This is a genomic window from Polaromonas sp. CG_9.11 (genome assembly GCF_015752225.1).
Classification (GTDB): domain Bacteria; phylum Pseudomonadota; class Gammaproteobacteria; order Burkholderiales; family Burkholderiaceae_C; genus Polaromonas.
The window spans coordinates 110972-166767 of the sequence record NZ_JADOVE010000002.1; the positions used below are offsets into that span (position 1 = coordinate 110972).

General features: G+C 59.9%; 54 protein-coding genes and 1 pseudogene (2 of these 55 running past the window's edge). 40 read left to right on the forward strand and 15 right to left on the reverse strand.

Annotated features, from left to right (window positions below; all coding sequences use genetic code 11):
• Positions 1 to 2037, reverse strand: partial view of a molybdopterin-dependent oxidoreductase gene (locus tag IWX85_RS02280; RefSeq protein WP_231379494.1) — the 5' portion only. 48 nt of this gene lie to the left of the window's left edge; the window shows 2037 of its 2085 coding nt (coding positions 1-2037); its start codon is at positions 2035 to 2037; the stop codon falls past the left edge of the window.
• Positions 2038 to 2208: 171 nt separating this feature from the next.
• Between IWX85_RS02280 and IWX85_RS02285 the strand changes: the two genes are divergently transcribed.
• The 4 genes from IWX85_RS02285 (at position 2209) to IWX85_RS02300 (ending at position 6996) form a co-directional block, all read left to right on the forward strand.
• Entirely contained in the window at positions 2209 to 3342 is a 1134-nt protein-coding gene (locus IWX85_RS02285) for an ABC transporter substrate-binding protein (RefSeq protein ID WP_196868616.1), read from the forward strand.
• Positions 3343 to 3477: 135 nt separating this feature from the next.
• On the forward strand, positions 3478 to 4344 hold the full coding sequence (locus tag IWX85_RS02290; protein ID WP_036813194.1) for a UbiA prenyltransferase family protein: 867 nt from the start codon (positions 3478 to 3480) through the stop codon (positions 4342 to 4344).
• Positions 4341 to 5321 carry a lysylphosphatidylglycerol synthase transmembrane domain-containing protein gene (locus tag IWX85_RS02295; protein ID WP_196868618.1) on the forward strand — a complete coding sequence of 327 codons (981 nt, stop codon included), beginning with the start codon at positions 4341 to 4343 and terminating at the stop codon, positions 5319 to 5321. The genes IWX85_RS02290 and IWX85_RS02295 overlap by 4 nt, the downstream gene beginning before the upstream one ends.
• A 124-nt stretch (positions 5322 to 5445) precedes the next feature.
• On the forward strand, positions 5446 to 6996 hold the full coding sequence (locus IWX85_RS02300; RefSeq protein WP_196868619.1) for a glycosyltransferase family 39 protein: 1551 nt from the start codon (positions 5446 to 5448) through the stop codon (positions 6994 to 6996).
• A gap of 255 nt (positions 6997 to 7251) precedes the next feature.
• On the opposite strand, the gene IWX85_RS02305 is transcribed toward IWX85_RS02300, so the two are convergent.
• The 3 genes from IWX85_RS02305 to IWX85_RS02315 all read right to left on the reverse strand — a co-directional run bounded on the left by IWX85_RS02305 (position 7252) and on the right by IWX85_RS02315 (position 9583).
• Positions 7252 to 8025 (reverse strand): hypothetical protein, encoded by a 774-nt coding sequence (locus IWX85_RS02305; RefSeq protein ID WP_196868620.1) that lies wholly within the window; start codon positions 8023 to 8025, stop codon positions 7252 to 7254.
• A gap of 55 nt (positions 8026 to 8080) precedes the next feature.
• Positions 8081 to 8752, reverse strand: coding sequence for a TetR/AcrR family transcriptional regulator (locus tag IWX85_RS02310; RefSeq protein WP_196868621.1), 672 nt, complete (start codon positions 8750 to 8752; stop codon positions 8081 to 8083).
• A 225-nt stretch (positions 8753 to 8977) separates the two neighbouring features.
• Complete coding sequence (locus IWX85_RS02315) at positions 8978 to 9583, reverse strand: phasin family protein (RefSeq protein WP_196868622.1); 606 nt, start codon at positions 9581 to 9583, stop codon at positions 8978 to 8980.
• A 121-nt stretch (positions 9584 to 9704) separates the two neighbouring features.
• Here IWX85_RS02315 and IWX85_RS20285 point away from each other — a divergent pair, with 121 nt between their 5' ends.
• Both IWX85_RS20285 and IWX85_RS20290 read left to right on the forward strand, forming a co-directional pair.
• Complete coding sequence (locus IWX85_RS20285; protein ID WP_231379475.1) at positions 9705 to 10349, forward strand: SDR family oxidoreductase; 645 nt, start codon at positions 9705 to 9707, stop codon at positions 10347 to 10349.
• A gap of 195 nt (positions 10350 to 10544) precedes the next feature.
• Entirely contained in the window at positions 10545 to 10787 is a 243-nt protein-coding gene (locus IWX85_RS20290) for a hypothetical protein (protein WP_231379476.1), read from the forward strand.
• Positions 10788 to 10824: 37 nt separating this feature from the next.
• Here IWX85_RS20290 and IWX85_RS02325 read toward each other — a convergent pair whose 3' ends face one another.
• Positions 10825 to 11166: an H-NS histone family protein gene (locus tag IWX85_RS02325; protein WP_051984251.1), complete on the reverse strand. Its 342-nt coding sequence runs from the start codon at positions 11164 to 11166 to the stop codon at positions 10825 to 10827.
• A gap of 482 nt (positions 11167 to 11648) precedes the next feature.
• Between IWX85_RS02325 and IWX85_RS02330 the strand changes: the two genes are divergently transcribed.
• The 19 genes and pseudogenes from IWX85_RS02330 (at position 11649) to argB (ending at position 29624) form a co-directional block, all read left to right on the forward strand.
• Positions 11649 to 12509, forward strand: coding sequence for a Wzz/FepE/Etk N-terminal domain-containing protein (locus tag IWX85_RS02330; protein WP_196868623.1), 861 nt, complete (start codon positions 11649 to 11651; stop codon positions 12507 to 12509).
• 100 nt (positions 12510 to 12609) lie between these two features.
• The gene (rfbB, locus tag IWX85_RS02335; protein WP_196868624.1) at positions 12610 to 13674 is read left to right on the forward strand and encodes a dTDP-glucose 4,6-dehydratase; all 1065 of its coding nucleotides are present in this window, start codon (positions 12610 to 12612) and stop codon (positions 13672 to 13674) included.
• Entirely contained in the window at positions 13671 to 14561 is an 891-nt protein-coding gene (gene rfbD, locus IWX85_RS02340; protein ID WP_196868625.1) for a dTDP-4-dehydrorhamnose reductase, read from the forward strand. The genes rfbB and rfbD overlap by 4 nt, the downstream gene beginning before the upstream one ends.
• A 24-nt stretch (positions 14562 to 14585) precedes the next feature.
• Complete coding sequence (gene rfbA / locus IWX85_RS02345) at positions 14586 to 15467, forward strand: glucose-1-phosphate thymidylyltransferase RfbA (protein ID WP_196868626.1); 882 nt, start codon at positions 14586 to 14588, stop codon at positions 15465 to 15467.
• A 2-nt stretch (positions 15468 to 15469) separates the two neighbouring features.
• Positions 15470 to 16012 carry a dTDP-4-dehydrorhamnose 3,5-epimerase gene (gene rfbC, locus IWX85_RS02350; protein WP_196868627.1) on the forward strand — a complete coding sequence of 181 codons (543 nt, stop codon included), beginning with the start codon at positions 15470 to 15472 and terminating at the stop codon, positions 16010 to 16012.
• A gap of 162 nt (positions 16013 to 16174) precedes the next feature.
• Complete coding sequence (locus tag IWX85_RS02355; RefSeq protein WP_196868628.1) at positions 16175 to 17113, forward strand: WxcM-like domain-containing protein; 939 nt, start codon at positions 16175 to 16177, stop codon at positions 17111 to 17113.
• Positions 17110 to 18222: a DegT/DnrJ/EryC1/StrS aminotransferase family protein gene (locus IWX85_RS02360; protein ID WP_196868629.1), complete on the forward strand. Its 1113-nt coding sequence runs from the start codon at positions 17110 to 17112 to the stop codon at positions 18220 to 18222. Before IWX85_RS02355 ends, IWX85_RS02360 begins: the two co-directional genes overlap by 4 nt.
• On the forward strand, positions 18219 to 19490 hold the full coding sequence (locus IWX85_RS02365) for an O-antigen translocase (RefSeq protein WP_196868630.1): 1272 nt from the start codon (positions 18219 to 18221) through the stop codon (positions 19488 to 19490). The genes IWX85_RS02360 and IWX85_RS02365 overlap by 4 nt, the downstream gene beginning before the upstream one ends.
• A 199-nt stretch (positions 19491 to 19689) precedes the next feature.
• Positions 19690 to 20592, forward strand: a complete 903-nt coding sequence (locus IWX85_RS02370) for a glycosyltransferase (protein ID WP_196868631.1) — start codon at positions 19690 to 19692, stop codon at positions 20590 to 20592.
• Positions 20592 to 21833, forward strand: a complete 1242-nt coding sequence (locus tag IWX85_RS02375; protein ID WP_196868632.1) for a hypothetical protein — start codon at positions 20592 to 20594, stop codon at positions 21831 to 21833. Before IWX85_RS02370 ends, IWX85_RS02375 begins: the two co-directional genes overlap by 1 nt.
• Complete coding sequence (locus IWX85_RS02380) at positions 21833 to 22933, forward strand: glycosyltransferase (RefSeq protein ID WP_196868633.1); 1101 nt, start codon at positions 21833 to 21835, stop codon at positions 22931 to 22933. Before IWX85_RS02375 ends, IWX85_RS02380 begins: the two co-directional genes overlap by 1 nt.
• A gap of 33 nt (positions 22934 to 22966) precedes the next feature.
• Positions 22967 to 23788, forward strand: a complete 822-nt coding sequence (locus tag IWX85_RS02385; protein ID WP_231379477.1) for a glycosyltransferase family 2 protein — start codon at positions 22967 to 22969, stop codon at positions 23786 to 23788.
• A gap of 30 nt (positions 23789 to 23818) precedes the next feature.
• Positions 23819 to 24763 (forward strand): SDR family oxidoreductase, encoded by a 945-nt coding sequence (locus tag IWX85_RS02390; protein ID WP_196868635.1) that lies wholly within the window; start codon positions 23819 to 23821, stop codon positions 24761 to 24763.
• Positions 24760 to 25103 (forward strand): annotated as a pseudogene (locus IWX85_RS20295) (sugar transferase); the annotation flags it as partial. The gene IWX85_RS02390 and the pseudogene IWX85_RS20295, both read left to right, overlap by 4 nt.
• An 89-nt stretch (positions 25104 to 25192) precedes the next feature.
• Positions 25193 to 25441 (forward strand): hypothetical protein, encoded by a 249-nt coding sequence (locus IWX85_RS02400; protein ID WP_036808894.1) that lies wholly within the window; start codon positions 25193 to 25195, stop codon positions 25439 to 25441.
• The gene (locus IWX85_RS02405; RefSeq protein ID WP_196868636.1) at positions 25438 to 25857 is read left to right on the forward strand and encodes a type II toxin-antitoxin system VapC family toxin; all 420 of its coding nucleotides are present in this window, start codon (positions 25438 to 25440) and stop codon (positions 25855 to 25857) included. The genes IWX85_RS02400 and IWX85_RS02405 overlap by 4 nt, the downstream gene beginning before the upstream one ends.
• 38 nt (positions 25858 to 25895) lie before the next feature.
• Positions 25896 to 26456: a sugar transferase gene (locus tag IWX85_RS02410; RefSeq protein ID WP_196868637.1), complete on the forward strand. Its 561-nt coding sequence runs from the start codon at positions 25896 to 25898 to the stop codon at positions 26454 to 26456.
• A 132-nt stretch (positions 26457 to 26588) separates the two neighbouring features.
• Positions 26589 to 28571, forward strand: coding sequence for a nucleoside-diphosphate sugar epimerase/dehydratase (locus tag IWX85_RS02415; protein WP_196868638.1), 1983 nt, complete (start codon positions 26589 to 26591; stop codon positions 28569 to 28571).
• 126 nt (positions 28572 to 28697) lie between these two features.
• Positions 28698 to 29624 carry an acetylglutamate kinase gene (gene argB, locus IWX85_RS02420; protein WP_196868639.1) on the forward strand — a complete coding sequence of 309 codons (927 nt, stop codon included), beginning with the start codon at positions 28698 to 28700 and terminating at the stop codon, positions 29622 to 29624.
• Between the two features lie 154 nt (positions 29625 to 29778).
• Here the strand turns inward: argB and IWX85_RS02425 are convergent, their stop codons facing one another.
• From IWX85_RS02425 to IWX85_RS02435, 3 genes are read right to left on the reverse strand one after another with little or no spacing between them, the layout of a single operon-like run.
• Positions 29779 to 30774, reverse strand: coding sequence for a tripartite tricarboxylate transporter substrate binding protein (locus IWX85_RS02425; protein WP_196868640.1), 996 nt, complete (start codon positions 30772 to 30774; stop codon positions 29779 to 29781).
• A gap of 38 nt (positions 30775 to 30812) precedes the next feature.
• The gene (locus tag IWX85_RS02430) at positions 30813 to 31634 is read right to left on the reverse strand and encodes a 3-keto-5-aminohexanoate cleavage protein (protein ID WP_196868641.1); all 822 of its coding nucleotides are present in this window, start codon (positions 31632 to 31634) and stop codon (positions 30813 to 30815) included.
• Between the two features lie 11 nt (positions 31635 to 31645).
• Positions 31646 to 32599: a 3-hydroxyacyl-CoA dehydrogenase family protein gene (locus tag IWX85_RS02435; protein WP_036813206.1), complete on the reverse strand. Its 954-nt coding sequence runs from the start codon at positions 32597 to 32599 to the stop codon at positions 31646 to 31648.
• 105 nt (positions 32600 to 32704) lie between these two features.
• Between IWX85_RS02435 and IWX85_RS02440 the strand changes: the two genes are divergently transcribed.
• The 9 genes from IWX85_RS02440 to IWX85_RS02480 all read left to right on the forward strand — a co-directional run bounded on the left by IWX85_RS02440 (position 32705) and on the right by IWX85_RS02480 (position 42630).
• Positions 32705 to 33685, forward strand: coding sequence for a LysR family transcriptional regulator (locus IWX85_RS02440; RefSeq protein WP_196868642.1), 981 nt, complete (start codon positions 32705 to 32707; stop codon positions 33683 to 33685).
• Positions 33686 to 33792: 107 nt separating this feature from the next.
• Entirely contained in the window at positions 33793 to 34512 is a 720-nt protein-coding gene (locus tag IWX85_RS02445) for a TetR/AcrR family transcriptional regulator (RefSeq protein ID WP_196868643.1), read from the forward strand.
• A gap of 24 nt (positions 34513 to 34536) precedes the next feature.
• Positions 34537 to 36333: an acyl-CoA dehydrogenase C-terminal domain-containing protein gene (locus IWX85_RS02450; protein WP_196868644.1), complete on the forward strand. Its 1797-nt coding sequence runs from the start codon at positions 34537 to 34539 to the stop codon at positions 36331 to 36333.
• Between the two features lie 29 nt (positions 36334 to 36362).
• A complete protein-coding gene (locus IWX85_RS02455; protein WP_036808911.1) occupies positions 36363 to 36797 on the forward strand; it encodes a DUF2147 domain-containing protein in 435 nt (144 codons plus the stop codon).
• A gap of 135 nt (positions 36798 to 36932) precedes the next feature.
• A complete protein-coding gene (locus tag IWX85_RS02460; protein WP_196868645.1) occupies positions 36933 to 39347 on the forward strand; it encodes a 3-hydroxyacyl-CoA dehydrogenase/enoyl-CoA hydratase family protein in 2415 nt (804 codons plus the stop codon).
• Entirely contained in the window at positions 39347 to 39874 is a 528-nt protein-coding gene (locus IWX85_RS02465) for a DUF4442 domain-containing protein (protein ID WP_196868646.1), read from the forward strand. Before IWX85_RS02460 ends, IWX85_RS02465 begins: the two co-directional genes overlap by 1 nt.
• The gene (locus IWX85_RS02470; RefSeq protein ID WP_196868647.1) at positions 39871 to 40443 is read left to right on the forward strand and encodes an endonuclease domain-containing protein; all 573 of its coding nucleotides are present in this window, start codon (positions 39871 to 39873) and stop codon (positions 40441 to 40443) included. Before IWX85_RS02465 ends, IWX85_RS02470 begins: the two co-directional genes overlap by 4 nt.
• On the forward strand, positions 40440 to 41639 hold the full coding sequence (locus tag IWX85_RS02475; protein ID WP_196868648.1) for an acetyl-CoA C-acyltransferase: 1200 nt from the start codon (positions 40440 to 40442) through the stop codon (positions 41637 to 41639). Before IWX85_RS02470 ends, IWX85_RS02475 begins: the two co-directional genes overlap by 4 nt.
• 214 nt (positions 41640 to 41853) lie before the next feature.
• Complete coding sequence (locus IWX85_RS02480) at positions 41854 to 42630, forward strand: enoyl-CoA hydratase (protein WP_196868649.1); 777 nt, start codon at positions 41854 to 41856, stop codon at positions 42628 to 42630.
• Positions 42631 to 42807: 177 nt separating this feature from the next.
• Here IWX85_RS02480 and IWX85_RS02485 read toward each other — a convergent pair whose 3' ends face one another.
• A complete protein-coding gene (locus IWX85_RS02485) occupies positions 42808 to 44502 on the reverse strand; it encodes an L-lactate permease (RefSeq protein ID WP_196868650.1) in 1695 nt (564 codons plus the stop codon).
• An 832-nt stretch (positions 44503 to 45334) separates the two neighbouring features.
• Here IWX85_RS02485 and kdsA point away from each other — a divergent pair.
• Positions 45335 to 46177 carry a 3-deoxy-8-phosphooctulonate synthase gene (gene kdsA / locus IWX85_RS02490; RefSeq protein ID WP_196868651.1) on the forward strand — a complete coding sequence of 281 codons (843 nt, stop codon included), beginning with the start codon at positions 45335 to 45337 and terminating at the stop codon, positions 46175 to 46177.
• Positions 46178 to 46217: 40 nt separating this feature from the next.
• On the opposite strand, the gene IWX85_RS02495 is transcribed toward kdsA, so the two are convergent.
• Positions 46218 to 47642 (reverse strand): phosphatidylserine/phosphatidylglycerophosphate/cardiolipin synthase family protein, encoded by a 1425-nt coding sequence (locus IWX85_RS02495; RefSeq protein ID WP_231379479.1) that lies wholly within the window; start codon positions 47640 to 47642, stop codon positions 46218 to 46220.
• A gap of 240 nt (positions 47643 to 47882) precedes the next feature.
• Between IWX85_RS02495 and IWX85_RS02500 the strand changes: the two genes are divergently transcribed.
• On the forward strand, positions 47883 to 48407 hold the full coding sequence (locus IWX85_RS02500) for a phasin family protein (RefSeq protein WP_036808926.1): 525 nt from the start codon (positions 47883 to 47885) through the stop codon (positions 48405 to 48407).
• A gap of 149 nt (positions 48408 to 48556) precedes the next feature.
• Entirely contained in the window at positions 48557 to 49048 is a 492-nt protein-coding gene (locus IWX85_RS02505) for a thioesterase family protein (RefSeq protein ID WP_051984515.1), read from the forward strand.
• A 4-nt stretch (positions 49049 to 49052) separates the two neighbouring features.
• Here IWX85_RS02505 and IWX85_RS02510 read toward each other — a convergent pair whose 3' ends face one another.
• On the reverse strand, positions 49053 to 50339 hold the full coding sequence (locus IWX85_RS02510; protein WP_196868652.1) for a multifunctional CCA addition/repair protein: 1287 nt from the start codon (positions 50337 to 50339) through the stop codon (positions 49053 to 49055).
• Positions 50340 to 50616: 277 nt separating this feature from the next.
• Here IWX85_RS02510 and IWX85_RS02515 point away from each other — a divergent pair, with 277 nt between their 5' ends.
• Positions 50617 to 50847, forward strand: a complete 231-nt coding sequence (locus IWX85_RS02515) for a hypothetical protein (protein ID WP_036808932.1) — start codon at positions 50617 to 50619, stop codon at positions 50845 to 50847.
• 18 nt (positions 50848 to 50865) lie between these two features.
• On the opposite strand, the gene IWX85_RS02520 is transcribed toward IWX85_RS02515, so the two are convergent.
• Positions 50866 to 51549: a glutathione S-transferase family protein gene (locus IWX85_RS02520; protein WP_196868653.1), complete on the reverse strand. Its 684-nt coding sequence runs from the start codon at positions 51547 to 51549 to the stop codon at positions 50866 to 50868.
• A gap of 31 nt (positions 51550 to 51580) precedes the next feature.
• Positions 51581 to 52537 carry a complex I NDUFA9 subunit family protein gene (locus IWX85_RS02525; protein ID WP_196868654.1) on the reverse strand — a complete coding sequence of 319 codons (957 nt, stop codon included), beginning with the start codon at positions 52535 to 52537 and terminating at the stop codon, positions 51581 to 51583.
• Between the two features lie 198 nt (positions 52538 to 52735).
• Between IWX85_RS02525 and IWX85_RS02530 the strand changes: the two genes are divergently transcribed.
• A complete protein-coding gene (locus tag IWX85_RS02530) occupies positions 52736 to 53179 on the forward strand; it encodes a hemerythrin domain-containing protein (RefSeq protein ID WP_036808940.1) in 444 nt (147 codons plus the stop codon).
• Between the two features lie 34 nt (positions 53180 to 53213).
• Here IWX85_RS02530 and IWX85_RS02535 read toward each other — a convergent pair whose 3' ends face one another.
• Entirely contained in the window at positions 53214 to 53744 is a 531-nt protein-coding gene (locus IWX85_RS02535) for an MgtC/SapB family protein (protein WP_231379480.1), read from the reverse strand.
• 87 nt (positions 53745 to 53831) lie between these two features.
• Positions 53832 to 54311, reverse strand: a complete 480-nt coding sequence (locus IWX85_RS02540; RefSeq protein ID WP_081932586.1) for an acyl-CoA thioesterase — start codon at positions 54309 to 54311, stop codon at positions 53832 to 53834.
• Positions 54312 to 54403: 92 nt separating this feature from the next.
• Here IWX85_RS02540 and IWX85_RS02545 point away from each other — a divergent pair, with 92 nt between their 5' ends.
• Positions 54404 to 55796: the 5' portion of an ABC transporter ATP-binding protein/permease gene (locus IWX85_RS02545; RefSeq protein WP_196868655.1), read on the forward strand. 428 nt of this gene lie beyond the right edge of the window; the window shows 1393 of its 1821 coding nt (coding positions 1-1393); the start codon lies at positions 54404 to 54406; its stop codon lies off the right edge, out of view.

Below are 55796 nucleotides of genomic sequence, written 5' to 3' on the forward strand. Positions count from 1 at the left end.
CCCCAGGTCCGTCAGGCGCTGGCTGGTCAGCTGGTTGACGTTGGTACCGCTCAGGCCCAGCTTGCGCCACCAGATGCCCAGGCCGTTGACCACGCCGGGCCGGGCGCGCAGTGAGACCTCGGCCTTGACGCGGTAGTCGCCGCGCGCATTGAACACCCGCACCGTGCTGCCATTGGCAATGCCGCGCGCGGCGGCGTCGTGCGGATGCATTTCCAGCACCGGCTCGCCCTCCATGGCGCGCAGGGTCTTGACATTGACAAAGGTCGAGTTCATGAAGTTGCGCGCCGGCGGCGAAATCATGGCCAGCGGAAAGTCGGCCGATGAGCCGGCAGCCTCATGGTTGGGCACATGGTCGGGCAGGCCGTCCAGGCCCTGCGCGGCCAGCCGTTCGCTGAAGAACTCGCATTTTCCCGACGGCGTGGGAAAGCCGCCGTCGGCAAACGGTGCCTCGGGCAATGGCAAGGTCGCAAAGCCCTGGTCCAGCAGCGTCTGGAAATCCACCCGGTCGCCAAATGCCGCGCGGCACAGCGTTTCGTCGTCGTCCAGAAAGCAGGCGTCGGCAAAGCCCATGCGCGCGGCCAGTTCGCGAAACACCTGCGTGTTCGGCCGGCTGTCGCCCAGCGGCGCAATCGCCGGGCGGTTCAGCAGCACGTCGGTGTGGCCGTAGGTGGTGTGGATGTCCCAGTGCTCCAGCTGCGTGGTGGCCGGCAAGATGAAATCGGCGTAATCGGCGGTATCGGTCTGGAACTGCTCCAGCACAACGGTGAACAGGTCGTCCCGTGCGAATCCCCGAACCACCTGGCCTGAGTCGGGCGCCACGGCCACCGGGTTGCTGTTGTAGACGATCAGCGCCTCGATCTTCGGGCCGAAGGCGGGCGAGCCGCCCAGCAGCAGATCGTCGCCGATGGTGCTCATGTTGACGGTGCGCGGCGTGCGCCCGGCCAGCAGGTCGGGTCGTTGCAGCGCCGCCCGGTCCAGCGGGAACAGGCTGGACGAGCTCATCAGCAGGCCCCCGGCCCGGTGCCGCCAGGCGCCAACCAGCGCCGGCAGGCAGGCCACGGCGCGGGTTGCATTGCCGCCGCCACGCACCCGCTGCATGCCGTAGTTCAGGCGGATGGCCGCCGGCTGTTTTTCCAGAAAACACTGGCCGTAGTCGCGCGCCAGCGAGCGGATCTGTTCGGCCGGCACGCCGCATACGCCGGCGGCGCGCTCGGGGCTCCACGGCAGCGCACGCTCGCGCAGCGCCGGCCAGCCCAGCGTGTGGCGGGCGATGTAGTCGTGGTCGAGCCAGTCATGGGCGATCAGCTCGTGCATCAGCGCCAGCGCCAGCGCGGCATCGGTTCCTGGCAGCAGGGCGATGTGTTCATGGCATTTTTCAGCCGTTTCGCTCAAGCGCGGGTCGATGCAGATGAGCTTGGCGCCGTTTCGCTTGGCGCGCTGCACATGGCGCCAGAAATGCAGGTTGCTGCCAATCGAATTGCTGCCCCAGATGATGATCAGTCTGGACTCGGCAAAGAATTCCACCCGCATCCCGACCTTGCCGCCCAGCGTCTGCGTCAAGCCTTCGGCGCCAGCGGACGCGCAGATGGTGCGGTCGAGCAGCGACGCGCCCAGCCGGTTGAAAAACCGCCCAGCCATGGCTTCGCCCTGCACCTGGCCCATGGTGCCGCAGTAACTGTAGGGAACGATGGCTTGCGGGTCCCGCGCGGCAATCGCTGTCAGGCGTTCGGCAATCTCGTCCAGGGCGGTGTCCCAGCTGACCGGCTCGAAGCGGCCGCTGCCCTTGGGGCCAGTGCGCCGCAGCGGGCTGAGCAGGCGCTCGGCATGGTAAGTTCGTTCGGTGTAGCGCGAGACCTTGTTGCACAGTACGCCGTCGGTCTGCGGATGGTCGGGGTTGCCTTGCACCCGCGTGGCCACGCCGTTTTCCACGGTGGTCAGCAGTGAACAGGTGTCGGGGCAGTCGTGCGGGCAGGCGCCGCGTATTTTCAACACGATGGGTGAAAGGCTCTGGGCCGCTGCTGCAGGCAGCGCGGCCATGGGGGTCGAAAGGCTCATGCCCGAACTTTATAACCAATTGCTTTGGCGATGCGCAGTCAGCCCTGAACCGACGCCGGGTACCTGTTAGAAATACCTTCAGATAAGCAACAACCGAGAGCCGATTTTGCTACAGTTGTTACTTGTTTGGTACAAGCTGGAAAATATCCCGTGATGCTTACTCGCAGAAAATTTTCCCTGGGCACCGGCGCAGTGTTGGTGGCAGGTGTCAACACCGCTCGCGCCCAGTCCGATGGCAAGATCATCCTCGGGCAATCGGCGGCTTTCACCGGACCCGCCGCGCAGCTGGGCATCCAGTTCCACCAGGGCGCCAAGGTGTATTTCGACCAGGTCAATGCCCAGGGCGGCATTGGCCGGCAGCAGATCGAGCTGCGCAAGCTGGACGACGGCTACGAACCCGCCCGTTGCGCCGAAAACACCAAAAAATTCATCGCTGACGACGTGTTCGCGCTGTTTGGCTACATCGGAACGCCGACCAGCCTGGTGGCGCTGCCGATGGCGCTCAAGGAAAAGATCCCTTTCATCGCGCCGTTCACCGGCGCCATGGCGCTGCGCGAACCGTTCAGCCGCTATGCCTTTCATGTGCGGGCGTCGTACAACGATGAAACCGCGCTGATCGTGAAACAGCTGACCACCTTGGGGCTGAAGAAAATTGCCGTGTTCTACCAGAACGATGCCTACGGCAAGGCCGGCCTGGATGGTGTCCACCTGGCGCTGGGGCGCCTGAGCCTCAAGCCGGTGGCCGAAGCCACGGTGGAGCGCAATTCGGTCGAGGTGGCACAGGCCGTCAAGACGCTGGTCGCCGCCGGGCCCGATGCGGTGGTGCAGATCGGCGCCTACAAGGCCTGCGCAGCCTTTATCCGCGCGGCCCGCAAGGCCGGCTACGGCGGCACCTTCTACAACGTGTCGTTTGTCGGCACGCAGGCGCTGGCCGACGAACTCGGCAAGGACGGCGCGGGTGTGGTGGTGTCGCAGGTCGTGCCGTCGCCGTACAACCCGGCGCGTCCGATTGCGCGCGAATTCGCCGACGCGGTGAAGGCCGCGGGCAGCAAGGAAGTCCAGGCCAACTTTTCCAGCATGGAAGGCTACCTGGCCGCCAAGCTGTTCACCGAGGGCCTGCGGCGGGCCGGCAGCAAGCTGAGCCGCGAATCGCTGATCACTGGCCTGGAGGGCATCGGCAGCCAGTCGTTTGGCGGGTTTGCGGTGTCGTTCGGCGCCAGCGACCATGTGGCGTCGAGCTTTGTCGAGCTTTCGATGCTCACCGGCGACGGACGCGTACGAACCTGAGCGGCCGGTCAATGCCGCCCGGCGTTAGCGCACGCAAAGCGTGACCCGTTGAGGCTTTTTATTGCCCGCTGGCCCGCCAGCGAGTCAGTTATGCTTGAAAGCCGATCCGGGCTGCATCCTTTTGCTTTTCTATTGATGCCTTTTTCTTTTTCAAGCCTGATTGCACTCGTTCGCCTGATGCGGCCGCACCAGTGGGCCAAGAACGTTTTCGTGTTTGCCGGACTGGTGTTCAGCCAGAGCTGGGAGGTCCTGGCACTGGACCTTTCGGTGTTGCGGGCCTTTGCAGCCTTTTGTTGCGCTTCCAGCCTGGTGTATATCCTGAACGACTGGCATGACCGCGCCAGCGACGCCCTGCATCCGGTCAAGCGCAAGCGGCCGCTGGCCAGCGGCGCGGTGACGGCTGTTCCTGCGCTGCTGCTGGCGGCCGCACTGCTGGCCGCAGGCGTTGCGCTGGCGGCCGGCAACCCCACGCTGCTGCAGTTGCTGGCGTTGTATGTGGCGCTGAACATGGCGTATTCATGGCGCCTCAAGCAGGTGCCGGTGGTCGATGTGGCCATCATTGCAACCGGCTTCATGCTCAGGCTGCTGGCCGGAACAGTCGCGGTCGGGATTCCGCCTTCGCGCTGGCTGCTGCTGACCGGGATTTTCATCACGCTGTACCTGGGCTTTTGCAAGCGCAAGGCCGAAAGCTTCCAGGAAGAATCCAGCCAGCGGGCGGTGATGGCGGGCTACCCCCCAGCGCTGATTGACACCTTCATCGCCACCACCATGACGGCGACGCTGACCACCTACAGCCTGTTTGCCACCAGCCTTGACGCGCAACTCCAGCACGGCCAGCGACTGCTCTACACCGTGCCGGTGGTGGTTTTTGCACTGCTGCGCTACACCTACCAGGTGCACCGCGGCCAGGGCGAGGACGTGGCGCGCGACCTGCTGCGCGACGGCTGGCTGCTGGGCGCCGGCGCGCTGTGGCTGTTCATTTTCCTGAGCCACCGGTTTTGACGGCGGACAGGCCGCGCCCGGCGCCAGGCGCTTCAGGCGCTTCGCCCTCGCGCCCTCGCCCCAGGCTGCCGGTCAAACAACTGCTGCTGGTGCTGGGGCTGGTGGCCACGGTGTATGCGGCGGCGCTGCTGGTCTGGGGCGACAGCCCGCGCACGTCCCTGGCCCGCCTGTGGTCGCTGAACGGCCTTCAGGCCGCCAGCCTGTGCCTGCTCAGCTATGGCTTGCGCGGCCTGCGCTGGCGCTTCTGGATGGCGCATTACGCACGCCACTTCGGCTTGCTGCAGGGGCTGCGGCTGTACCTGGCAGGCTATGCGTTCACGCCCACGCCCGGCAATGTCGGCGAAGCCGTCCGGGGCCTGGTGCTGGCGCGCGAACCCCTGAGCGTGCGGCAAAGCCTGGCGCTGTTTGGCGCCGAACGCCTGGCCGACCTGCTGTGCCTGCTGCTGCTGTGCCTGCCTGCCGCCGCCTGGGCCTGGGAGCAGGGCGTTATCCAGCGGATGCCCGTCTGGGTGGCGTGGCTGCTGCTGGGCGGTGCGGTCGCGGCGATGCTGGCGGCTGTGGTGCTGTTCAGGCTGCGGCAGGGCGGGCTGCGGCTGCCTGGCTGGCTGCAGGACGCCTGGACCTGCCTGCGCGTGCGGCCGCTGGCCTGGTTCAGCCTGACGCTGGCCGCCTGGTCCGCGCAGGGCGTGGCGGTGTGGCTGGTCTGCAGCGACATGGGCCTGTCGCTGGGGCTGGCGACGGCGACCGGTTTTTACGCCGTGGCCATGGTCGGCGGCGCCTTGTCGGCGCTGCCGGCGGGCCTGGGTGGCACCGAGGCGGTGCTGACCGGCCTGCTGGTGGCCTACGGCGCAGCGGCAGGCAGCGCGCTGGGCATGACCGTGATGGTCCGGCTGCTGACGCTGTGGCTGGCCGTGGCCACGGGCCTGCTGGCCTTGCTCTATAGTGCGGCCATCGCCCGGGACATCAGTTTTCGCTAGCTGCCTTCCGTTTCATTTTTTCCCGCATTGCCTGCGCTGCGGCACACCATCGCCAGCCCGCCCCTGGCCTGCTGTGCGCCTGTCGCCAGCCTGAGCCTTCCCGCTGTTTGTCCAACCCTTGCCCATGTTCCACACCCCGGTCATTGCTTCTTCTCCACAGGCGGTTTCCGCCACGCTGATCCGCTGGCTGCTGGTGGCCGGGCTGGCGTCGCTGCTGCTGCGCTTCTGGATCGCGGCCACCTTTCCGATTTCCGGTGACGAGGCGTTTTTCTACTGGTGGGGCGTTTACCCCGACTGGGGCTACTCTGACCATCCGCCGATGGTCGGCTGGCTGATTGCACTCATGCGCGCCACCCTGGGCGACAGCACGGGGTCGATTCGCCTGCCGGCGGTGTTGCTGCCGCTGGCGCTGGGCGCGGCGCTGTGGTGGGCGCTGGCGCCGCTGGACCGGGTGCGGGCGGCCTGGGCGGTGCTGCTGTTCTGGCTGGCGCCGCTGAACTGGCTCTACGCCATCATCACCACCGACACGCCGCTGATCTTCTGGTCGATGCTGTCGGTGGCCGCCTTGATGCGGGCCGAGCAGCGCACCCGGCTGGACCGCACCGCCTACGGGCTGTATGCCCTGTCGGGCATATTTTTGGGCTGCGCCTTCCTGTCGAAATATTTCTCGGTGGTGCTGGGCCTGACCTACCTGCTGTATTTTTTGGGGTACCGCCGCGAGCGGCTGGCGGGCCTGGGCCTGCTGGTGGCCTGCGCCTTGCCCGGCCCGGCGATCAACATTGCTTACAACGCGTCGCACGGCTGGTCGAACATCATGTTCAACGTTTACAACCGCAACCAGGATGCGGCGTTCGAATGGCGCAAGCCGCTGCTGTATGTCGGCATGATGGCTTACCTCGCCACGCCGGTGGCGGTCTGGCTGGCCGTGAAGCACCGCCAGGCACTCAGGGCCAGCGCCCGGTCGCACCGCCTGCTGGCCTGCCTGGTGGTCGTGCCCTTGCTGTTTTTCATGTTGTTGTCGGCCAAAAAAGTCATTGGCCTCCACTGGGTGTTGTCGTTTTACCCCTTCGGTTTTGCCTGGCTGGCGTTTGCCCTGCCGGCCGACCGCCTCAAGACCTGCGCCAAGGGTTTGGCGCTGTTTGCCGGCCTGCATGTCGTGGTGGTCGCCGGCCTGTACCTGACCACGCTGGACACCTGGCGCCATGCCAAGATCTACCCGCAAATCGTTCGCAGCGTCAAGACCGCCGACATCCTCCGGCAGGCCGAGCACCCGGGCGCGGTGCTGATGGCCGACTCCTACACCGCCGCGTCGATCTATGGTTTCGAGCGCCGCCAGTACATGCCGGTGTTCGGCGTGGGGCGCTTTCATGCGCGGCAGGACGACATGCTGGTGGATTTTTCCCTCTACCAGGGCAGGTCCGTGCGAATCCTCACACCCGACAAGCCCGACCCGCAAGCATTCAAGCCCTACTTTGACAGCGTCGCCGTGCTGAGTTTCATCCAGGACGGCGTGCCGTTCTACGTGGTCGAGGGCAGCGGATTCAACTACCCGGCCTATCGCCAGGGCGTGCTGGGCGAGGCCTTCCGGCAGTTCTACAACATACCGGCCTGGCTGCCCATGACCGGTTGCCCGTTCTGCGAGCGCTACTGCGGCCAGGTGCGATGCCCGCGTTAATTCCATTTTCATTTCAATCCGATATGTCGTTGCTTTGCCTTGCCGTGCCTGAGCACTGTCTGCGGCTTCGCGCCTAACCTCGAATTGAACTGAAAACGGAATAAGGTTGCCGTTCAGACCATGGCTTGCGGTCGTGGGCAAAAAATAGCAATCAAAAAGGCCTTTAGCGCAAGCAGGGTGGGCGTTGACTGCTATTAAAAATAGAGTTTCCTGTTGGCGCTGCTCACGCTTGCCGGGGCCAGACCGACTGGCGTTTCAGTCCTGCAGTTCCACCCGGGCCATGTCCACGTACAGCCGCTCCATCGCATCGAGCGCTTGGCAGGCTGCGGCCTGCTCGTAAAGCCGTGTGGCCTCTTTCATCTGCTTGTCACCTTCGAGCATGACCATGCCGTTGGCATATTCGGTCATGGCAATGGCCGAGCCGGGATTGAGCTTCAGCGCTTCCTTGAACAGGGCCAGGCCCGTGTCCTTGCGGGCGCCGTAGGTCATGCTGCCGATCAGCGAACCGACCTTGTCGATCACCTCGGCATGAAAGTTGGCCAGCGCAATGTGCGCATCGCCATGCTGGGGCGCGAGTTGCAGGGTCTGCTCCAGCGCGGACTTTACCTTGCTGCCCAGTCCCTGCGCCAGCGCCTTTGCCACGCTGATGCCCTGGCTGTAGCGCCCCAGGGCATAAGCCTGCCAGTACCACGCATTCGGGTTTTTCGGCTCTGCCGACTGTTGCACCTCGGCCCTTTGCGCTGTCTCCAGGAACAGGTCGAGCCTGGTTTTTTCCTTGTTTTCAAGGTAATTGGCATAGATGCAGGTGGCCTTGTTGGCCACCGTCATGCCATCGCCGCCGGCTTTCAGTCCGGCCTCGGCCGCTTTCTGGAATTCACCGTTGTGAAACAGCACCCAGGCCTTGAGCACCGCTGCATCCGAGGGCAGCGGTTCGCAGTCACCCTGGTGCAGCCGGACCCAGTTTTGCGTCAGGCTGGCCGTGTCAAAGGCATAGGCGCCGGGGTGGGGGAAAGGATTCCATTGGGCCATGTGCTTGTCTCCTTGACGCATTTTTATGCAATCTGGCGGCCCGTGCCGGCACGCTTCAGGCCGGCAGGCTTGCCGGGCTGCTGTAGGCGCCCGCCAGGCTTTGCAAGTGGCTTTTCTCGGCGGGCTCCAGATAGGGTGTCAACAGGCTCAGCACATGGTGCGCACCGCGCATCAGGGCCGCCTGGGCATTCTCGGGCTCCAGGGCATGGCGCGGATTGCACACATATTCAAAGCTCAGCCAGTAAGTCAGCAGCACCACCATGCTGGTGGCCGTTGCGTCAACTTCGCGCGAGTCCATCCCCATGGCGCCAGCGCGGTCCATGCCCCCGAGCATGGTCCTGACAGCGCGCGCCTTGTTCTTGAGCACCCCTTGGAAATGCGTCTCCAGCCGCCGGTTCTTGCTCAACAGGTCGTTCAGGTCGCGGTACAGGAAGCGGTGCTGCCAGATCAGCTCAAACAGCGTGTGCATGAAAAACCAGGCGTCCTCGACGTTGCGCACGCCGTCGCTGGCATTGAGCAGGTCATTGAGCGCCTGCTCGTAGCGGTCAAACAGCGAATTGATCAGTTCGTCCTTGGCCGGGTAGTGGTAGTAAAGGTTGCCCGGGCTGATGCCGAGTTCGGCGGAAATCAGGGTGGTCGATACATTGGGCTCGCCGAACCGGTTGAACAGTTCGAGCGTGACCTCCAGGATGCGCTCAGCGGTGCGACGCGGCGCTTTTTTCGCCATATTTGTCCCTCTTTCTTTTGTTCGCTGACTCTACTCCAGCAGCCCGTGGCAAAAAATCAGGGAAACCTCATGCAGGGCATTCGAGTGACGGATATTTCGGGTGGTGCAGGCAAAAAAAGGGACGTCACGTCCCTTTTTGAGGGTTCTGCACCTGTCTTCAGGTGTTGTCCCGGCTCAAGCGTCAAGGGCGTGTCCCAGCCACCGCAGGCGTGTGTCTGCTGCAGATTATTCGGCTTTGCCTGGCGCGGCGTTTGCTCTGCCCTGGGCGGGCGTGGCTGCCGGTTTTGCGGCTGCGCGTCTGGCGGCCGGTCGCGCGGTTTTTTTGGCGGCAGGCGCTGCGGCTTTGGCCGCGTCTTTTGCGGCGGCCCGGGCGCGTGGCTTGGCGGCTGGTTTTGCGGGCGCGCCTGCAGCCGTGCTGCCGCCACTCAGTTTGCGGACCTGCTGGTCGAGCAGATCAATGCGTTCTGCCAGTGCGCTCACATCCCGCGCCAATGGCACGCCGAGTTTGCCCAGGGCTTTCGCCACGCGCTCCTCGAAAATGTTTTCCAGCTTGTCCCAGCGGTTGCCTGCCTTGGACTGGAGGTCGCTGGCCATGTCGCTCATGCGGATGGTGGCCTCGCTGATCTTTTCTTCGGCAGTCGCCTGGGTCTTGCGCTGGATCGCCAGGCCTTCCTTGACCAGGGTGTCGAACACCTTGCTGCCTCCCTCCTGCGCCTTGGAAAAAGCCCCCAGGCCGGCCAGCCAGATCTGCTGGGCAGAGTCCTTGACAGACTGGGAAAGTGGGGGGGCGGCTTTTTGATCGGCACTCGTTTTTTGCTGTTTCTTGACCATGGAGGGCTCCTGAAGGGTTGGATGGAAAAAGGGATTGCGGCCCATTGCCGCACGCCCTGAAGAATGTAAGCCTGCGGCGTGCCGGTGTTTAGGGTCAGGCTTCTAGAGCGTTAGGCAGGGCATGGAATTGCGCTGGATTGGGCAGGGTTCGCCGGTTTGTGCGCACGTAACAAAGCTGCAAAGCTGCAAAGCTGAACAGAATGAAACTTTTGTCGGCCACGTCAATGCGGAGAATCCCACGAACTATTTCGTCACGGGCGCCACCGGTTTCATCGGCAAGCGGCTGGTCAAGAAACTGCTGCAGCGCAAGGGCACCAGGGTCTATTTCCTGATCCGGCCTGACAGTGCGGGCAAGGTGGCCGGACGGCGCGACTTCCGGGGCGCGGGCGCTGGCCGGGCGATGGCGGTGCATGGCGACCTGACCGGCAAAAAGCTCGGCGTGAAAGCCGAAGAAATCAGGACGCTGAAAGGCCAGCTCAGCCATTTTCACCACCTCGCGGCAGTTGATGACCTGGAGGCCGACGAGCAAAGCCAGGTCGCCGTCAACATCGACGGCACCCGCAACACGGTCGAGTTTGCCAGGGCGAATGATGCCGGGCATTTCCACCACGTCCGCTCGATTGCGGCGACCGGACTGTACGAAGGCGTGTTTCGCGAGGACCTGCGTCGAAGACGCGGCAAACCACGCGCACCCGTATTTCAGGACCCGGCACGAGAGCGAAAAAATCGTCCGCAGCGAATGCAAGCTGCCGTGGACGGTAGTTAGCGCAGCTAGGGTCGTCCGCAGCGTGGCCAGCGAAATGGACAAGGTCGACGGGCCGGGTTGTTTCTTCAAGCTGATCCAGCGCATCCGCAAGCTGCTGCCGTCGCGGACGCCTGGATGCGCTGCGCATCGAACGAGTTCGCCGACCAACATTTACAACAACGTGCCCGTAGTGGCCCCCGAGGAAGCGGCCGAGCGGTGGCGCAGGCCTGCATCTTCAAGCCGGTGCGCATCGCCACCCGCCTGGGCATTGCCGGGCAGGTGCTGCATGCGCTGATGCCGTGCATTGCCCAGATCGCGATGAACACCATTTTTCGCCGGTTTGCCGATTCATCGGCCGCCAAGGGCGAGAAAGGCGAGAAGGGAAGCAAAGATGAAAAAGTCAGGCCGTCACCCGAAGCGCTGGCGATGCAGCAGATGATGCGCGGGATTCATTTTTGAATACTGTCGAAATCAGTATTTCGGAGAACCGGACTTATTAACTTTGGATCAAAAAATCCTGTTTGTCCCGGCCGGCTGACAGTTGAGCGCTTAACCAAGCCGGCGACTTGCCTCGACCGGTCCATGTTTTTCCGCTTTCGGGATCCTGGTATTTCGGGGCGACCACGTTCCGCCTGTCTCCCGCGATCCGTTTGTTTGGTCCCCTGCCGGCAAGCCCCAGGTCAGAGGCTGTCAGGTCATAATTCTTGATTAACTCTTTGGCTGCGGCGATGGCTTGCGTACGTTCGCCTTTGCGCTCCAGTTCCTGTTGCTTTCGCAAGTCGTTCAGCTTGGCTTCGAACTCATTGATTTGTTGTTGTAGCTCGTTTGATTTCTGCATGAAAATGTCTTCCTTTTAAAGTGCTTGATGTTAATCGATTATTTGGATAAATATTAATGCCAAGCCCGAATGTTTAAAGTTTTATCGAGACTGGCATTTCTGACCGGTTTCAAAAAGTCTTCATTTCTCTTGTTTGCGGGGTGTATCTCCAGGTCAAGATGTGCTTAGGCTGTATACCCTGAATTATTTGGAATTTCATAACAATATTCGTATGCAATATTGTTCTTTGTAAAGTTTTGATGGATGAGTTTGCTGTAAGCCGGGTATGGGCTTATGGAACTTGACACGCCTGCGTTGACAAGATTTTTGAATTCAACAGCGCGCCATGAGAACGTAAACAGATTATTTGTCCTGAAAAGCAAGCAATGAAATGTAAGCGAGTCCATGTTTTGTTGCTTAAATATTGCAGGATTCAGGGCTTCAAGGCCGGCGAAAAGTTGTTCCAACTAGAATGACGTTCCCAATTTCAAACATAGGCAAAAATGGAAGATGCTCTGAAGCAGGCGATCAGTGATGAACATGAAGTGGGTCTATTGGACCTGCTGGTCACTTTGGCTGAAAACATCAAGTTGCTGATCATTGGCCCGCTGGTTGTTGGCATCTGCGCCCTGATCGTCGGTTTTTTGCTTCCACAAACCTTTCAAAGCGTGGCGGTGCTGCAGGCTGACCAAGGCACTGCGGGCCTGATGGGCACCACCGCTGTACTGGACCCGGTCATTGCCTCACTCGGTCTGGCAAAAGACGAAACCGTCGAAGAGGCGCGTACCAAATTGCGTGATCACATTAAAACGAATGTAGGGCGGGTTGACAAACTGCTCACATTAACCGTTTCTGATGGTTCTGCCTTGCAGGCGCAAGCAATTGCCAATGCGCTACTCCAGCAAACCTATCTGGAAAGCCGTCCCAAGGGCAGCGCCCGGGCACGACTTGGCGTGCAACTTGAAGAAGCGCGAACACGGCTTGAAAATGCCCGCGGTGCGTCGGTTGGCGTGCTCAAACGCCTCGAATCCTATGTCAGTGGGAATAGTCCCGGCAGTGCCGGCGGAGTGGAGATGGCACGGGGTTATGCCGAGTTATTAAGTGCCACAGGCGCAGCACAAGGCCAGGTCAGCACTCTGGAAGCGCAACTGGAAGGCCTGACCGATGCGCAACTGGTTCAGGCGCCTACCTTGGCGCAAAAACCCAATCAACCAAAGAAAGGTTTAATTGCCATAGGTGCTGCGGTCGCGGCAGGGGTGGCCTTGTTGTTGTTTATTTTTATACGGCAAGGTTTCCTCAATACTGCGCCAAGCGAGAAAACTGCTGCGAAGGTATTGCGCATTCGCAAATCCCTTCGACTGTAATAACCCTTCAGTACCGAGCAATAAACCGATTGCAGGATTAATGCTCATCCATTCCTGAATTGCCCCGGTTTAAATGGGGCAATAGATATTTAATGATTTCATGACCATTCTCATCACCGGCGGAGCCGGATTTATTGGCGCAAACTTTGTTCTTGACTGGCTGGCCTGCAACGACGAGCCGGTGATCAACCTGGACAAGCTGACTTACGCCGGCAATCTTGAAACGCTGGCGAGCCTTCAGGGCGATGCGCGGCACATCTTCGTGCAGGGCGACATTGGCGACAGCGCGCTGGTTAGCCGCCTGCTGGCCGAACACCGCCCCCGCGCAGTGCTGAACTTTGCCGCCGAAAGCCATGTTGACCGTTCGATTCTGAGTCCCGAAGACTTCATCCAGACCAACATCGTGGGCACCTTTCGCCTGCTCGAAGCCGTGCGGGCTTACTGGAATGAGCTTGAAGCGGGGGCCAGGACGGCTTTCCGATTCCTGCACGTCTCCACCGACGAGGTCTATGGCTCACTCGGCGCCGCCGACCCGGCCTTTGCCGAAACCCATCGCTACGAACCCAACAGCCCGTACTCGGCCAGCAAGGCCGCCAGCGACCATCTGGTGCGTGCCTGTCATCACACCTACGGCCTGCCGGTGCTGACCACCAACTGCTCGAACAACTACGGCCCTTATCACTTTCCGGAAAAGCTCATTCCGCTGATGATCGTCAACGCCCTGGCCGGCAAGCCCCTGCCGGTGTACGGCGACGGCATGCAGGTGCGTGACTGGCTGTATGTGAAGGACCATTGCAGCGCCATTCGCCGCGTGCTCGAATCCGGGCGGCCGGGGGAGGTGTACAACGTCGGCGGCTGGAACGAAAAACCGAACATCGAGATTGTCAACACCGTCTGCGCGCTGCTTGACGAGTTGCGCCCCAAAGCTGACGGCACAAGCTACAACACCCAGATCACGACCGTCAAGGACCGCCCTGGCCATGACCGGCGCTACGCCATCGATGCCAGCAAGATCGAGCGCGAACTGGCCTGGCGGCCGCTTGAAACCTTCGAGTCCGGCATTCGCAAGACGGTGCAGTGGTACCTGGACCATCCCGAGTGGGTGGCCCATGTGCAAAGCGGCGCCTACCGCGACTGGGTGCAGACCCAGTACGCCAGCGCATGAAAATCCTGCTTTTCGGCAAGAACGGCCAGCTCGGCTGGGAACTCCAGCGCAGCCTGGCGCCGCTGGGTGACCTCATTGCGCTGGACCGGCACAGCCAGGACCTGTGCGGCGACCTGGGCAACCTGCCCGGACTCGCCGACACGGTACGCGCTCTGCGCCCCGATGTCATCGTCAATGCCGCCGCCCACACTGCCGTGGACAGGGCCGAAAGCGAGCCCGAACTGGCCCGCACCCTCAACGCGCTGGCGCCCGGCGTGCTGGCGCAGGAGGCCGGCAAGCTGGGCGCCTGGCTGGTGCATTACTCGACCGACTACGTGTTCGATGGCAGCGGCAGCCGGCCCTGGGTAGAAACCGACATGCCTGCGCCGCTGGGCGTGTATGGCCGGACCAAGCGCGAAGGCGAGCAACGGGTGGCCGAACACTGCCGGCGCCACCTGATGTTTCGCACCAGCTGGGTGTATGCGGCACGCGGGGGCAACTTTGCCAAGACCATGCTGCGGCTGGCGCAGGAGCGCGAGCGCTTGACCGTGATCGACGACCAGTTCGGCGCGCCTACCGGTGCCGAGCTGATTGCCGACGTCACGGCCCACACCATCCGCCAGGTGCTGAACCGCCCGCAAGACGCCGGGCTCTACCATTTGGCGGCCCAAGGTGAAACAACCTGGAATCGCTATGCGAAACATGCGATTGAGCAGGCACAGCATACACAAACAGCTATGAAAATAGTAGCAAACGAAGTTGCCGCTGTGCCCACCAGCGCTTTTCCGACGCCAGCGCAGCGGCCGCTTAACTCGCGCCTCGACTGCAACCGGCTGCAAACAGTTTTCGGCCTGACACTGCCCGCCTGGCAGCAGGGTGTGGACCGCATGCTGGCCGAAATCCTTTAAGACACCACAAGAAAACTACATCCCATGACCCAACGCAAAGGCATCATCCTCGCCGGCGGCTCCGGCACCCGGTTGCACCCGGCCACGCTGGCCATCAGCAAGCAACTGCTCCCGGTGTATGACAAGCCGATGATCTATTACCCGCTCAGCACCCTGATGCTGGCCGGCATCCGCGACGTGCTGATTATCAGTACCCCGCAGGACACGCCGCGCTTTGCGCAGCTGCTGGGCGACGGCAGCCAGTGGGGTATGAATCTGCAGTATGCCGTGCAGCCCAGCCCTGACGGCCTTGCGCAGGCTTTCCTCATCGGGGAGCAGTTCATCGGCAACCAACCCAGCGCCCTGGTGCTGGGCGACAACCTGTTTTACGGCCATAACTTGGTGCACTTGCTCACAAGCGCTGATAGCCAAGATAGCGGCGCCACGGTATTTGCCTACCATGTGCTTGACCCAGAGCGCTACGGTGTCGTGGCTTTTGACAAAGCCGGCAGAGTCAGCAGCATTGAAGAAAAGCCCGTCCAACCTAAAAGCAACTATGCGGTTACTGGCCTCTACTTTTATGACAATCAGGTCATTGACATTGCCAAGGCCGTCAAACCAAGTCCACGCGGCGAGTTTGAAATTACTGCCGTTAACCAAGCCTATCTTGATAGGGGTCAGCTTAATGTGCGGAAAATGCTGCGCGGTTACGCTTGGCTTGACACAGGCACCCATGACAGCTTGCTCGAAGCCGGTCAGTTCATCGCCACGCTGGAGCGCAGGCAGGGCCTGAAAATCGCCTGTCCTGAAGAAATCTCTTGGCGCAATGGTCTTATCACGTCCGAACAGCTTGAAGAGTTGGCTCAACCAATGGGTAAGAATGGGTATGGTCAATATTTGCAACGCTTGTTGGCCGAGGATGTATAGCCATGAAGGTAACGCCCTCCGCAATTCCCGATGTCCTCACAATCGAACCCCAAGTGTTTTGTGATGCGAGAGGTTTCTTCTACGAAAGCTTTAACCAGCAAATCTTTAATAAACTTACCGGTTTGAATGTGAACTTCGTGCAAGACAACCACAGCTGCAGTGTCAAAGGTGTTGTGCGCGGATTGCATTATCAAATTCAGCAGTTGCAGGGCAAGCTGGTGCGCGTGGTACGCGGCTCAGTGTTTGATGTGGCAGTGGATATCCGTAAAAGTTCGCTCACGTTTGGCAATTGGGTAGGTATTGAATTAACCGAATACAATAAGAAGCAGCGCTGGATACCTGCAGGTTTTGCACATGGTTTTATGGTGACCAGCGACTCGGCAGAGTTTTTATATAAAACCACTGACTATTACGTGCCTGAACACGAACGCTGCATTGCGTGGAACGATCCCGTCATTGATATTCAATGGCCTTTGATGACGAAGCCCAAACTCTCAATGAAAGATCGGCAAGGACTTGTACTAAGCAATGCCGAAACGTTTTGAATGGAGTGCGCGGGCACCCTCGGTTACATCAGTCATATCGTGATAAATAAAATAAAAGATTGATGAAAATACAATATATTTTATGCGAATCAGGGATAAGTAGCTAGTCAAAACTATAGTGAATTTTTTCCAGTAACACTAAAATAATTACTTAAATTCCTCATGAATAAAACCTTTATCCACCCACTAGCAGACGTTCAGTCCACCACCATCGGTTCAGGCACTCGGATTTGGCAATTCGTCGTCGTTTTGTCCGGTTCCAAAATTGGTCAAGACTGCAACATTTGTTCGCATTGCCTGATCGAGAACGATGTAGTGGTCGGTGACCGCGTTACCCTTAAAAGTGGCGTGCAACTTTGGGATGGCTTACGCATCGGGAGTGATGTGTTCATTGGTCCCAATGCTTCGTTCACCAATGACAAATTTCCGCGCAGCCAGCAAAGGCCAGGCAAATTCCTTATTACCACCATTGAAAACGGCGCGTCCATTGGCGCGGGTGCCGTAATTCTGCCGGGCTTAGTTATTGGCAGTAAAGCTATGGTGGCAGCGGGTGCAGTGGTTACGCGATCTGTACCGCCTAACGCGATCGTGGCGGGCAACCCAGCCAAGATTGTGGGCTATGTGGATGCTGCGCGACGGGGAATTCTTGGCGGTATGCTTTCAAAGTCTGAAACAGGCGCTACCTCAACTGGGGTAGCGGGGGTTAGTCTTTACCGCATGGCGCGCGTACCTGACATCCGTGGAAACCTGACCGTTGGTGAGTTTGACCGAAGCGTTCCGTTCTCTGCTAAACGCTACTTTATAGTATTTGACGTGCCAAGTATGGAAACGCGTGGCGAACATGCGCATCGTGAATGTCACCAATTTCTGATTTGTGTTCGAGGCAGTTGCGCCGTTGTGGCCGATGATGGAACTAATCGCCAAGAGTTTCTATTGGACCGACCTGATATTGGTATCCACCTGCCACCTTTGGTATGGGGCATCCAATACAAGTATTCATCAGACGCCGTGCTGCTGGTGTTTGCATCTCACTACTACGACAGCGCGGATTACATCCGCGATTATTCCGAATTTCGCCAGCTTGCAGGGATTACCGTATGATTTCGTTTCTCGATTTGAAAGCTCCTTACCTTGAACTTAAGCAGGAGTTGGACGAAGCCATTGCCCGTGTTGTCAGTTCCGGCTGGTTTATTGGTGGTCCCGAGGTGGATCAGTTCGAGGCCGAGTACGCTGCTTACTGCGGCGCTGCCCACGCCGTGGGCGTAGCCAACGGCCTGGACGCGTTGCATTTGGCCTTGCGCGCCATGGATGTGGGGCCGGGCGACGAAGTTATTGTGCCCAGCAACACCTACATCGCCACTTGGCTGGCCGTCAGCCAATGCGGCGCCACGCTGGTACCGGTCGAGCCCGATGCACGCACCTTCAATATCGACCCGGCACTGATTGAAGCGGCCATTACCCCGCGTACCAAAGTCCTTCTGCCCGTGCATCTTTATGGCCAACCGGCCGATATGGACCCAATTTTGGCCATTGCGCGTAAGCACGGCCTGCGCGTGCTTGAAGACGGGGCGCAGGCGCATGGTGCGCGCTATAAGGGCCAGCGTGTGGGCGCGCATGGTGACGCTGTCGCCTGGAGCTTTTATCCTGGCAAGAACTTGGGTGCTATGGGCGACGGCGGCGCGGTGACCACCAATGACCCGCAAATTGCCGACCGCATGCGCGTGCTGCGCAACTACGGCTCGCGCGTGAAGTATGTCAACGAGGTACAAGGCTACAACAGTCGACTCGATCCTCTGCAGGCCGCCATCCTGCGTGTCAAGTTGGCGAAATTGGATGAATGGAATGCGCGGCGCAGGTCAATCTCCAAGAGGTATCAGCAGAGGCTGGCGAACTGTGGACTGACACTGCCGTACGTACCTGATTGGGCTGAACCGGTGTGGCACCTGTATGTGGTGCAACATCCGCAGCGCGATGCGCTTCAGCAGGCGTTGACTGATGCAGGCGTGGGTTCGCTGATTCACTATCCCATTCCACCGCACCTGCAACAGGCCTATGCCTCATTTGGCTGCCGGGAAGGGGCATTTCCGTTAGCCGAGCGCATGGCCGACCAAGTACTTAGCTTGCCGATGGGGCCGGCGATGGGCGAGTCAGAGTTGAGTGGTGTCGTTAGGATTGTGCAGTCTGCTGCTAAGGCAATCTGTCGTCCATGAGCCTAGTCCGGACCAGTCTGCTCAATGGCATTGCGGTTGCCATCAAAATGCTGACTCTATTGGGAATCAACAAGATTCTTGCCATTTATGTTGGCCCGGCAGGATATGCGGCGCTTGGGCAGTTCCAGAATGCTGTGCAGATGATCACCACTTTCGCCAGTGGAGCCATCAATACCGGAGTTACCAAGTACACCGCGGAATACTACGATGACGAAGCTAAACAACACAGAGTTTGGCGAACCGCCGGAACCATCGCGCTGACAGGTTCGCTGATCACCGGTGCGGTTATTGCCGTGTTTAACCAGCAATTGGCCACATGGTTCCTCAAGGACGCTCACTATGGCGGTGTATTCCTCTGGTTCGCAGCAACATTGGTACTTTTTACTTTCAATGCACTATTGCTAGCAATTCTTAACGGTAAAAAGGAAATTACACGCTATGTAATCGCTAATATAGCAGGTAGTATTTTCGCCTTATTGATTACCACCATCATGGCAATAAAGTTAGGATTGTATGGTGCCTTGGTAGCGCTAGCATTATATCAATCGATCACTTTCTTCATTACCATAGTGCTATGTTACAAGGCGCCGTGGTTTAAGGTCGGATATCTGTTTGGAGGTATAGATAAGCAGATTGCTTTAAATCTTGGAAAATACACGGCAATGGCACTGACTTCGGCTATTTGCGTACCCGCCAGCCATATATTAATTCGCAATCACTTAGGCGAAACTTTAGGGTGGGAGGCAGCAGGATACTGGGAAGCTATGTGGCGTCTGAGTGCGGCCTATCTCATGTTGATTACAACTACTCTCAGCGTGTACTACTTGCCTAAGTTGTCGGAGTTGAAGTCAGCAATTGAGATAAAAAATGAAGTTATACACGGTTATAAGATAATTCTGCCCGCTGCAGCGGTGAGTGGATTGATTATCTATTTTCTTCGCGATGTCATAATCAAGTTACTTTTCTCGGCTGATTTTTCAGCAATGCGGGACCTTTTTGCTTGGCAAATGCTTGGCGATACCTTAAAGATTGGTAGTTGGATACTTGCATATATCATGCTTGGCAAGGCAATGTTCAAGCTGTTCATGGTTTTAGAAATCGTCTTCGCAACTAGTTTTTTCGCATTGGCTTTAGGATTGACTAACTTGTTCGGTCTCACGGGCGTAGTTGTTGCCCATGCAGTGAATTATGCAGTCTATTGGGTTGTAGTGGCCATTCTCATTTGGCGGAATATTGATAGCCTTTATCAACCTACTCTAAGAGATTGATTTTGGAGTCACATAAATGATTATTCCAATCATAATGGGTGAATTCTCTTCTGCTTGCGGCAATCTGCCTGACAGTGTCCGAAGGGCCCTGTGTACTGAAGATGATCCGCTAAGCGTACGAGTCTGATTAGCCCAATTACCCGTCCTTTGGGCTGGAAAAATTTACTTTTGCAAACTACAGTTTTAATTATAAATTGATATGAGTGAAATAAAAAAGAAAAATCCTCTAGTTTCTGTAGTTGTTCCTTGCTATAACCACGAAGGTTATGTCAAAGAGTGTATTCAGAGTATAATCGATCAGAGGTATAAGAATATTGAGTTAATAATTATTGACGATGGTTCAAAGGATGCTTCGGTCGCGGTGATAGAAGGATTGCGAGGTGCTTGCGAAGAACGTTTCGTGCGATTTGAATTTTTTTCTAGAGAAAATAGGGGGCTTTGTAATACGCTTAATCAAGCACTCGATTGGTGCCAAGGTGAGTACTTTGCAGCGATTGCATCTGATGATCAATGGTTGCCCTTTAAAACTGAAAAACAAGTTGAGTATTTAGAAGAAAATCCGAAAGTAGTTGCAGTTTTTAGCGGTATTACTTTGGTTGATGCTGATGGCGGTTTTATACGTAAAGTGGAAAAAGCTGGCTCATTTGATTTTAGAGATATATTTTTGAGTAGGCATTTTTTGCCTGCACCTACCGCACTTGTTCGACGGTCAGAACTACAGGCAATTGGGTATGATCCTTCAATAAAAATTGAAGATTGGAATATTTGGCTAAAGCTTTCAAAACATAATGAAGCCCGACTAGATTCATTGGGGTTTTCTGTTGCTTTATATCGACAGCATCAAAGTAATATGTCTGGCGATGCCGAGATGATGCATGAACAGGGCATGAAAATACTAGCTCAATTTGCTGATGATGAAAATTATAAACAGGCTGTTGCTGAGTACGAATTAGCGATGAGTGCGGCATTCGCTTTTCAAGATAAAAGAAAATCGCTTCGTTATTTTTTTGCTTACCTGAATACTTTAAGATACTCGCCGCGTGCGTTACCAGTACTAATTAAAATTCTAATGCCTAGTGTCCTGTCCAGGTTTGTACTTTAATGGCTATAAAGTTAAGAGGTATTTTGAGTTTTTGCTTTCTGACGCTGCTTTTGGGGGGCTATTTTTTTAATATTAAATTTGAACTTTTGAGTTTTGGTACTTTTTATCCTGCTATTTTCTTTATCATTTTTCTGGGGTCATTGAATCAGATTAACTATAAAAATAATAATGGAGATTTATTGTTTGTTGTGATGCCTATTTATTTGGCAGTTATCGTTGCGATTATTTCATTCGTGATCAACTCACCGGATGCTGATTACTTTCTTGTGGGCGCGCTATTTATTATGGCAACGGTTGGTTTGAGTTCATTCGGATTTTTTGAAGCATTTTCTAGAATGAATAGCCAAGTTTTGCTTGTTGCTGTTATTTTTGTATTAGTCTTGAATGCAATTCTGATGATTTTGATGTTCGTATCTCCTCAGTTTCAGCTTGCCTATCAAAGTATTCTGTCAGATGTTAGTTTTCAGATTTTTGGAGGTGGCGAGAGTGCTTTGGAGAGTATGTATCGCTTTAGGATGATAGGGGCAAGTGGGTTTGCTTCATATTCCACTGGATTTACACAATGCATTGGCTTATTCTTTCTGGCGGTTTATTATTTTATTACTGAACGAAAACTTGATTTAATATTCTTGGCTGTATCAGTTCTGTTGATTATTTCTGCGCTTCTTTCTGCTAGATCATCGTTTCTTGGTATTTTACTATGGGGCATTTTTTGTTTAATTTTCTTTCGTTGGCGATTTTTGTCTATTTTTGCTGGAGCATTTGCCCTCGTTGTAATTTTATTTATGTCATTAATTGCATTAATGGATACTGATGGGGCGGAATTTTTTTCTAAGTGGTTATTTGATTTATTTGTTAGCGGAGCTAGTTCAGAATCTTTGGCTGAGAGTATCCAAATGTTGGAAACGCCTTTCTGGGATGCTGGCGTTCTCGGATTCTCTCGTTGGTTTGGCGACCTTGGTTATGATTACTTTAGGTCGGCTGATGTTGGCTTTATACGGCTGATTTTAGCGGGTGGTATCGGAACGTTGTTGTTGGTGGTCCTTCACTTTATTTTGATAGGTCTATTTTTCTTTGCTGGAAACTCATCTGTTTTCTTTAGAGTGCTATACATTTTCTTAATGATCTACCTTTTTGCGATTATGTTTAAAGGAGCTATCATCTTTGATTTTTTTGCATTTGATTTTTTGGTGCTCATGCTTTGTTGGGTTAGTCGAAAAAATAAAAAATTGGTGGCCTAATGAAGATACTAGTCATCACTGATTTTGCTACTTATGGTGGAGTTGCAAAGACATCTGAGGCGTTGCAGAAATGTTTACTTAATGATGGAAATGTTGTAGAGCGCTACCCTATTTACGAACGGTCGGGAATTTTGTCGAAGAGAGTGCTTTCTCTGAAGAGAGCTATTAACTATCTACGAGTCGCTCGATTTGATAGAATTATATTGATGCATTTTGAGGCTATTTTTGTTGGGGTGTTGTGTAGCTTTTTTCAGCCAAAAGGTACTTTTATAAATGCTATATACACGGATTTATATGGATACTACTGCGGTGTTTCCGTTTTTAAAAAAGCTTTATTGAGATTAATTTTTTTAGTCATTAAAAATGATCAGATCGTTTTTGACTCAAAAGAATCTGAGTTAAAAGCTGTAGAGAAGTTTGGGTTTACGAATACCAGGACTATCTATAATATTATGGTGCCTCCAGTTGAGCCGAGAATACCATCTTGTCGAGGTAAGAGTGGCTACCATTTTTGTTTTGGAAGTGTCTCTAGATTGCACTCCGGGAAAAATATAGATTTACTAATCCGTGTATTCAATTCATTTTGGCTGGATCAAAAAGAAACGCGGCTACTGATATTTGGAGATGGCCCGGAGCTTGCACGGTTAAAAGATTATGCGCTCGGCTACCCCTGCTCCCAGGCGGTTACTTTTGAAGGGTATCTGGAGAATCCAGAAGAGATTTACAGTAAATTTGATGCCCTTGTCGGTTTTTCAAATATGGAAGGTTTTGGTCTCGTTATTCTGGAGGCGTTGGCTAGAAAAATCCCGGTTCTATTTTCTGACTGTAGTTGTGGACCTCGAGAAATATTAAAACCAACCTCGAATCCAAGGCATAAAACTGATCGATATGAAGTTTGCGATGGTGGTTTTTTGGTTAAATTGCCATCAAATATTGAAGCGTATGCGCCCTGTTTGCAGGAGTCGGAAAGGGGATTGTTGGAAGTAATGAAATTATTTTATGACAATTTTGATGAAATGAAGAGGAATGACTTTGTCGATCTGGAAAGATTCGGTGCGGATGTCATCAGTCGAGAATGGTCGGATTTGTTGCGTACATAGATGGTTGTTGATCAAATTTAGATTTAAAAATGCTTGGATTTTTTTCATGGTGTGAATGTCGATCTTTTCCATCAAGCCAATTTTTTGAGAGCTTTTTTGAGTAAAAATGAACCGTTAGTTAGTGTTGTGATGGCTGCATACAATGCGAGTCGAACCATCGCCACATCTGTTAAATCTTTGCAGGCCCAGTCTTACCAGAACTGGGAACTTGTGGTGGCGGATGATAAGTCTACCGATGACACAGCATCTTTAGTCGCTAGATTGGCCGTTTCTGATTCCAGGATAAGGTTGATAACTTTGCCTGAGAATAGTGGAGGACCGGCCGTTCCCCGCAATGTTGCTCTTCACCAAGCGCAAGGTGATTTCATAGCATTTTTGGATGCTGACGATGAATGGCTGCCCGAAAAACTACAGAAGCAAATATTTTTTATGACTAGTGTGGGTGCCGCATTGTCCTGTACTGGTTATGGAGTGATTGACTTTAATAATGAGGATAGAGGGAGTCTTACCCCTCCGCGCCTGCGCTCTTATAATGACTTGCTAAGCATTAACACTATTGGCTGTCTGACAGCGATGTACGACGCACGTATATTGGGAAAACGGTATTTTCCAATCTGTGGTCATGAAGACTATGCACTTTGGCTGAGTATCTTGCGAGAAGGTCACAAAGTGCATGGGTTGCAGGAATGCTTGGCTCGTTACAGACTTACACCCGGCTCTGTTTCCTCAAGCAAGTTAAAAGTAATGCGGTTTTTTTGGAGAATATATAAAAATCAGGAAGGTTTTTCATATCTGATAGCCACGTTATTTTGCTTGAGATATGCTTGGAATGTCCGTGGAAAATATAATAATTAGATTGACGTTTGGCTGTGTTTGGAGCTGCCCATGAATCCTGTGCTAGTTACCGGCGCTGGGGGATTTGTGGGACGTGCATTGTGCGCTGACCTTGTGTCGCGTGGCGCTGCGGTGCGAGGTACAGGCCGCTCAGTTCGCAAGGTTTCCGCAGTTGTTGAAACCGCTGTGGTCAAAAGCATTGACGAGAATACTCATTGGCGTGGTGTTCTTGCGGGGTGTGATGCTGTCGTTCATCTTGCGGCTCGTGTTCATGTTGTGCAAGAGGCTGCTGCCCATCCATTGGCGGAGTTCCGCCGTGTGAACACTCAAGGCACCCTGAATTTGGCCCGACAGGCTGCCGCAGCGGGTGTGCGCCGCTTTGTTTTTATTAGCTCTATCGGCGTCAACGGCGCCGAGACTTTTCAGCAGCCCTATGCCGCCTTAGACAGGGCTTCGCCGCATTCGCCTTATGCAGTCTCCAAATACGAGGCCGAGTTGAGCTTGCGCGAGATTTCTCTGCAAACTGGGTTGGAAGTGGTAATCATTCGCCCTCCGCTTGTATATGGACCAAGCGCACCAGGAAATTTTGGTTCGCTCATGCGCTGGCTGCAACTCGGCATACCCTTGCCGCTGGGCGCCATCCGCAACCAGCGCAGCTTGGTGGCACTTGATAACCTGGTCGATCTGATCGTGACTTGCATCACCCATCCCGCCGCAGCCAACCAGACCTTTCTGGTGTCCGATGGCGAAGACGTTTCCACAACCGAACTGCTGCGCCGCATGGGACAGGCCATGGGTTGCCCGGCGCGTCTGCTTCCAGTGCCGACCGGTGTGTTGAAAGCAGCGGCGGCATTGCTGGGCAAGCGCGACTTGGCTCAGCGCCTGTGTGGTTCCTTGCAGGTGGATATTCAAAAGACCCGCCAGCTGTTGGGCTGGAATCCTCCCTTGACGCTGGACCAGGGCTTGAAAAAAGCTGCGCAAGGCTTTCGCCCATGAAAAGAATGTTTGATCTGCTGCTTGCCTTGACGCCTGCGGTGATTCTGGCTCTGCCTGTTCTGCTGGTAGCTCTGCTGGTGCGCGTAACTTCCCCAGGCCCGGCACTGTAGTGGTTCGGCAGGGTAGGGCGCCACAACAAGATATTCAAGATGCCCAAGTTCCGCAGCATGCGGGTCGGTACACCGGCCCTGGCTATGCACTTGCTGGCCGGTCCAACAACGCAGCTGACGCCCATTGGCAGCTTTTACGCAAAAGCAGCCAGGGCGAATTAACCCAGTTGTGGAGCATCCTGGCGGTGGATATGCGCTTTATGGGGCCACGCCCTGCGCTCTTGAATCAGCGTGTCAAGGCCAAGCCAGGCGACCGTGTCAAAAATCCTGCGCTGGGTGCCGTTGGTAATTCACTCTGCCACAAGGTATTATCAAGAGAATGAGTACATTGACCATCAAAATTCCTCCCCAGCTTGAGCAAGAAATTGTGTTGGCGAGTCAGCGGGAGCATCTCAGCAAGTCTGAATTGGTTCGCCGTGCGCTGGTGGCTTATGTGAATCAGCGTAAGGCTGGCATTGCCCCTATGTCGGCGCTTGAACAGGCGGGCGATCTGGTCGGATGCTTTAGCGGTGGCCCATCGGATTTGTCGTCAAACCCCCGGCACATGGATGATTTCGGCCGCGTATGAGTAGTCATCTGATTCTGGACACCGGTCCTTGGGTGGCCCTGCATTGTCGGGATGATGCACACCACGAGTGGGCAAAAACGCAATTTTCGCAACATGAAGGGCCTTTTCTGACTTGCGAAGCAGTCGTTGCCGAAACCTGTTTTCTGCTGGCGCGTTCGGGATTCGATCCAGGCAAGGCGTTGGCGCTCATCGAGCGCGGTGTTGTGCGCGTAGCCGTGTCATTGGCCGACCAGGCCACTGCGGTGCGCACCTTATTTGAACGCTACGACAACGTGCCTGCTTCATTGGCCGACGCTTGCCTGGTTCGCATGTCCGAGCTGTATGAGCCCTGCCGGGTGATGACGCTCGACAGCGATTTCCGCCTCTATCGCCGTCACGGCAGAAAAGTCATCCCGATCTTGACACCGCGCGCATGAGAAATGGAGGCAGTTCAAATAAACCGAAGGGGATGTACGTGAAGCGAGTGTTTGATTTAATGCTGGCGTTAGCTGCCGCTGTGGCCTTGGCTGTGCCGGTGTTGCTGGTGGCCCTGCTGGTGCGCCTGACCTCGCCCGGTCCGGCACTGTACTGGTCCGACCGGGTAGGGCGCCTCAACCGCATTTTCAAGATGCCCAAGTTCCGCAGCATGCGGGTCGGCACACCGGCCGTGGCCACGCATCTCCTGGCCGACCCCAATGCCTACCTGACGCCGATTGGCAGCTTTTTGCGCAAGAGCAGCCTGGACGAACTGCCCCAGCTGTGGAGCATCCTGGCCGGGGACATGAGCTTTGTCGGGCCGCGGCCCGCGCTTTTCAATCAGCATGACCTGATGGCCTTGCGAACACAGCGTGGCGTGCATGAACTGGTGCCGGGGTTGACGGGCTGGGCGCAAATCAACGGACGCGACGAGTTACCCATTCCGGACAAGGTCAGGCTCGATGTCGAGTATCTTCAACGGCAGTCACTGGGGTTGGATATTCGAATTTTGTGGCTGACCTTTGTAAAGGTGATTCGGCGCGACGGAATCACCCACTGAAACCCTGCATGCGTTGATGGCGATGGGGCCGGTGGTGGTAACAAAAGTGAAGAAGCTCAAGGCTGGGGCCAGGCATGGTGCAGGTTCGCAACGTGCTGTTGACGGCTGACTAGATAAAAGTAAAAGAATGAAATGTTGATGAATAAATTAGTGGCAACGCCTTTGCTGGCGTTGCCGCGTCCTGCCAAGCGGGTCGTGGTCATTGCACTCGACCTGCTGATGATGCTGGTGTCCGTGTGGGTGGCTTTTTATTTGCGCATCGACCAGACCGGCCTGCCGCAAGGGCAGCAGTTATACGTTTACCTGCTGGCCCCCTTGCTGGCCATTCCGGTGTTTGTGCGCTTCGGCCTGTACCGCGCCATTTTTCGCTACACCGGCATGGCGGCGCTGGCCACCACGGCGAAGGCTGTGGCGGTGTACACGGTGCTGTTCTTCACCGTATTGCTGTTTTTCAAATGGAACGGCGTGCCGCGCACCCTGGGCCTGATCCAGCCCCTGCTGCTGCTGCTGCTGGTAGGAACCAGCCGGGCACTGGCGCGGTTTTGGCTCGCAGGCTGGTCGGGCAAGGCACGCCACGCGGTGGGCCGCATGCTGATCTACGGGGCGGGCGATGCGGGCGTGGAAACGGCGTCGGCCCTGGCGGTGGCGCGTCAGTTTGTGTTGCTGGGCTTTATCGACGATGACAAAAAGAAGGTCGGTAGAAGCATCAACGGCGTTGACATCATGGCGCCCGTCGAGGTGGCCGATGCGGTGGAGCGCATGGGCGTGACCGACATCCTGCTGGCCATGCCGGCGCTGGACCGTGCGCGGCGCAATGAAATTATCGCCAGCCTGCGCGAGCTGCCGGTCCACGTCCGGACGCTGCCCGGCATGGGCGACATGGCGTCGGGGCGGGTGACGATCCAGGATTTCCAGGAACTCGATGTGGAAGACCTGCTCGGCCGCCCGCCGGTGCCGCCCGATTCGACCCTGCTGGCGCGCAACCTGGCCGACCAGGTGGTGCTGGTCACTGGTGCAGGCGGCAGCATTGGCAGCGAGTTGTGCCGCCAGATCCTGATGGAAAAGCCGCGCCGGCTGGTGCTGGTCGAACTCAGTGAATTTGCCCTGTACACCGTTCACCGCGAACTGCTGGGGCTGTGCACCGAGCATGGGCTGCAGGTCGAGGTGACACCCTTGCTCGCCAGCGTTGGAAATTTTGGCCGCCTGAAGGAAATCTTCCAGCTTTACCGGCCGGCCACGGTTTACCACGCTGCGGCCTACAAGCATGTGCCGCTGGTCGAGAGCAATCCGTCGGAGGGTGTGCTGAACAATGTCTTTGGCACCCTGAACGCCGCCAGAGCCGCCATGGAAAACGGAACGGCGCATTTCGTGCTGATTTCCACCGACAAGGCGGTTCGTCCGACCAATGTCATGGGCGCCACCAAGCGCATGGCCGAACTGGTGCTCCAGGCGCTGGCGGCCAGCCCGTCGGTGCGCTTCGTGTCGCCCGACGGCAGCTACAGTCCGGAAGTGGCGAACCGCACCGTGTTTGCCATGGTCCGCTTTGGCAATGTGCTGGGCAGCAGCGGCAGCGTGGTGCCGCTGTTTCGCAAGCAACTGCGTGACGGTGGCCCGCTGACGGTCACGCATCCGGAGGTCACGCGCTTTTTCATGACGATTCCCGAGGCCGCCCAGCTGGTGCTGCAGGCCGGTGCCATGGCCCACGGGGGCGATGTGTTCGTGCTCGACATGGGCAGCCCTTTGAGAATTGTCGATCTTGCCAAACGCATGGTGCAGCTGTCGGGCCTGAGCCTGCGCGACGAGCACAACCCTGAAGGCGACATTGAAATCAGCATCACCGGCCTTCGCCCCGGCGAGAAGCTGTACGAGGAACTGCTGATCGGCGACAACCCCGAGAAAACGGCGCACCAGCGGATCATGAAGGCACGTGAGGATTTTGTTCCCTGGACCGAACTCGCGCCCATCCTGGTGGACATGCGCCAGGCCGCCACGCTCAACCATGCGCCGGTGATGCGCGCCATCCTGCTGCGTCTGGTGCATGGCTACCGTCCGCATCGGGACTGTGGGACAGGCGAGTCTGCGCAAGAACCTGCCGCCCTGCCGAATGACGCCTGACGCCGGTGGTCAAGCGCGCCAGAATTCGCCATCTTGGCAGGGCCCCGATCCGACGGGCATGGCGTCTCCCGGATGTCATGCCCATGCGGCACAATTTGCAGGTTCACCACTTCCAGGCTTGATGACATGACCCATCCTTCCCTTCCCGCATCTTCTACTTCCGATCCCGACCTGTCGCACATCGGCCCGCGCGACAAGGCCGAGATCCTGGCCCAGGCGCTGCCCTATATTCGCAAGTTTCACGGCAAGACGCTGGTCATCAAGTACGGCGGCAATGCCATGACCGACCCGGCGCTGCAGGCCGACTTTGCCGAGGACGTGGTGCTGCTCAAACTGGTCGGCATGAACCCGGTGGTGGTGCACGGCGGCGGCCCGCAGATTGAAACCGCGTTGAACCGGCTGGGCAAGAAAGGCCATTTCATCCAGGGCATGCGCGTGACCGACGACGAAACCATGGAAGTCGTTGAATGGGTGCTGGCCGGGCAGGTGCAGCAGGACATCGTCGGCCTGATCAACCAGGCTGGCGGCAAGGCGGTGGGCCTGACCGGGCGCGACGGCGGCATGATCCGGGCCAAAAAACTCACCATGCTGGACAAGGACGATGCCAGCAAGGAGCATGACATCGGCTTTGTCGGCGAGATCGTCAGCATCGACCCCAGCGTGGTCAAGGCGCTGCAGGACGATCAGTTCATTCCGGTCATCAGCCCGATTGGCTTTGGCGAAAACAACGAAAGCTACAACATCAACGCCGACGTGGTGGCCGGCAAGCTGGCCACCGTGCTGAAGGCGGAAAAGCTGATGCTCCTGACCAATATTCCGGGCGTGCTGAACAAGGCCGGCGAGTTGCTGACCGACCTGACGGCGCGCGAGATTGACGCCCTGTTTGCCGATGGCACGATCTCGGGCGGCATGCTGCCGAAGATCGAAGGCGCGCTGGATGCCGCCAGGAGCGGCGTGAACGCCGTTCACATCATCGACGGCCGGGTGCCGCATGCCATGCTGCTGGAAATCCTGACCGACAAGGCCTACGGCACGATGATCCGCTCGCACTGAGCGCATCTGCAGGCTGGATGTTTCGGCCAGCACTGCAGTATTTGCAGTCAAAAAGTGTGTTTGCGCAATACCAGCATGCGTGAGCAGCTATCAAATCAGGACTGAGGTGCCCCTCCCGTTCAGCCCGAAGGCCGCAGGGGACTGAAGGCTCGAATTAGTCCAGCGTCACGCCAGAGTCCTTGACCACCTTGCCCAGTCGCACGGTTTCCTTCTTGATCAATTCGCCGAACTGGGCTGCGGTGCCGCCCACCACGGGCGTTCCCAGCGCTTCCCATTTCTTGTGGAACTCGGGCTCCTTGAAGATGGCGTTCAGCGTGCTGTTGAGCTTGTCGATGATCGGCGCGGGCGTTCCGGCGCGAACGGCAATGCCATGCCAGCCGGTGAACTCATAACCGGCCACGCCGGCTTCGGCCATGGTGGGCACATTGGGCAGCAGCGCGCTGCGTTTGGCCGAGGTCACGGCCAGCGGGATGAGCTTGCCGGTCTGGATGTAGGGCAGGGAGCTGCCCAGGATGTCGAACATCACGTTGACCTGACCGCCCAGCAGGTCGTTCAGCGCCGGGCCTGCCCCGCGGTAGGGGATGTGGGCAATCTTGATGTCCATCTGGGTGTTGAACATCTCGCCCGCCAGATGCTGCGGCGTGCCATTGCCGGCCGAGGCAAAACTCAGGTCCGGCTTGTTGGTTTTGGCCAGCGCCACCAGTTCCTTGACGGTTTTCACGCCCAGCTTGGGATTGACCTCCAGCACCAGCGGAAACGCTGAAATCTGGATCACCGGCGCCAGGTCGGTCAGCGAATTGAAGGGCATGCTGCGAAACAGCGTGGAATTGACCGCCATCGGCCCGCTGGCGGCCAGCAGCAGCGTGTGGCCGTCGGCCGGCGACTGCTTGGCGACTTCCGCGCTGCCCAGGTTACCGCCCGCGCCCCCCTTGTTGTCCACGATCACCGTGACGCCCAGCCGGGTTTGCAGCTCCTGGCTCAGCAGACGGGCCATCAGGTCGGTTGGGCCGCCGGGCGGGTAGGGCACCACGAAGCGGATGGTCTTGCTGGGGTAGTTGTCCTGCGCATGGCTGGCCAGCGGCGCCAGCAGGGCCAGGGCGATGCTGGCGCCGAGTTGGGCGCCAATTTTCAGAAAAGCGGTGCGTTTCATGTTGTCTCCTTTGTGGGTATGGTTATTGATGATGAGTTTCAGGCTGCGCCAAAGCGCTGGCGGATGTCTTGCGCGCTGGCCAGCGGGCGGCCCAGGCTGAGGGCGGCTTCTCTGGCCTGCCCGACCAATGCTGCATTGTCGGGCGCGGTCTGGCCGTTTTTAAGCTGGAGGTTGTTCTCGAAACCCACCCGCACATGGCCGCCCAGGGCGGCGGCGGCTGTCACGCAGGCATGTTCGGTGGCCCCGAACGCACACACGGCCCAGGGCTCTGGCCCGGTGTGGGCATGCACAAAAGGCACCAGGTCGCGCGGGCTGGAGGTCTGCCCGGTGGTGTAGCGGCCCAGCACGAACAGCAAAAACCAGGGCGCCTCGGGAATCACCCCGCGCCCCTGCAGGGCTTGCCAGCGCTGCAGGTCGGCCACGTCGTACAGGATGACCTGCGTCATGACCCGTTCGCGCGCCAGCCCGCCAAAAAATGACGCCAGACCGGCGTCGCCAATGTCCGGCTGGTCCAGCTCGCGCAGCGCGACCGACACGGCTTCGGGGCGCAGCGCCTGCACCATGGCGATCTGTTCGGGGGCTTTGTAAACGCGGGCGGCTTCGCTGGTGATTTGCAGCACCATGGCGTCGCCCACGGCTGCCTTGACGACCTGCAAGGCGTCGCGGTAGCCCTGCACGTCCAGGCTGTGCCGGCCCTGTGCGTCGCGGATGTGCAGGTGCAGCATGGCGGCGCCCGCGTCCAGGCAGGCCTTGGCCGTGCTGGCCAGGCCGGCGGCGGTTAGCGGCACGGCGGCGTGGTCATGGGCCTGCTTGTAGGCGCCGTTGGGCGCCACGGTGATGATGAGCGGATCAAAGTTCATGGGGTGGTCGGTCAAAAGGTTTTGTCAACGCAGGGAAGCTCATCGGCCAGCAGGTCCAGCCCCTGCTGCAGCAGGCGGTCGTAGCGCGCGCGCTCCGCGAGGCGGCGCGCTTCGGGCCATTCATAAAAACCGGCGCCGGTCTTCATGCCCAGCCTGCCGGCATCGACATGCGTCTGCAGCACCTTGGCCGGCACCGTGGTGCTGGAAAGGCTGGGGTACATGCTGGCGGCAGCGGCGCAGTGCACGTCGAGGCCGGCATGGTCGCGCTGCAGCACCGGCCCTGCGGCCAGGTAGCGAAAGCCGAAGCCGAACCGCACGGCCGCGTCCACATCCTCGGGTGTGGCAATGCCTTCGTCGATCATGGCAAAGGCCTCGCGTGCCAGCGCATGCTGCAGGCGGTTGGCCAGAAATCCCGGCTTGTCCTTGCGCACCAGCACCGGCACGCTGCCGCAGCCGCGCATGAAGGCGCACACGCTGTCGGCCAGCGCCAGGCTTGAGTCCGGCCCGCACACCACTTCCACCAGCGGCACCAGGTGGGCCGGCATGAAAAAGTGCAGCCCCAGCATGCGCTGGCGCGCGTCCAGCCCCTGGGCAATGGCGCTGATTGGAAAGCTCGAACTGTTGCTGGCCAGAACGGCGGAGACCGGCGCATGCGTGACCAGCTCGGCGAACAGTTGCTGCTTCATCGGCAGGTTTTCCGGAATGCATTCCACCACCAGCGCCACATCGTCCCAGGCGACAGATGGCAGGTCGGCCACCGCCGTGACCTGGTCTGCGCGGCGTTCCAGGCCAAGCGGCGTCAAGCCTTGCCGTACATGCGCCTGCAATGCCGCGCGCTTGGCTTCGCCTGGATCAATCACCGTCACGCGGCAGCCACCGCGCGCCAGCACGACGGCCACATCGGCCCCCATCGTGCCGCCGCCGACGACCACGGCATGTACGTTTTTGGGATGGGAGGGAAGCAGGTTCAAAAGAGGTCCTTTTTGCAAAACGGGCAGATGGGCTTTCAGGCGAGTCTAGGAGGTGGGCATTGCGCTGTCCAAACGTTTTTATGGATAAACTGATTCGCTATGCAGATCAATTGGTCAATCCGTGAACTCGATGTTTTCCTGGCTCTGGCCGCCACCCTGAGCTTTCGCCGCACGGCCGCGCAAGTCAATTTGTCGCAGTCGGCCGTTTCTGGTGTCATCACGCGGCTGGAAGAAACGCTGGCCGTGCGGCTGTTCGACCGGACCACGCGCCATGTGCAGCTCACGGCGACCGGCCAGGTGTTTGCCGAGCAGGCGCTGCTGCTGCGCGCCCAGACTGATGAAGCGGTGCGCGCGGTGCGCAACGTGGTGGAGCTGCAGTCGGGCCAGGTGACGCTGGCCGCTTTGCCGTCGCTGGCCGCCACCGTGGTGCCGGCTGCCTGCGCGCGTTTCAGCGCACGGCACCCCGGCATCCAGTTCCGGATCGTGGACACGCTGTCGGGCCCGGCCTTTGACCTGGTGCGCGCCGGCCAGGTGGATTTCGCGCTGACCGCTGCCAACCCGGCCTATGCCGACCTCGATTACCAGCCGCTCGCCTGCGATGGCTTTGTCTTGCTGATTCCGCCCGGCCATCCGCTGGCGCAGGGCAACGGACCGCTGCGCTGGATCGATGTGGCCGCGCTGACGCACATTTCGATGCCGCTGCCCGCCAGCGTGCGCCAGTATGCCGACGCCGCGCTGCTGGAGCACCGCTTGCGCTTCGCGCCGACCTACGAGGTCGAGCACCTGGCCACCATCACCGCCATGGTCGCCTGCGGGCTGGGGGTTGCCGCGCTGCCCGAACTGGCGGCGGCGGTGGCGCCGCAGCCCGGCGTGGTGCGCCGCCTTCTGGTCGAGCCCGACATTTCCCGTCCGATCGGGCTGGTCACCCGGCGCTTTCGCAGCCTGTCGCCCGCCGCAACGGCGCTGGTGGACATGCTGCGCGAAGAGATGGTGCGGGTGGCGCCGCGTCCCCGGCTGCCTTCCAAAAAGACGCAAACCGTGAACACGCCTGCACGGCAAGTCCTTGAAAATAAAGGGTAAACCCTTGACTGCCTTAGGAACTGAAGCCTAAAAAATGTAGGGAAAATAGCGCGCAGAAGATGAAATTGCTGCAAAATAGCACGATCGTTCTTTTATTTATTTCCTCCATGCCCGTCAGTTCACCCTCCGTCAAAAGCGCCCGCACGTCACGGGCAACCGGTGCGTCCAAAAGCGCGCAAAAAGGCCAGCAGACCAAGGCCGCCATCGTCGAAGCAGCCTTGGGACTGGCGACCCAAATCGGCCTGGAAGGCCTGAGCATTGGCGCGCTGGCCGAGGTCATGCACATGAGCAAATCGGGCGTGTTCGCCCATTTTGGTTCGCGCGAAGAGCTGCAGATTTCGGTTGTGCGTGAATACCATGTCCGGTTCGAGGAAGAGGTTTTCTTTCCGGCGCTGCACCAGCCGCGCGGCCTGCCGCGCCTGCATGCGATGTTTGACCACTGGATGAACCGGACATCGGTGGAGATCGATTCCGGCTGCATCTACATCAGCGGCGCGGTCGAATTCGACGACCGGCCCGGCCCGGTGCGCGACGCACTCGCCGACTCGGTGCGGACCTGGCTGGCCGCCATGCACCGCGCAGTCGAGCAGGCAACGGACGCCGGCCATTTCCAACAAGACACCGACGCGCACCAGGTCGTGTTCGAGATCCATGGACTGATTTTGGGGCTGCACTACGAAGCCCGCTTCCTGAAGACGCCCGGCTCCATCGCCCGGGCCAAGACCGCCTTTGCCAACATGATGGCGCGCCATGCCCGCACGGCCGCGCCCGCCAGCCCCGCTTTGCCCGACCCCTCTTTCTCTGCTTCTTCTTCCAAACCCGCTTGACACCCCCAACGCCAAAGGATTTCCATGCCCCAGTACAACCCCCCCCTGCGCGACATGCAGTTCGTCATGCACGAAGTGCTCAAGGTCACCGACGAGCTGAAGGTCTTGCCGCCGCATGCCGACATTGACGCCGAGACCATCAACGCGGTGCTGGAAGAGGGCGGCAAGTTCGCGGTCGAAGTGACTTTTCCGCTCAACATCAGCGGCGACGAGGAAGGCTGCACGCTCGACAAGAGCACCCATGAAGTCACGCCGCCCAAGGGTTTCAAGGAAGCCTATGCGCAGTATGTGGAAGGCGGCTGGGCCGCGTTGAGCTGCGACCCGGAATATGGCGGCCAGGGCTTGCCGTTCGTGGTGAACCAGTGCTTCTACGAGATGATGAATTCGGCCAACCAGGCCTGGACCATGTACCCCGGCCTGTCGCATGGCGCCTACGAGGCGCTGCATGCCCACGGCACCGACACACAGAAAAAACTCTACCTGCCCAAGCTGGTCAGCGGCGAGTGGACCGGTACCATGTGCCTGACCGAGCCGCATTGCGGCACCGACCTCGGCATGCTGCGCACCAAGGCCGAGCCGCAGGCCGACGGCACCTTCAAGCTGACCGGCAACAAGATTTTCATCAGTGCCGGCGAGCACGACATGACGCCCAACATCCTGCACCTGGTGCTGGCCCGGCTGCCGGATGCGCCGCAGGGCAGCAAGGGCATCAGCCTGTTCATCGTGCCGAAATTCAACGTCAACGAAGACGGCTCGCTCGGTTCGCGCAACGGCATCTGGTGCGGCGGCCTGGAGCACAAGATGGGCATCCATGGCAACGCCACCGCGCAAATCGTGATGGAAGACGCTGTGGGCACCATGGTCGGCGCGCCCAACAAGGGCCTGGCCGCCATGTTCGTGATGATGAACGCCGCCCGCCTGGGCGTGGGCAACCAGTCGCTCGGCCTGACCGAAGTGGCGTACCAGAATGCGCTGGCCTATGCCAAGGACCGCATCCAGATGCGTTCGCTCTCGGGCACCAAGGCCAAGGACAAGCCGGCCGACCCGATCATCGTGCATCCCGATGTGCGCAAGATGCTGCTGACCGCCAAGGCCTATGCCGAAGGCGGCCGGGCGCTGGCGATCTACTGCACGCTGCTGCTCGACAAGGAGCTCTACCACCCGGATGAAAAGGTGCGCAAGGATTCCGGCGAAATCGTCGCGTTGCTCACACCCATCGTCAAGGCCTTCCTGACCGACAACGGCCACATTGCCACCAATGCCTGCATGCAGGTGTTCGGCGGCCACGGCTACGTCAAGGAATGGGGCATGGAGCAACTGGTGCGCGACAACCGCATCAACATGATCTATGAAGGCACCAACACCATCCAGTCGCTCGACCTGCTGGGCCGCAAGGTGCTGGGCAACAACGGCGCGACGCTGAAGAAGTTCGGCAAGGTCATCGGCGCGCTGATTCAGGAAGAAGGCGTGAACGAGAAAATGGCCGAATTCATCAACCCGCTGGCCTACCTGGCCGACCAGATGACCAAGTTCACCACCGAACTCGGTTTCAAGGGCTTCCAGAACCCGGACGAAGTGGGCGCCGCTGCGGTCGATTACCTGCGCGTGGCCGGGCACCTGGTGTTTGGCTACTTCTGGGCGCGCATGGCGCAAACCGCCTTGCGCGAAATCGCCGCTGGCAACACCGACCCCTTCTACCTGGCCAAGGTGCAGACGGCGCGCTTTTACTTTGCCAAGCTGTTCCCCGAAACCGCAACGCTCATGCGCACCGCGCGCAGCGGCAGCCGGGCACTGATGGACACCGACGCGGCACTGGCCTGATTTTTTGATCATTCAAAGCGGGAGCACATATGAAACATGCATTGATTGCTATGCTTTTGGGATCGTTTTCCTTGGGCGTGCTGGCCCAGAACACGCCCTTGGGCCTGTGGCGCAGCACCGACGACAAGACCGGCGAGGCCAAGGCGGAAGTGCGCATCACCGAGACAGCCGGCGTGTTGAGCGGAAAAATTGAAAAACGCCTGCTCAAGACTGCCAAGCCCGAGGATGTCTGCACCGAATGCAGCGACGACCGCAAGGACCAGCCGCTGCTTGGCCTCGAAATCATTCGCGGTGCGAAAAAGGCCGAAGGCCGCGAGGTGTGGGAGGGCGGCAAGATTCTGGACCCTGAAAACGGAAAAAACTACACGCTCAAAATGACGCCCGTTGAGGACGGAAAAAAGCTGGACGTCAGGGGCTCGTTCGGGCCTTTCGGGCGCACCCAGACCTGGGTTCGCGTCAATTGACTGACCCCGCCTGAGGCGCACTGCGTGTAGCTTCAACCCCCTTCCAGGGGTGACACCTGTGGCCCGGCAGCGCCGGCTCCACGCTGTCGCTGGCCTGGAAGCGCCGCTGAACCAGCAATCGACAAGGAAAAAAAGATGTCCCGATTTCAAGTGAAAAAAGTCGCCGTGCTCGGCGCGGGCGTGATGGGCGCGCAAATCGCCGCCCATCTGGTCAACTGCCGGGTGCCGGTGGTGATGTTTGACCTGCCGGCCAAAGAAGGCCCGAAAAACGGCATTGTCAGCCGCGCCATCGAGGGCCTGAAAAAGCTCAAACCCGCGCCGCTGGGCGTGCTTGACGACGCCAGCCTGATCCAGCAGGCGAACTATGAAGAGCACATGGATGTTCTCAAAGAATGCGACCTGATCATCGAAGCCATCGCCGAGCGCATGGACTGGAAAACTGATCTTTATCACAAGATCGCGCCCTTCATTGCCGAAGGCGCCATCGTGGCCAGCAACACCTCGGGCCTGTCGATCACCACGCTCAGCGAAGCGCTGCCCGAAGCCATCAAGCCGCGCTTTTGCGGCATCCATTTTTTTAACCCGCCGCGCTACATGGCGCTGGTCGAGCTGATCAACACGCCGACGACGCAAGCCACGGTGCTGGATGAGCTGGAAGCCTTTGTCACCACCGCGCTGGGCAAGGGGGTGATCCGCGCCCACGACACGCCCAACTTCATTGCCAACCGCGTCGGCATTGCCGGCATGCTGGCCACCATCAAGGAAGCCGACGCCTTTGGCCTGAGCTATGACGTGGTCGATGACCTGACCGGCAAGAAGCTGGGCCGCGCCAGTTCGGGCACCTTCCGCACCGCCGACGTGGTCGGGCTGGACACGATGGCGCACGTCATCAAGACGCTGCAGGACAACCTCGGCGAGGGGAAAATTGCCGACCCATTTGCTGACATGTACGGCACGCCGCCGGTGCTGGCCAGCCTGCTGGAAAGCAAAAGCCTGGGCCAGAAGTCCGGCGCCGGCTTTTACAAGAAAGTCGGCCGCGACATCCTGCGGCTGGACCCCGAAAGCATGGAATACGTGCCCGGCGGCGCCAAGGCCGACGAAGTGGTTGGCCGCATGCTGAAAAAGCCGGCCGGCGAGCGCCTCGGGCTGCTGCGCCATGCCGAAGGCGCCGAACCGCGCTTTTTATGGGCCGTGCTGCGCGACCAGTTCCACTATGCCGCTGTACACCTCGCGAGCATTGCCGAAACCGCCCGCGACATCGACTTTGCCATGCGCTGGGGTTTTGGCGCAAAGCAGGGCCCGTTCGAGCTGTGGCAGGAAGCCGGCTGGCTGAAGGTGGCGAACTGGATCAAGGAAGACATTGACGCCGGCAAGGCGCTGAGTTCTGCGCCGCTGCCCGACTGGGTGTTCAATGGCCCGGTGGCCGCAGCCGGTGGCGTGCACACGCCCGAAGGGTCATGGAGTGCCTCAAGCCACGCATTCATTCCCCGCCGCAAGCTGCCGGTCTATGAACGCCAGTATTTTCCCGAAGACGTGCTGGGTTCCAACACGCCAGCGTTCGAGACCGCCGGAACGACGCTGCACGAAGACGACGCGATTCGCCTGTGGACGCTCGATGGCGACCAAAGCGATGTGCTCATTGCCAGCATCAAGACCAAGATGCACGCCATCAGCCCCGATGTGGTCGAGGGCCTGGCGATGGGCGTGGACCTGGCCGAAAAAAGCTACAAGGGCCTGGTGATCTGGTCGAACCACGCGATGTTCTCGGCCGGCGCCGACCTGCAGGCCATGCTGCCGGCCTTCATGATGGCCGGCGTGTCGGCGGTGGACGGTGCCGAGGCCGAAATGCAGGCCGTGATGCTCAGGCTGCGTTACGCTAGCGTGCCTGTGGTGTCGGCAATTCGCGGCCTGGCGCTGGGCGGCGGCTGCGAAATGGCGGTGTATTCGGCCAGGCGCGTCGCGGCAATGGAAAGTTACATCGGCCTGGTGGAAGTGGGTGTTGGCCTGGTGCCAGGCGCTGGCGGCCTGACGTATATTGCACGCCGCGCCGCTGAAAACGCGGCCAAGTCCAGCAACAAGGACGTGCTGCCTTTCCTGACCGAGGGCTTTACCGCCGCCGCCATGGCAACGGTGGGCACCAGCGCGCTGGAAAGCCGCAAGCTGGGCTATCTGCTTGACAGCGACGTGGTCGTGCCGAACAAGGACGAACTGCTGTTCGTGGCGCTGAACGAAGCGCGCGCGCTGTACAACTCGGGTTATCGTCCACCGCACAAGCGCCTGTTCCCGGTGGCGGGACGCAACGGCATCGCCACTATTAAGGGTCAACTGGTCAACATGCAGGGCGGCGGCTTCATCAGTGCGCACGACTTTCACATTGCCAGCCTGATCGCCGGCGTGGTCTGCGGCGGCGATGTTGACGCCGGCACGCTGGTCAGCGAGGAATATTTGATGACGCTGGAGCGCAAGGCCTTTTGCGCGCTGCTGGAACATCCGAAAACGCAGGAACGCATCATGGGCATGATGAGCACCGGCAAGCCGGTGCGCAACTGATGGTTGAGCCCAACACCGTGAAGCATCCTCCCAACCGGCTGGAGCGCCAGCTGGACCGGCTGTCCGATGTGCCGGTCTTTGCCCGCACCTGGTTCCGCAGCGTGGTGATGCGTCGCGCCGTGCCTTTTACCGGCACGGCCGACATCGACTTTTTGCAGATGAGCCGGGAACGCGTCGAAGTTGGCCTGAAAAACGAAAAGAAGGTGCAGAACCACATCGGCGGCATCCATGCGTCGGCCATGAACCTGCTGGCCGAAACCGCCACCGGCATGGTGGTCGGCATGAACGTGCGCGACGACTGCATTCCGCTCGCCAAGGAGTTGAAGATGGCGTTCAGGAAGCGCGCCACCGGCGCCCTGCGGGCGGTCGCCATCCTCACGCCCGAGCAGCAGGCGCTGATGCAGGCCAGCGACAAGGGCGAAGTCAATGTGCGGGTCGAGGTGACCGACGAAACCGGTATCGAACCTGTCGAATGTGAATTTGTGTGGGCCTGGGTACCGTCCGGTTTGCGCAAGCAGGTGCCATGAAACTTCCGCAGACCCTCACCCCAACCCTCTCCCGCACGCGGGAGAGGGAGCAAAAGCAAAAGCAAAAGCAAGAGCAAAAGCAAGAGCAAGAGCAAGAGCAAGAGCAAGAGCAAGAGCAGGCATTGGTGTCGTCCCCGTCTGACTCCCTCTCCCGCTTGCGGGAGAGGGCTGGGGTGAGGGTGCGCGCCCGCGCGCTCCGGGAGAGCCAAACCGATGCCGAAGCCCTGCTTTGGTCCAGGCTGCGTGCCCGGCAAATCGGCAATTTGAAATTTCGCCGCCAGCGTCCAATCGGCCCCTACTTCGCAGATTTCGCCTGCCTTGAAATAGGGCTGGTCATCGAGCTTGACGGCGGCCAGCATGCCAAAGACGCAGGCGTTGCCCATGATCAGAAACGCAGCGACGCCATGGCTGCCCTGGGTTTTAAAACGCTGCGTTTTTGGAACAACGATGTACTGCTTCAAACCGAAGCGGTGCTGGAAAAAATACTGCAATTTGCAGTTCCCCTCACCCCAACCCTCTCCCGCACGCGGGAGAGGGAGCAAGGACAAACTAAAGGAAGCACACCATGAGCAAACAAGTCCAGGACGCCTACATCGTTGCCGCCACGCGCACGCCCATCGGGCGCTCGCACCGGGGGGTTTTCCGCAACACCCGGCCTGACGACCTGCTCGTCAGCGTCCTCAAGGCCGCGCTGGCCCAGGTGCCGACGCTGGACCCGAAAGCGATTGAAGACATCATCTGCGGCTGCGCGATTCCCGAAGGTCCGCAGGGCCTGAACATCGCCCGCATCGGTGCGGTCCTGGCCGGTTTGCCGACCAGCGTGGGCGGCATCACCGTGAACCGCTTTTGCGCCTCCGGCCTGTCGGCGATCCAGATGGCGGCTGACCGCATCCGCGTCGGCGAGGCCGAGGTGATGTTTGCCGCCGGCACTGAAAGCATGAGCATGGTGCCGATGTCGGGCAACTCGCCGTCGCTGTCGCCGGCCATGTTCGCCAACGACGAGAACGTCGGCATTGCCTACGGCATGGGACTGACGGCCGAGAAGGTGGCGCAGCAGTGGAAAGTCTCGCGTCAGGCGCAGGACGAGTTTGCCTATGAGTCGCACATGAAGGCGCTCAAGGCCCAGCAGGCTGGCGAGTTCACGGCCGAAATCACGCCGGTCGAAGTGACGGACCGCAGCGCCAACCTGGAAACCGGCGAAGTCATCGCCAAAAGCCGCCTCGTCAGCCTGGACGACGGCGCCCGGCCCGACACCACGCTCGAAGGCCTGGCCAAGCTCAAGACGCCGTTTGCCGCGCGCGGTTCGGTCACGGCCGGCAACAGCTCGCAAACCTCCGACGGCGCCGGTGCGCTGATCCTGGCCAGCGAAAAAGCCGTCAAGCAGTTCGGCCTCACGCCGCTGGCCCGTTTCGTCAGCTACGCCGCCAAGGGTGTGCCGCCGGACATCATGGGCATCGGCCCGATTGAAGCCATTCCGGCCGCGCTGCGTTATGCCGGCTTGACGCAAAACGACATCGACTGGTTCGAGCTGAACGAAGCGTTTGCCGCGCAGTCGCTGGCGGTCATCAACACGCTGGGACTGGACCCGGCCAAGGTCAACCCGATGGGCGGTGCGATTGCGCTGGGCCACCCGCTGGGCGCCACCGGTGCGATTCGCGCCGCCACGGTGATCCATGCGCTGCACCGCCACCAGCTGAAATACGGCATGGTGACGATGTGCGTCGGCATGGGGCAAGGCGCCGCCGGCATCTTCGAGCGCGTCTGACCATTTTTGAAAGCGCGCCATGGCCTTCTGGGTGGTCGGCAAGCACATGGCGGACCCGACGACGACGGCGGCCGGCCGGAGGCCGCCCGACTGACGGCGCTTGCCGCCGATCCGCAGGTTAAGGACCGGCCGGACTTTGAGCGCAAAGCCCTGATTGCCTGAACCTTTGGCATGCTGCCAGAATCATGTTTTTTACAACCCTGCAGAAAATCCCATGACCGCACTTTCCAACGACATCCTGGTTCACACCGACAGCGGCGTGATGACGATCACGCTCAACCGCCTGGCACGCAAGAATTCCATCACCGCCGCCATGTACGACACGCTGGCCGATGCGCTGGATTCGGCCAACCATGACGTGGCGGTTTGCGCCGTGGTCTTCCAGGGCCATGAAACGATCTTTTCAGCCGGCAACGACATTGGCGACTTCCTGAACAAGCCGCCCGCCACGTCGGACGCGCCGGTGTTTCGTTTCCTTCGCGGCCTCAGCAGCTTTCCCAAGCCCATCGTTGCCAGCGTGTGCGGTCCGGCGGTCGGCATCGGCACCACCATGCTGTTCCATTGCGACCTGGTGTATGCCGGCGACAACGCGGCGTTTTCCATGCCTTTCGTCAACCTGGGGCTGTGCCCTGAAGCGGCATCGAGCTTTCTGGCCGCGCAGCTGATGGGCTATCCGCGCGCGGCCGAAGCGCTGCTGCTGGGTGAGCCCTTCATGGCCGAGACGGCGCTGGATATGGGCCTGATCAACCGCATCGTGCCGCCCGCCGAGGCCAATGCGCTGGCGCAACGGCAGGCGCTCAAGCTGGCCGCCAAGCCGATCACGTCGCTGATGGAAACCAAGCGGCTGATGAAAAAAGGCAATGCCGGCATGGTGGCCGAGCGCATGGCCGAAGAAGGCGCGAGTTTTGGCCGCATGCTGCAGGAGCCTGCCGCCCGCGAAGCGTTCACCGCCTTCATGGAAAAGCGCAAGCCGGATTTCTCGGCACTTTGAGCCTTTTGATGCCATATTGCAAGTAAAAAGTGCTGTTTGCGCATACTGGGCGGGTACTGACAGCTCCTTGATTGATAGCATCCAAGCGATGGATGATGAATAAAAAAGCCGCTGTCAGTTTCTGATGGCGGCTTTTTTTCAACGTTCAGCAGGTGCGAGATGGCACCTGCCGCAGGCTTACATCAGTGCATCGGAGACGCCGATGACATGGATGGCAATCAGCGTCAGCAGGCCGGCCATGATCAGGTAGTAGATGGTGGGAATGATGGTCATCCGCAGCACGGCGCCTTCGCGCCCCAGCAGCCCGACCGTGGCCGACGCCGCCACCACGTTGTGGATGGCGATCATGTTGCCCGCTGCGGCGCCCACGGCCTGCGCAGCCACCAGCATCGCACCCGAAACACCGATCAGATGGGCGGTGTCGAACTGGAACTGCGCCAGCATCAGGTTCGACACCGTGTTTGAGCCGGCAATGAAGGCGCCCAGTGCCCCGACCGCTGGCGCAAAGAACGGATAGACATGGCCCACGCTGCTGGCCACCAGTTCGGCCATGGCCCGTGGCATCGACGGCAGGCCGCCCAGGTTGACGCCCGAGTTGATCAGGATACGCACCATGGGGATGGTGAAGATCAGCACGAAGCCGGCGCCCAGCAGGGTGCGCGACGACTCGCTGACAGCGGCCCGGAGTTCCGAAAATTTCATGCGCTGCAGCAAAAATGTCGCCAACACCACCATCACCATGATGCCGCCTGGCAGGTACAGGAATTCAATGCTGCCCGACAGGCCGGTCTCGCCGAGGATGTCTTTCCAGCCCAACACCAGGTTGTTGGAAAAGAAGCCCTTCACATCCGCATTGACGCGCGACAGCACCAGCAGCCCGGCCAGCAACAGGTAGGGCAGCCAGGCCAGGCCGACAGACATGGGCGGCTTGGACGTCAGGTCGTCCAGCTTGATCTGGATGCTGCCCATCCACTGCTCCGGCCAGTCCTTGGCATCGGCAAAGTCCCAGGTTTTCTTGGGCAGCAGAAAACCTGCCTTGGCGGCAGGCACCACGATGACCAGGCCCACCAGGGCGCCAATGATGGAAGGAAACTCGGGGCCGAGAAACACGCCTGCCGCCGCATACGGAATCACGAAGGCCAGGCCCGCGAACAGCGCAAAAGGCGCCACGCCCAGGCCTTCGGTCCAGGATTTGTCGCGGCCGAAAAACCGCGTCAGCATCACGCACATCAGCAGCGGCATGGCGATCCCGATGAGGGCATGCGTGATCGCGACTTCCGACGTGATCAGCCGGTAAAACGTCTCCCACTCCGACCCCTTGGCCAGCAGCTGCTGGGAAATGCCGGCCTTGTCCAGTCCGCCCGACACACCGACGACGATGGGTGTGCCCACCGCGCCAAAGGACACCGGGGTTGACTGAACCATCATGCCCAGCATCACCGCGCCCATCGCCGGAAAGCCCAGCGCCACCAGCAATGGCGCGGCGACGGCGGCCGGCGTGCCAAACCCCGAGGCCCCTTCGATGAAGCAGCCAAACAGCCACGCCACGATGATGACCTGCACCCGGCGGTCCGGGCTGATGTTGGAAAAACCGCCGCGTATGGCCTTGATGGCGCCGGAGTGTTTCAGCGTGTTGAGCAGCAAGATGGCGCCAAAGATGATCCAGAGGATGGCGCCCGTCAGCACCAGGCCCTGGAGGCTTGACGCCAGCACGCGGTTGACCGACATGTCCCAGGCGGTGAGTGCAATCAGCGCCGTGACCAGCAGCACGACGGGCATGGCCCGCTTGGCCGGCCAGTTCAGGCCGACCAGCAACACGGCGGCCAGCAGCAGTGGCGCAAACGCCAGAAGGGAGAGCAGGGTTTGGTTCATGCCGCAAGCCCGACAAAAAGGTAGGTCTTGCCAAAAAAGGCGGGTAGCTGCTGCAACGTCATGCGGCTGTCTCCTGGAGGGTTGAGGGTTTGTGGGGTTGAGTTTCCCGAACTTGACAGGTTCGACGAGCGCCCCGGCTGCCAGGGCGTGCGTCAATCAGAGGCCGAACTATAGGGGCAAAGCCCCGCTCCAGTTTGAATCTTCTTGGTTGATCGATTGCAAAAATTTTGTGGGCTTTTGTTTCGGCTTTGTAACTTGTGAGCTTGACGAATGCAGTTCCCTCTTACTCCCTCTCCCTCTGGGAGAGGGCTGGGGTGAGGGCTCCCCGAAGGGGATTTTTTGTGGCTGATCCCACGCCCGCTGGCCCTTATCCCAGCCTTCCCCAGCGGGGGAAGGTGTCATGCGGACTTGCGGCCATGTGGCACGGGCGATGACGGAGTAGGCACTCGGCTTTTTCGGAAAAGTGAAACGCAACGAGGGCAAGGCGGTGCATCGGCTGGCGAACGACGCTGGGATGAAGCTGTTTGCTGAGGTCGAATGCAAGGATCGCGAAACACCTTTGCCCCGGCAAGCACTGAAACTGGTCATCAAAGACGCCGCGCGCGGGACTGGATAGACAATAGCCGTCACTGTCTGCCGCTCTTGGGTGGAGAACGTGATGCACCGGTGAAAACACTGGTGCTTACACGCCCGATATCCGTTCGCATGGCCTAAAACCTGGCGCAAGCGCCAAGCCTCATGCTCACGGAGGATTTATGCGACGTCCGATAGCCCAGGTTTTTTGAATGATTTCAAGCAACCGTATGAAGAATTCGACTCTTTGGAGATTTACTTGATTGCAATCAACCACCACATCAACGTCAGCAACGCCGGCAGCTTTGTGCTGTTCGGCGGCATCAACGTCCTCGAATCGCGCGATCTGGCCTTGCGTTCATGCGCAGAATATGTGCGCGTCACCCAAAAGCTCGGCATTCCGTACGTCTTCAAGGCCAGCTTTGACAAGGCCAACCGTTCGTCCATCCATTCCTACCGGGGTCCCGGGCTTGAAGAAGGCCTGCGAATTTTTGAAGCGGTGAAGGCGGAATTCGGCGTTCCGCTGATCACCGATGTGCACGAGACCTGGCAGGCCGCGCCGGTGGCCGAGGTGGTCGATGTGCTGCAGCTGCCGGCCTTCCTGGCGCGGCAAACCGACCTGGTGGTGGCGCTGGCCAGGACCGGCCGGGTCATCAATATCAAGAAGCCGCAGTTCCTCAGCCCCGCGCAGGTGGCCAACATGGTCGAAAAATTCAGGGAAGCCGGCAACGACCAGCTGATTTTGTGCGACCGTGGCACCTGCTTCGGTTACGACAACCTGGTGGTGGACATGCTGGGCTTCGGGGTGATGAAAAAGGTTTGCAACGACCTGCCGATCATTTTCGATGTCACGCATGCGCTGCAGCAGCGCGACCCCGGGGGCGCGGCATCCGGCGGGCGTCGCCAGCAGGTGGCCGATCTGGCGCGGGCCGGCCTGGCGGTGGGCCTGGCGGGCCTGTTTCTGGAGGCGCATCCTGATCCTGACCATGCAATGTGTGACGGTCCAAGTGCCTTGCCGCTCGACCAGCTGGAGCCTTTCCTGGCGCAGATGAAGGCGCTCGATGACTTGGTGAAGTCATTCGCGCCGTTGCAGATCAAATAAGCGCCCTGACCGGGCAGGCCGTTTGCGCGCAGCGCGCTGCTCAGAGCTGAAACGCCAGCCAGCGGATCAAGCCTTCCGAAAACTCGACCATCGGACTGGGGGTTTTTGCCCGGTACAGCCTGGCTGCGGCGCGCTGCTGCTCGATCCAGCAGGCAAAGCGGTGCACGTCGGCGGGCCTGAAAAAGGCCATCATCAATTCGTAGTTCAGGAACAGGCTGCGCTCATCGAGGTTGGCGGATCCGGCCAGCGCCAGCTCGGTGTCGATGACGACGGCCTTGGCATGGACCATTCCATCGACCAGCCAGACGCGGGCGCCTGCGGCCGCCATCTCGCGCAGGGCAGCCGGCCGCGCCAGGTCGGCCAGCCGGTGGTTGGAACGGCGCGGCAGTATCAGGTCAACGGCCACACCGCGCCGGGCGGCCAGTGTCAGCGCCATCAGCAGCGTGGCATCGGGCACAAAGTAAGGCGTGATCAGCAGAATGCGGCTGCGCGCCGTGAAGCAACTGGCAATCAGCAGCGAATACAGCGTGTCCTCTGCCTGGTCAGGACCGCTGGCAATCAGCTGCGCGCCCGCCACGCCGCAGGCCGGCCCGGCCAGCGCGGGCAGTGGCCGGGCCGCCGGTACCGCCTGCGTGGCAAAGTCCCAGTCCTGGTCAAAGCGCTGCTGCGCCTGCCGCGCCAGGTCACCGCGAAAGTCAAAACTCAGGTCGATCCAGGGTACTTTTTGCGGCTGGCTGGATGCGTCGCCGACAAAGTATTCGGCCGCCAGGTTGCGCCCCCCGGACCACATGCGCTGGCCATCGGCCATCACCATCTTGCGGTGATTGCGCAGGTTGGTGCGGCCGGGCAGTGGCGAGCGAAAAGGCGAGACGAACAGCGCCACGTGTACGCCGGCCGCCGACAGTGGCTTCAGGTCGGGCCGTCCGCCCAGGTACACGCCAATGCCGTCCACCAGCAGGCGAACGCGCACGCCGCTGCGCGCCTGCTGCATCAGCAGTTCGCTGACTTCGCGCCCCAGGGCGTCGCGGCCGAGCAAAAAAGTGCAGATGTCCAGCGTTTGCCTGGCCTCCAGCAGCACGCTGCGAAGTGCGGCCAGCGCTTCCTTTCCATCCTGGTGAATGGCCAGCTGTTCATACGCCGCAGCCTGCGCAAGGCCCATGGCGGCGGCCAGCTGCTGGAAGCGGTAGGACGGCGCACTCGACGGGGGGCCGTTGACCGGCAGGGCGGGCGTGTCGCGCAGCAGCGGGCCGCGCGTTACCTTGCGGCTGCCGATCAACAGGTACAGCGGCAGCGCCAGGTATGGCATCAGCGCGAGCGACACAACCCAGGCGATGGCAGCCGACGGGTGCCTGCGCTGGCGCCGGGTGTGCGAGGCAATGACGTAGACCACCAGGCCCGCCAGCGTCACCAGGCCATGCACCGTCAGCCCCCACTGGCTCAGGAACTCATGCAGGCGAGGCATCATGAAGCCGGCAGCTGGCAGCGCCTTCGGCCGGCAACTGTTGGTGCTGTTAGTGACGGGCAGGTGTGCATCGAACCACTATATCGCCGAGGAAGCGCGGCCACTGCCGCCAAGGCCTGCCGGAAAATTCGAGGGTTTCCACTAATTACAACTGCGCAAAGAAAGCCCGCTTGCATTAAAAGTCTGGCGATGGTGTAATTGCTGCACTGCAACATTTTCTTAACGTCAACCCAAGGAACCACCATGAACTTCAACAACGACCAGCTGATCGCCACCCAAAAATCCAATGTCGAAGCCTTTGCCGGCTTGTCGGAAAAAGCATTCGCCAGCTTTGAAAAGCTGATCGAGTTGAACATGGCCGCTTCCAAGGCCCTGATGGGCGAGTCCATCGGCCACCTGCAAGCCCTGACCGAAGTCAAGGATGCCCAGGCCCTGATGACCCTGCAATCGGGCATGGTCAAGCCAATGGCTGAAAAAGCAGCGTCCTACAGCCGCCACCTGTATGACATCGTGTCGGGCAGCAGCGCCGATTTCACCAAGGTGTTCGAATCGGCCAGCGCTGAATCGCAAAAAGCCGTCACCGAACTGCTGGAAACCTCGCTGAAGAATGCACCAGCCGGCTCCGAAGCCGCCGTGGAAGTCTTCAAGTCGGCCATGAATGCCGGCAACAATGCCGTGGAAACCGCCCAGAAAAGCGCCAAGCAGGCTGCCCAACTGGTCGAGTCCAACATCTCCTCGCTGTCTACCGCTGCCCAAAAAGCCGAGTAAGCCCTGAGCCATATCCCGGGGCCCTCTAGGCCCCGGCAGCACATGACGGCACCTTCGGGTGCCGTTTTTGTTGGCGGTCGTGCAATTTCCCGGCCGGGTGCGTCGGCAGGCCCTCACGATCCTGCAGGCGCTCGCCGACAATGCAGGCCATGACCCAACACCTGACCGATCCAGCGCCTGTGCCCGAGTTTGAAGCCGAGTTCATCACCGGACTCAAAGCCATCTTCGAGGAAAAAATCGTCTTCAACCAGATGCTGGGACTGAAGATCACCTCGCTCAAGGCCGACCGGGTCACCGCCCGCATCGACATGCGGCACGAACTCATCGGCCATCCGGCGTACAGCCGCATCCATGGCGGCGTCATCAGCGCCGGGCTGGACGCCATGGGCGGGCTGGCGGTGATGGCGGCCATTGGCGCCCGTCATATGGACGACACCCCGGAGCAGCGACTGCAGCGCTTTCACAAGCTTGGCACGATTGATTTGCGCGTGGACTACCTGCGCCCCGGCATCGGCACGCATTTCGAGTTGCGCGCCGAGGTGATGCGCCTGGGCTCGCGCGTGGCGAGCACGCGCATGGAGTTTCTGGGCGCAGACGGCAAGCTGCTCTCGACGGCAGCAGCGGCCTACATCGTTTCCTGAGGGGTCAAAGCGAGGCCGCCAGCGCCGGCGCAAACACCAGGCGCTGGCTGACGGCTTCCACCCGTGCCCGGTGAATCCATTCGCCGATCTTTGGGCCGTTCTGGCCGGCCGCCATGGCCTGGTCGGCCACCTGGTCCGTTGCCACGCTCTGGGCCGCCGCCAGCGCTGCCAGCAGCCGGGGCCGCTGCGGATAAGCCGATTCCTCCAGTCCCAGGCGGCCGCGCGCATCACACTCGCAGGCCAGCAGGATGTCGGCAAAGCGCTGCGGCTTGCGAAATGCGTCGCAGCGCTCCAGCAGGCGCACCACGGCGGCGGGACTGAATTCGCTGCTCCGGTGGATGTTGCCATGCTCGCGCGCCACCACGTCGGCGATGTCGCGGCACTCCACCGGCACGCGCAGGCGCTGGCACACGCCCTTGAGCAACCGGGCGCTGCGCTCCTCGTGGCCGATGTGGCGCGGCAGCACGTCGGCCGGCGTCGTGCCTTTGCCCAGGTCGTGGCATAGGCAGGCAAAGCGCACCGGCAGCGGCGCACCGAGTTGCGCGGCCATGTCCAGCACCATCATCAGGTGAATGCCGGTGTCCACCTCGGGGTGGTATTGAGCGCGCTGCGGCACGCCCCAGAGCCGGTCCACTTCGGGCAGCAGGTGCTTGAGCGCGCCGCACTCGCGCAGCACGTCGAGCATGCGCGAGGGCTTGTGCTCCATCAGGCCGCGCGCCAGTTCCTGCCAGACGCGCTCGGGCACCAGCGCATCGACTTCGCCGTATTCCACCATTTCGCACATCATCGCCAGCGTTTCGGGCGCGATGGAAAAGTCGGCAAAGCGCGCCGCAAACCGCGCCAGCCGCAGGATGCGCACCGGGTCTTCGCGAAATGCGTCGGTGACGTGGCGCAATACCTTGGCCTGCAAGTCGCGCTGGCCGCCATGGGGATCGACCAGGGCATCGAAATCAGGCTCAAAAGTGCTGTTGGCGCTTTCTGGATGGGCGGGAGCAGCTATTGAATTGATAGTCAGGTCGCGCCGTGCCAGGTCCTGCTCCAGCGTGACATCGGGGGCGGCATGGATGGTAAACCCCCGGTAGCCGCGCGCGCTGTTGCGCTCGGTGCGCGCCAGTGCGTATTCCTCGCGCGTCTGGGGATGCAAAAACACCGGAAAGTCCTTGCCAACCGGCAAAAAGCCCAGCGCCGTCAAGTCTTCAGGCGTGGCGCCCACCACCACCCAGTCGTGGTCCTGTACCGGCAGGCCCAGCAATTTGTCGCGCACCGCGCCGCCGACCATGTAGATTTTCATGCGGGCAGTTTAGCGCCGGTGCGAGGGCCGGGCAGTCCTGCACCGGCAAGCTGTTGCCCCGCTGTCGCAAGCGTCGGTTTCCTACTGCATTTGTCGAAAATCGCCAGCGCCGACGGGCAGGCGGTCCGGGGATGCTGTGGGTATCCAGGCCACGCCATACCGTGTGGCCGGACGGCCTTGAAATGGACCCCTCTACCATGCTTTTTTCTGAACTCGACAAGCCCCGTCTTGGATCCGTGCCGCCCTGCCTGCCGGGCGCCGCAAGCGAGGAGGCCGCATGGACCTGCTGAACCTGGTGCAATGGCCGGCCATGCTGGTCAGCGTGGTGGCGGCCTGGTATGTGGCGTCCAGCCACAAGGGCAAGCGCAACTGGGGCTTCTGGCTGTTTCTGGTCAGCAATGTGCTGTGGATCGTCTGGGGCGTTCACACTGGCGCGCCGGCACTGATCGTGTTGCAGGTCTGCCTGGCGGCGATGAACATTCGCGGGGCGATGAAGGCGCAGGCTTGATGCCCGGCGTGCGCCAGGTCAGCGCTGCAGCCGGTAGGGTTCCTCGAATTCGCGAAAGTCGTTTTCCGCCAGCGCTTCGCTTATCCAGGCCTTCACCCCGGGCATGGCGCACAGGCGCTCGATGTAGGCGGCAATGTCGTCAGGCACCGGCAGGGCATAGCTTTTGAGCCGCATGCAGACCGGCGCAAAAAAAGCGTCGGCAATGCAGAAGTCGCCGAACAGCATCGGCCCTTCGTGTCCGGCCAGCAGCTCGCGCCACATGGTCACCAGGCGCGCCACGTCAGTGCGCACGGCGGGCTTGTCGCGCCAGACCAGCGCGCCAATGTCTGCCAGGTCGGCCTCGATGTTCATCGGGCAGGCGCCGCGCAGTGCGGCAAAGCCGCTGTGCATTTCAGCGCAGATGCTGCGCGCCCGGGCTCTGGCCTGAACTGCTTGCGGCCAGAGGCTTTTTTCAGGAAGACGTTCGGCCAGGTATTCGGCAATGGCCAGCGTGTCCCAGACCCTGAAGCCGTCGTCGTCCAGCACCGGAACCTTGCCCACCGGGTTGACGGTGCTGATCTGTTTCCTGAAGTCCGAACCTTCTTCAAACGAATCGAAGCGGACGACGACTTCTTCAAAGGCAATGTCGGCCTGCGTGAGCAGCACCCATGGGCGCATCGACCAGGACGAATAGTTTTTGTTGCCGATGTAGAGCTTGAGCATGGGGCTTCCTGGTGAAGGTCAAGGCACGGGTTCAGAACCGGCCGGAGGTTTTCCGTTTCGCCGTCAGCCCGCTGCGCAAACCCCGCGCGCCCAGGTAGGTCGGGCCTATTGCCGCCAGCGACGCCGGTGTAATGCCCAGCGCCTGCAATCCCGGAAGTTTGCCAGTGGCGACGTTGTCGGTCTTCATGGCGTCCAGGTTGTCGCGGCTGAGCACCGGGTCGCCGGGCGCCAGTTCCATGAAAAACGCCTGCACCCGCGCCAGCGCGTTGGGCAGCCCAATCACCGGCCGGCCGTTGCCCTGGCCGATGCCAGCGTAGCGGCCGGCCAGCTGCACCAGCTGGCGCAGTGTGAAGACATCGGGGCCGCAGGCTTCATACACCTGGCCGATGGTCTCGCTGTCCTGCAGGCACTGCACCACGGCGCTGGCGACGTCGCCGACCCACACCGGCTGGAAGCGCGCTTCGCTGCCAGCCAGCGGAATCACCGGAAACACCTGCTGCAGGCTGGCGAAGGTGTTGAGAAACTTGTCCCCCGCGCCAAAGATGACGCTGGGGCGCAGCACCGTCACGTCCAGCCCGGAGCCGAGCAGCGCGGCTTCACCACGCGCCTTGCTGCGCTGGTACATCGATGCCGATTCGGTGGAGGCGCCCAGTGCGCTGATGTGCACCAGCCGCCGCACGCCGGCGGCCTTGCAGGCGCGCACCAGGTTCAGCGGCCACTGCACATGCACTTTTTGAAATGCGTCTTCCGAGCCGTGCAGGATGGCAATCAGGTTGACCACCGCATCGTGTCCGGCCACCAGCGCGGCCAGCGCAGCAGCGTCATGCAGGTCGATCTGTGCCACCTCCGCCAGCGGCAGCATTTGCAGGTGCCGGGCACTGGCGCTGCGGCGCGTGGCCACGGTCACGCGGCATTGCAACTGGTTGAGTTTTTCGCAAACCTGGGTACCGACGAAGCCGGTACCGCCGAAGATCAGAACTTTTTTCATAAGGCCTAATTTAGCGTGTTTGCCGGGGTTTTTCCTAAAAACCTGTTCTTTTAAGGCCTCAATCATGCGGTCCTGCCTGAACGCCCCGGTCATGCGGTCGGCCGGGTAGGAAAAACCGGTGGCTGGCGCGCAGGAACGCGGCCATCTCTCGCCCTTGGCCTACATGCCAGCCTGCCGCCTTGTTCGCATAATGAATCGATGAACATTTTCGAAGCATTGCGCATCAGCCACGTGACCCAGCGCGCACTGGCCGACAACCTGATCCTGACGCAAGGCGACACGGCAGAACGGGCATCGATCTTTCGTTCGCTCCGGCTTGAACTGGCGGCGCATGCGGCAGCCGAGGAGCGGTTCTTCTATGTGCCGCTGATCGCGCATGACATCACGCAGCAGCCTTCGCGCCACGGCATTGCCGAGCACCACCAGATGGACAAGCTGGTCGAGGCGCTGCAAGCCACCGACCCCCGTTCGCCTGCCTGGCTGGCGGCGGCCAGGGCGCTGCACCACAAGATACACCACCACCTGGAAGATGAGGAGCGCAGCGTTTTCCAGCTGGCCGGCAAGGTGCTGGGCGAAGACGAGAAGCTGTCGCTGGCGCGCGACTACGAAGGCGAATTCGTCACGCAGCGTCTGAAGGACTGATGACCGTTTCGGTTGATGCTGCCGGGCGGCGGTTTCAGCGCTGGTCTTGCCTTGCACTTTCATCAACCACCCGTGCTTCGGGTTTTTCAAACCGCCTGACCAGGCGCGGCATCAGGGCAAAGATGGCCAGCGCCAGCAGCGTGCTCAGCACGGCCGTGGACTCGCGTCCCATACCGGCGGCCACGCCAATGGCGGCGGTCAGCCAGATGCCGGCGGCCGTCGTCAGGCCCCTGACCTTGTCCTCGTCGTCGCCTTTGAGAATGGTCCCCGCGCCCAGAAAACCGATGCCGGCAATGATCCCTTGCACCACGCGGCTGACGGCATCGTCTTCCATGCCCGACTGCTGTGACAGCAGCATGAACAATGCCGCGCCCATGGCCACCAGCATGTGGGTGCGCACGCCGGCCGCCTTGCCTTTTTGCTCGCGCTCGATGCCCAGCAACCCGCCCAGCAGGGCGGCCAGCGTGAGGCGAAGCAAAATCCGGGTGACCTGCGCGGCATCGGGCAGGTCGGAAAATTCAGAGGCAATGGTTTGTCCCACCTGCTGCCACATGCTTGCACCCATGCCAACTCCTTCTGCTTAACTTTTTTATGTCAAAAGTGCATCTTGCGCATACAGGGTATATATAAGATGCTACTTATTCAATAGCGGTCAGGGCCGGGCGATCTTTTGCGGCTTGCCGGCATCGTCAATCGCCACGTAGGTCAGGCTGGCTTCGGTGACCTTGAAGTATCGGCCCTGTGCCCGGAAACCCTCGGCAAACACCTCGACCTGCACCGTGATCGAGGTGTTGCCAATGCGGGTCACGGCGGCAAAGAACGACAAAATGTCGCCCACCCGCACCGGCTGCTTGAAGATGAACTGGTTGACCGCCACGGTCGCCATGCGGCCATCGACATAGCGCGCCGGCAGCACCGCGCCCGCCAGGTCCACCTGCGCCATCACCCAGCCGCCAAAAATGTCGCCGTTGGCATTGCAGTCACGTGGCATCGGAATCACCTTCAGCACCAACTCCTTGTCGGCCGGCAGCTGGCCATGCAGGGCGCGGGTTTCCAGGTCTGCGGCGGCGAAGGCGCCTGGAGCGGCTGCGGCGGTGGTATTGGCCGGCAGGGCGCTTGATTCGAGGGACATAGGCACAATCTCAGAGGTTTGAAAAAAAACTCCAACGATTGTGACGTATGCGCTCCCGAGCTTCCACCGCTGATTCCTATCCCGCGCCTGCCATGGCAGCCCCCGGCGCCGTGGCGGCGCCTGCGCCTGTGCGTTCCGACTGGGCGACGCTGAAAAGGCTGTTCCCCTACCTGTGGGAATACAAGTGGCGCGCCATGGCCGCGCTGGCCTTCATGGTCGGCGCCAAGCTGGCCAACGTGAGTGTGCCGCTGCTGCTGAAAAACCTGGTCGACACCATGAGTTTCAAGCCTGGCGATGTGCAGGCGGTGCTGGTCGTGCCGGTTGCCTTGCTGCTGGCCTATGGCCTGCTGCGCCTGTCCACCACGCTGTTCACCGAGCTGCGCGAACTGGTGTTTGCCAAGGCCACCGAGGGCGCGGCGCGGCGCATTTCGCTCGAAGTGTTCCGCCACCTGCATGCGCTCAGCCTGCGCTTCCATTTGGAGCGCCAGACCGGCGGCATGACGCGCGACATCGAGCGCGGCACGCGTGGCGTGCACTCGCTGATTTCGTATTCGCTCTACAGCATCATCCCGACGCTGATCGAGGTGACGCTGGTGCTGAGCCTGCTGGCGGTCAAGTTCGATGTGTGGTTTGCCGGCATCACCCTGGTTGCGCTGGTGTTCTACATCACCTTTACCGTGCTGGTCACCAACTGGCGCACACAGTTTCGCAAAACCATGAATGAGCTGGACTCGATGGCCAGCAGCCGCGCCATCGACTCGCTGCTCAATTACGAAACCGTCAAGTATTTCAACAACGAGGAGTTCGAGGCGAAACGCTACGACGAGAACCTGGTGCGCTACCGCGCCGCCGCCATCACCAGCCAGCGCACCCTGAGCATGCTCAACGCCGGGCAGCAGCTCATCATTGCCTTCGGGCTGGTGGCCATGCTCTGGCGTGCCACGCAGGGCGTGGTCGATGGCCGCATGACGCTGGGCGACCTGGTGATGGTCAACGCCTTCATGATCCAGCTCTACATTCCGCTGGGTTTCCTGGGTGTGATCTACCGCGAGATCAAGCAAAGCCTGACCGACCTGGAAAAGATGTTCACGCTGATGGAAAAAGAGCGCGAAATTGCCGACCAGCCGGGCGCGCCGCCGCTGCACATCGAGACGACACCGCCGGTGCGCTTTGAAAACGTCAGCTTCGCCTACGACCCGGCCCGGCCGATCCTGCACAACGTGAGTTTTGAAATTCCGCCCGGCAAGACCGTCGCTGTGGTCGGTTCGTCGGGTGCCGGCAAGTCCACGCTGGCGCGGCTGCTGTACCGCTTTTACGACGTGCAGCAGGGCTGCATCACGATTGCCGGCCAGGACATCAAGCACGTCACGCAGGCCAGCGTGCGCCAGGCGATCGGCATCGTGCCGCAGGACACCGTGCTGTTCAACGACACGGTCGAGTACAACATCGCCTACGGCAAGCCCGGCGCGACGCATGAAGAGGTCG

Bases quoted from the DNA above. Each gene is read 5' to 3' on its own strand.
- IWX85_RS02285 (WP_196868616.1), top strand. From the start codon at position 2,209: ATGCTTACTCGCAGAAAATTTTCCCTGGGCACCGGCGCAGTGTTGGTG.
- IWX85_RS02290 (WP_036813194.1), top strand. From the start codon at position 3,478: ATGCCTTTTTCTTTTTCAAGCCTGATTGCACTCGTTCGCCTGATGCGG.
- IWX85_RS02300 (WP_196868619.1), top strand. From the start codon at position 5,446: ATGTTCCACACCCCGGTCATTGCTTCTTCTCCACAGGCGGTTTCCGCC.
- IWX85_RS02305 (WP_196868620.1), bottom strand. From the start codon at position 8,025: ATGGCCCAATGGAATCCTTTCCCCCACCCCGGCGCCTATGCCTTTGAC.
- IWX85_RS02310 (WP_196868621.1), bottom strand. From the start codon at position 8,752: ATGGCGAAAAAAGCGCCGCGTCGCACCGCTGAGCGCATCCTGGAGGTC.
- IWX85_RS02315 (WP_196868622.1), bottom strand. From the start codon at position 9,583: ATGGTCAAGAAACAGCAAAAAACGAGTGCCGATCAAAAAGCCGCCCCC.
- IWX85_RS20285 (WP_231379475.1), top strand. From the start codon at position 9,705: ATGGAATTGCGCTGGATTGGGCAGGGTTCGCCGGTTTGTGCGCACGTA.
- IWX85_RS02325 (WP_051984251.1), bottom strand. From the start codon at position 11,166: ATGCAGAAATCAAACGAGCTACAACAACAAATCAATGAGTTCGAAGCC.
- IWX85_RS02330 (WP_196868623.1), top strand. From the start codon at position 11,649: ATGGAAGATGCTCTGAAGCAGGCGATCAGTGATGAACATGAAGTGGGT.
- rfbB (WP_196868624.1), top strand. From the start codon at position 12,610: ATGACCATTCTCATCACCGGCGGAGCCGGATTTATTGGCGCAAACTTT.
- rfbD (WP_196868625.1), top strand. From the start codon at position 13,671: ATGAAAATCCTGCTTTTCGGCAAGAACGGCCAGCTCGGCTGGGAACTC.
- rfbA (WP_196868626.1), top strand. From the start codon at position 14,586: ATGACCCAACGCAAAGGCATCATCCTCGCCGGCGGCTCCGGCACCCGG.
- rfbC (WP_196868627.1), top strand. From the start codon at position 15,470: ATGAAGGTAACGCCCTCCGCAATTCCCGATGTCCTCACAATCGAACCC.
- IWX85_RS02355 (WP_196868628.1), top strand. From the start codon at position 16,175: ATGAATAAAACCTTTATCCACCCACTAGCAGACGTTCAGTCCACCACC.
- IWX85_RS02360 (WP_196868629.1), top strand. From the start codon at position 17,110: ATGATTTCGTTTCTCGATTTGAAAGCTCCTTACCTTGAACTTAAGCAG.
- IWX85_RS02365 (WP_196868630.1), top strand. From the start codon at position 18,219: ATGAGCCTAGTCCGGACCAGTCTGCTCAATGGCATTGCGGTTGCCATC.
- IWX85_RS02370 (WP_196868631.1), top strand. From the start codon at position 19,690: ATGAGTGAAATAAAAAAGAAAAATCCTCTAGTTTCTGTAGTTGTTCCT.
- IWX85_RS02375 (WP_196868632.1), top strand. From the start codon at position 20,592: ATGGCTATAAAGTTAAGAGGTATTTTGAGTTTTTGCTTTCTGACGCTG.
- IWX85_RS02380 (WP_196868633.1), top strand. From the start codon at position 21,833: ATGAAGATACTAGTCATCACTGATTTTGCTACTTATGGTGGAGTTGCA.
- IWX85_RS02390 (WP_196868635.1), top strand. From the start codon at position 23,819: ATGAATCCTGTGCTAGTTACCGGCGCTGGGGGATTTGTGGGACGTGCA.
- IWX85_RS02400 (WP_036808894.1), top strand. From the start codon at position 25,193: ATGAGTACATTGACCATCAAAATTCCTCCCCAGCTTGAGCAAGAAATT.
- IWX85_RS02405 (WP_196868636.1), top strand. From the start codon at position 25,438: ATGAGTAGTCATCTGATTCTGGACACCGGTCCTTGGGTGGCCCTGCAT.
- IWX85_RS02415 (WP_196868638.1), top strand. From the start codon at position 26,589: ATGTTGATGAATAAATTAGTGGCAACGCCTTTGCTGGCGTTGCCGCGT.
- argB (WP_196868639.1), top strand. From the start codon at position 28,698: ATGACCCATCCTTCCCTTCCCGCATCTTCTACTTCCGATCCCGACCTG.
- IWX85_RS02425 (WP_196868640.1), bottom strand. From the start codon at position 30,774: ATGAAACGCACCGCTTTTCTGAAAATTGGCGCCCAACTCGGCGCCAGC.
- IWX85_RS02430 (WP_196868641.1), bottom strand. From the start codon at position 31,634: ATGAACTTTGATCCGCTCATCATCACCGTGGCGCCCAACGGCGCCTAC.
- IWX85_RS02440 (WP_196868642.1), top strand. From the start codon at position 32,705: ATGCAGATCAATTGGTCAATCCGTGAACTCGATGTTTTCCTGGCTCTG.
- IWX85_RS02445 (WP_196868643.1), top strand. From the start codon at position 33,793: ATGCCCGTCAGTTCACCCTCCGTCAAAAGCGCCCGCACGTCACGGGCA.
- IWX85_RS02450 (WP_196868644.1), top strand. From the start codon at position 34,537: ATGCCCCAGTACAACCCCCCCCTGCGCGACATGCAGTTCGTCATGCAC.
- IWX85_RS02455 (WP_036808911.1), top strand. From the start codon at position 36,363: ATGAAACATGCATTGATTGCTATGCTTTTGGGATCGTTTTCCTTGGGC.
- IWX85_RS02460 (WP_196868645.1), top strand. From the start codon at position 36,933: ATGTCCCGATTTCAAGTGAAAAAAGTCGCCGTGCTCGGCGCGGGCGTG.
- IWX85_RS02465 (WP_196868646.1), top strand. From the start codon at position 39,347: ATGGTTGAGCCCAACACCGTGAAGCATCCTCCCAACCGGCTGGAGCGC.
- IWX85_RS02470 (WP_196868647.1), top strand. From the start codon at position 39,871: ATGAAACTTCCGCAGACCCTCACCCCAACCCTCTCCCGCACGCGGGAG.
- IWX85_RS02475 (WP_196868648.1), top strand. From the start codon at position 40,440: ATGAGCAAACAAGTCCAGGACGCCTACATCGTTGCCGCCACGCGCACG.
- IWX85_RS02480 (WP_196868649.1), top strand. From the start codon at position 41,854: ATGACCGCACTTTCCAACGACATCCTGGTTCACACCGACAGCGGCGTG.
- IWX85_RS02485 (WP_196868650.1), bottom strand. From the start codon at position 44,502: ATGAACCAAACCCTGCTCTCCCTTCTGGCGTTTGCGCCACTGCTGCTG.
- IWX85_RS02495 (WP_231379479.1), bottom strand. From the start codon at position 47,642: ATGATGCCTCGCCTGCATGAGTTCCTGAGCCAGTGGGGGCTGACGGTG.
- IWX85_RS02500 (WP_036808926.1), top strand. From the start codon at position 47,883: ATGAACTTCAACAACGACCAGCTGATCGCCACCCAAAAATCCAATGTC.
- IWX85_RS02505 (WP_051984515.1), top strand. From the start codon at position 48,557: ATGACCCAACACCTGACCGATCCAGCGCCTGTGCCCGAGTTTGAAGCC.
- IWX85_RS02510 (WP_196868652.1), bottom strand. From the start codon at position 50,339: ATGAAAATCTACATGGTCGGCGGCGCGGTGCGCGACAAATTGCTGGGC.
- IWX85_RS02515 (WP_036808932.1), top strand. From the start codon at position 50,617: ATGGACCTGCTGAACCTGGTGCAATGGCCGGCCATGCTGGTCAGCGTG.
- IWX85_RS02520 (WP_196868653.1), bottom strand. From the start codon at position 51,549: ATGCTCAAGCTCTACATCGGCAACAAAAACTATTCGTCCTGGTCGATG.
- IWX85_RS02525 (WP_196868654.1), bottom strand. From the start codon at position 52,537: ATGAAAAAAGTTCTGATCTTCGGCGGTACCGGCTTCGTCGGTACCCAG.
- IWX85_RS02530 (WP_036808940.1), top strand. From the start codon at position 52,736: ATGAACATTTTCGAAGCATTGCGCATCAGCCACGTGACCCAGCGCGCA.
- IWX85_RS02535 (WP_231379480.1), bottom strand. From the start codon at position 53,744: ATGGGTGCAAGCATGTGGCAGCAGGTGGGACAAACCATTGCCTCTGAA.
- IWX85_RS02540 (WP_081932586.1), bottom strand. From the start codon at position 54,311: ATGTCCCTCGAATCAAGCGCCCTGCCGGCCAATACCACCGCCGCAGCC.